Origin of the sequence: Haloterrigena salina JCM 13891, assembly GCF_000337495.1 — an archaeon.
Lineage (GTDB): Archaea > Halobacteriota > Halobacteria > Halobacteriales > Natrialbaceae > Haloterrigena > Haloterrigena salina.
This window is the reverse complement of sequence record NZ_AOIS01000022.1, coordinates 1-57,671: the sequence shown is the minus strand read 5'-3', so window position 1 is coordinate 57,671 and position 57,671 is coordinate 1. Positions and strand designations below refer to the sequence as shown.

The 57,671-nt window shown below is 56.0% G+C and carries 45 protein-coding genes and 2 tRNA genes (1 of these 47 running past the window's edge); 18 read left to right on the top strand and 29 right to left on the bottom strand.

What is annotated here, in order from left to right:
• The 4 genes from C477_RS05830 to yciH all read left to right on the top strand — a co-directional run.
• On the top strand, positions 1-875 hold the 3' portion of the coding sequence (locus C477_RS05830; RefSeq protein WP_008893524.1) for an AAA family ATPase. Its footprint begins 88 nt before the window's first position; only the last 875 of its 963 coding nucleotides appear in the window; its start codon lies beyond the left edge, outside the window; the stop codon is at positions 873-875.
• A gap of 2 nt (positions 876-877) precedes the next feature.
• Positions 878-1,990 (top strand): DUF58 domain-containing protein, encoded by a 1,113-nt coding sequence (locus tag C477_RS05825; RefSeq protein WP_049914315.1) that lies wholly within the window; start codon positions 878-880, stop codon positions 1,988-1,990.
• Positions 1,987-4,305, top strand: a complete 2,319-nt coding sequence (locus tag C477_RS05820) for a transglutaminase TgpA family protein (protein ID WP_008893522.1) — start codon at positions 1,987-1,989, stop codon at positions 4,303-4,305. Before C477_RS05825 ends, C477_RS05820 begins: the two co-directional genes overlap by 4 nt.
• Positions 4,306-4,389: 84 nt before the next feature.
• Positions 4,390-4,683: a stress response translation initiation inhibitor YciH gene (gene yciH, locus C477_RS05815; protein WP_006180453.1), complete on the top strand. Its 294-nt coding sequence runs from the start codon at positions 4,390-4,392 to the stop codon at positions 4,681-4,683.
• Between the two features lie 198 nt (positions 4,684-4,881).
• Here the strand turns inward: yciH and C477_RS05810 are convergent, their stop codons facing one another.
• The 10 genes from C477_RS05810 to C477_RS05770 all read right to left on the bottom strand — a co-directional run bounded on the left by C477_RS05810 (position 4,882) and on the right by C477_RS05770 (position 10,695).
• Positions 4,882-5,247 carry a rhodanese-like domain-containing protein gene (locus C477_RS05810; protein ID WP_008893521.1) on the bottom strand — a complete coding sequence of 122 codons (366 nt, stop codon included), beginning with the start codon at positions 5,245-5,247 and terminating at the stop codon, positions 4,882-4,884.
• A gap of 143 nt (positions 5,248-5,390) precedes the next feature.
• Positions 5,391-5,978 (bottom strand): NUDIX hydrolase, encoded by a 588-nt coding sequence (locus C477_RS05805; protein ID WP_008893520.1) that lies wholly within the window; start codon positions 5,976-5,978, stop codon positions 5,391-5,393.
• Between the two features lie 81 nt (positions 5,979-6,059).
• Positions 6,060-6,479 carry a DUF5809 family protein gene (locus tag C477_RS05800; RefSeq protein WP_008893519.1) on the bottom strand — a complete coding sequence of 140 codons (420 nt, stop codon included), beginning with the start codon at positions 6,477-6,479 and terminating at the stop codon, positions 6,060-6,062.
• Positions 6,480-6,500: 21 nt separating this feature from the next.
• On the bottom strand, positions 6,501-7,007 hold the full coding sequence (locus tag C477_RS05795) for a DUF5810 domain-containing protein (RefSeq protein ID WP_008893518.1): 507 nt from the start codon (positions 7,005-7,007) through the stop codon (positions 6,501-6,503).
• Positions 7,008-7,130: 123 nt separating this feature from the next.
• Complete coding sequence (gene rimI / locus C477_RS05790; protein WP_008893517.1) at positions 7,131-7,613, bottom strand: ribosomal protein S18-alanine N-acetyltransferase; 483 nt, start codon at positions 7,611-7,613, stop codon at positions 7,131-7,133.
• Positions 7,614-7,659: 46 nt separating this feature from the next.
• Positions 7,660-7,983, bottom strand: coding sequence for a hypothetical protein (locus tag C477_RS05785; RefSeq protein WP_008893516.1), 324 nt, complete (start codon positions 7,981-7,983; stop codon positions 7,660-7,662).
• Entirely contained in the window at positions 7,983-9,443 is a 1,461-nt protein-coding gene (locus tag C477_RS05780) for a sodium-dependent transporter (RefSeq protein WP_008893515.1), read from the bottom strand. The genes C477_RS05785 and C477_RS05780 overlap by 1 nt, the downstream gene beginning before the upstream one ends.
• 224 nt (positions 9,444-9,667) lie before the next feature.
• Entirely contained in the window at positions 9,668-9,808 is a 141-nt protein-coding gene (locus tag C477_RS23785) for a hypothetical protein (protein ID WP_160168006.1), read from the bottom strand.
• A 5-nt stretch (positions 9,809-9,813) separates the two neighbouring features.
• Positions 9,814-10,308, bottom strand: a complete 495-nt coding sequence (locus tag C477_RS05775; protein ID WP_049914313.1) for a ferritin-like domain-containing protein — start codon at positions 10,306-10,308, stop codon at positions 9,814-9,816.
• Between the two features lie 99 nt (positions 10,309-10,407).
• Positions 10,408-10,695, bottom strand: coding sequence for a DUF6360 family protein (locus C477_RS05770; RefSeq protein ID WP_008893513.1), 288 nt, complete (start codon positions 10,693-10,695; stop codon positions 10,408-10,410).
• Positions 10,696-11,483: 788 nt separating this feature from the next.
• Here C477_RS05770 and C477_RS23995 point away from each other — a divergent pair.
• The 4 genes from C477_RS23995 to C477_RS05755 all read left to right on the top strand — a co-directional run bounded on the left by C477_RS23995 (position 11,484) and on the right by C477_RS05755 (position 14,328).
• Positions 11,484-11,630, top strand: a complete 147-nt coding sequence (locus C477_RS23995; protein ID WP_008893512.1) for a hypothetical protein — start codon at positions 11,484-11,486, stop codon at positions 11,628-11,630.
• A 52-nt stretch (positions 11,631-11,682) separates the two neighbouring features.
• Positions 11,683-12,378 (top strand): DUF7119 family protein, encoded by a 696-nt coding sequence (locus C477_RS05765; RefSeq protein WP_008893511.1) that lies wholly within the window; start codon positions 11,683-11,685, stop codon positions 12,376-12,378.
• 96 nt (positions 12,379-12,474) lie between these two features.
• Positions 12,475-12,548 (top strand) — tRNA-Lys (locus C477_RS05760).
• A gap of 487 nt (positions 12,549-13,035) precedes the next feature.
• On the top strand, positions 13,036-14,328 hold the full coding sequence (locus C477_RS05755; protein ID WP_008893510.1) for a tyrosine-type recombinase/integrase: 1,293 nt from the start codon (positions 13,036-13,038) through the stop codon (positions 14,326-14,328).
• Positions 14,329-14,553: 225 nt separating this feature from the next.
• Here C477_RS05755 and C477_RS05750 read toward each other — a convergent pair whose 3' ends face one another.
• From C477_RS05750 to C477_RS05675, 16 genes are all read right to left on the bottom strand, one after another.
• On the bottom strand, positions 14,554-19,392 hold the full coding sequence (locus C477_RS05750) for a sacsin N-terminal ATP-binding-like domain-containing protein (protein ID WP_152423284.1): 4,839 nt from the start codon (positions 19,390-19,392) through the stop codon (positions 14,554-14,556).
• A gap of 406 nt (positions 19,393-19,798) precedes the next feature.
• Positions 19,799-19,999 carry a hypothetical protein gene (locus tag C477_RS05745; protein WP_008893508.1) on the bottom strand — a complete coding sequence of 67 codons (201 nt, stop codon included), beginning with the start codon at positions 19,997-19,999 and terminating at the stop codon, positions 19,799-19,801.
• Positions 19,992-21,086 (bottom strand): site-specific integrase, encoded by a 1,095-nt coding sequence (locus C477_RS05740; protein ID WP_008893507.1) that lies wholly within the window; start codon positions 21,084-21,086, stop codon positions 19,992-19,994. The genes C477_RS05745 and C477_RS05740 overlap by 8 nt, the downstream gene beginning before the upstream one ends.
• A gap of 252 nt (positions 21,087-21,338) precedes the next feature.
• Positions 21,339-22,574, bottom strand: coding sequence for a DUF5797 family protein (locus tag C477_RS23420; protein WP_152423283.1), 1,236 nt, complete (start codon positions 22,572-22,574; stop codon positions 21,339-21,341).
• Between the two features lie 72 nt (positions 22,575-22,646).
• Complete coding sequence (locus C477_RS22800; protein ID WP_083870250.1) at positions 22,647-25,814, bottom strand: PD-(D/E)XK nuclease family protein; 3,168 nt, start codon at positions 25,812-25,814, stop codon at positions 22,647-22,649.
• 2 nt (positions 25,815-25,816) lie between these two features.
• Positions 25,817-27,949 (bottom strand): hypothetical protein, encoded by a 2,133-nt coding sequence (locus C477_RS05725; RefSeq protein WP_152423282.1) that lies wholly within the window; start codon positions 27,947-27,949, stop codon positions 25,817-25,819.
• Positions 27,946-30,735 (bottom strand): DEAD/DEAH box helicase, encoded by a 2,790-nt coding sequence (locus C477_RS05720; RefSeq protein ID WP_008893503.1) that lies wholly within the window; start codon positions 30,733-30,735, stop codon positions 27,946-27,948. The genes C477_RS05725 and C477_RS05720 overlap by 4 nt, the downstream gene beginning before the upstream one ends.
• On the bottom strand, positions 30,728-34,120 hold the full coding sequence (locus tag C477_RS05715) for a coiled-coil domain-containing protein (RefSeq protein ID WP_008893502.1): 3,393 nt from the start codon (positions 34,118-34,120) through the stop codon (positions 30,728-30,730). Before C477_RS05715 ends, C477_RS05720 begins: the two co-directional genes overlap by 8 nt.
• The gene (locus C477_RS05710; protein ID WP_152423281.1) at positions 34,113-34,811 is read right to left on the bottom strand and encodes a hypothetical protein; all 699 of its coding nucleotides are present in this window, start codon (positions 34,809-34,811) and stop codon (positions 34,113-34,115) included. Before C477_RS05710 ends, C477_RS05715 begins: the two co-directional genes overlap by 8 nt.
• A gap of 121 nt (positions 34,812-34,932) precedes the next feature.
• Positions 34,933-36,087: a hypothetical protein gene (locus C477_RS23415; protein WP_152423280.1), complete on the bottom strand. Its 1,155-nt coding sequence runs from the start codon at positions 36,085-36,087 to the stop codon at positions 34,933-34,935.
• A 42-nt stretch (positions 36,088-36,129) separates the two neighbouring features.
• The gene (locus C477_RS05700; RefSeq protein ID WP_008893499.1) at positions 36,130-36,405 is read right to left on the bottom strand and encodes a hypothetical protein; all 276 of its coding nucleotides are present in this window, start codon (positions 36,403-36,405) and stop codon (positions 36,130-36,132) included.
• 221 nt (positions 36,406-36,626) lie between these two features.
• On the bottom strand, positions 36,627-36,953 hold the full coding sequence (locus C477_RS25005; RefSeq protein ID WP_449404393.1) for a DUF7344 domain-containing protein: 327 nt from the start codon (positions 36,951-36,953) through the stop codon (positions 36,627-36,629).
• 249 nt (positions 36,954-37,202) lie between these two features.
• Positions 37,203-37,898, bottom strand: coding sequence for a 7-cyano-7-deazaguanine synthase QueC (gene queC / locus C477_RS05690; protein ID WP_008893497.1), 696 nt, complete (start codon positions 37,896-37,898; stop codon positions 37,203-37,205).
• Positions 37,895-38,503 (bottom strand): GTP cyclohydrolase I, encoded by a 609-nt coding sequence (gene folE, locus C477_RS05685; protein WP_008893496.1) that lies wholly within the window; start codon positions 38,501-38,503, stop codon positions 37,895-37,897. Before folE ends, queC begins: the two co-directional genes overlap by 4 nt.
• A gap of 1 nt (position 38,504) precedes the next feature.
• Complete coding sequence (locus C477_RS05680; RefSeq protein WP_008893495.1) at positions 38,505-39,278, bottom strand: 7-carboxy-7-deazaguanine synthase QueE; 774 nt, start codon at positions 39,276-39,278, stop codon at positions 38,505-38,507.
• Positions 39,278-39,733, bottom strand: a complete 456-nt coding sequence (locus C477_RS05675; RefSeq protein WP_049914307.1) for a 6-pyruvoyl trahydropterin synthase family protein — start codon at positions 39,731-39,733, stop codon at positions 39,278-39,280. The genes C477_RS05680 and C477_RS05675 overlap by 1 nt, the downstream gene beginning before the upstream one ends.
• Positions 39,734-40,604: 871 nt before the next feature.
• On the opposite strand from C477_RS05675, the gene C477_RS05670 reads away from it, so the two are divergent.
• The 5 genes from C477_RS05670 to C477_RS05650 all read left to right on the top strand — a co-directional run bounded on the left by C477_RS05670 (position 40,605) and on the right by C477_RS05650 (position 47,367).
• Positions 40,605-43,508: a DUF6884 domain-containing protein gene (locus tag C477_RS05670; RefSeq protein ID WP_049914306.1), complete on the top strand. Its 2,904-nt coding sequence runs from the start codon at positions 40,605-40,607 to the stop codon at positions 43,506-43,508.
• A 141-nt stretch (positions 43,509-43,649) separates the two neighbouring features.
• Positions 43,650-44,684 carry a tRNA-guanine transglycosylase gene (locus C477_RS05665; RefSeq protein WP_083870249.1) on the top strand — a complete coding sequence of 345 codons (1,035 nt, stop codon included), beginning with the start codon at positions 43,650-43,652 and terminating at the stop codon, positions 44,682-44,684.
• The gene (locus C477_RS05660) at positions 44,681-45,577 is read left to right on the top strand and encodes a hypothetical protein (RefSeq protein ID WP_008893490.1); all 897 of its coding nucleotides are present in this window, start codon (positions 44,681-44,683) and stop codon (positions 45,575-45,577) included. Before C477_RS05665 ends, C477_RS05660 begins: the two co-directional genes overlap by 4 nt.
• Positions 45,577-46,734, top strand: a complete 1,158-nt coding sequence (locus tag C477_RS05655) for a BREX system ATP-binding domain-containing protein (protein WP_008893489.1) — start codon at positions 45,577-45,579, stop codon at positions 46,732-46,734. The genes C477_RS05660 and C477_RS05655 overlap by 1 nt, the downstream gene beginning before the upstream one ends.
• 249 nt (positions 46,735-46,983) lie before the next feature.
• Positions 46,984-47,367, top strand: a complete 384-nt coding sequence (locus tag C477_RS05650; protein WP_049914304.1) for a DUF7344 domain-containing protein — start codon at positions 46,984-46,986, stop codon at positions 47,365-47,367.
• 28 nt (positions 47,368-47,395) lie between these two features.
• Here the strand turns inward: C477_RS05650 and C477_RS05645 are convergent, their stop codons facing one another.
• Positions 47,396-47,908: a hypothetical protein gene (locus C477_RS05645; protein ID WP_152423279.1), complete on the bottom strand. Its 513-nt coding sequence runs from the start codon at positions 47,906-47,908 to the stop codon at positions 47,396-47,398.
• A gap of 1,222 nt (positions 47,909-49,130) precedes the next feature.
• On the opposite strand from C477_RS05645, the gene C477_RS05640 reads away from it, so the two are divergent.
• The 4 genes from C477_RS05640 to C477_RS22795 all read left to right on the top strand — a co-directional run bounded on the left by C477_RS05640 (position 49,131) and on the right by C477_RS22795 (position 51,047).
• Entirely contained in the window at positions 49,131-49,502 is a 372-nt protein-coding gene (locus C477_RS05640; protein WP_008893487.1) for a hypothetical protein, read from the top strand.
• Positions 49,502-49,846, top strand: a complete 345-nt coding sequence (locus C477_RS05635; RefSeq protein WP_008893486.1) for a hypothetical protein — start codon at positions 49,502-49,504, stop codon at positions 49,844-49,846. The genes C477_RS05640 and C477_RS05635 overlap by 1 nt, the downstream gene beginning before the upstream one ends.
• A 37-nt stretch (positions 49,847-49,883) precedes the next feature.
• The gene (locus C477_RS05630; protein ID WP_008893485.1) at positions 49,884-50,183 is read left to right on the top strand and encodes a hypothetical protein; all 300 of its coding nucleotides are present in this window, start codon (positions 49,884-49,886) and stop codon (positions 50,181-50,183) included.
• A gap of 120 nt (positions 50,184-50,303) precedes the next feature.
• Complete coding sequence (locus C477_RS22795; protein WP_083870248.1) at positions 50,304-51,047, top strand: DUF429 domain-containing protein; 744 nt, start codon at positions 50,304-50,306, stop codon at positions 51,045-51,047.
• 32 nt (positions 51,048-51,079) lie between these two features.
• On the opposite strand, the gene C477_RS05620 is transcribed toward C477_RS22795, so the two are convergent.
• The gene (locus C477_RS05620) at positions 51,080-51,730 is read right to left on the bottom strand and encodes a hypothetical protein (RefSeq protein ID WP_008893483.1); all 651 of its coding nucleotides are present in this window, start codon (positions 51,728-51,730) and stop codon (positions 51,080-51,082) included.
• 384 nt (positions 51,731-52,114) lie between these two features.
• Between C477_RS05620 and C477_RS05615 the strand changes: the two genes are divergently transcribed.
• Positions 52,115-56,908 (top strand): DEAD/DEAH box helicase, encoded by a 4,794-nt coding sequence (locus tag C477_RS05615; RefSeq protein WP_152423278.1) that lies wholly within the window; start codon positions 52,115-52,117, stop codon positions 56,906-56,908.
• A 494-nt stretch (positions 56,909-57,402) separates the two neighbouring features.
• Here C477_RS05615 and C477_RS05610 read toward each other — a convergent pair.
• Positions 57,403-57,478, bottom strand: a tRNA-Cys gene (locus tag C477_RS05610).
• Positions 57,479-57,671: the final 193 nt, after the last annotated feature.

Genomic DNA, 57,671 nt, shown 5'->3' with positions numbered 1-57,671 from the left:
ACGTCGCCGAGGTGATCGTCGGCCACGAGGACGTGGTCGAACACGTCGTGACGGCGATGCTCGGCCGCGGCCACGTCCTGCTCGACGACGTTCCCGGCGTCGGCAAGACGATGCTGGCCCGCTCGATCGCCACCTCGATCGACTGCGAGTTCCGCCGGATCCAGTTCACGCCCGATCTCCTCCCGACGGACGTCACCGGCGTGAACGTCTTCAATCAGCAGAGCCGCGAGTTCGAGTTCCAGCCCGGCCCCGTCTTCGGCAACGTCGTCTTGGGTGACGAGATCAATCGCGCGCCCCCGAAGACCCAGTCGGCGCTGCTCGAGGCCATGGAGGAAGAGCAGGTGACCGTCGACGGCGACACCCGCGAGCTGCCAGATCCGTTCACGGTCATCGCGACCCAGAACGCGATCGAACCGAACCGGACCTACGACCTGCCCTTCGCGGAGCTCGATCGCTTCATGAAGAAGCTCCACCTGGGCTACCCCGATCCCGACGAGGAGGCCGAACTGCTCGGTCGGACCGTCGGGCACCACCCCATCGAGTCGCTCGAGCCGGTGACCGACCGCGCGACGATCGTCGCGGCCCGCGAGACCGTCGCGGAAACGCGCGTCGAGCGGCCGGTCCGGGAGTACGCGACGCGGCTGGCGGGCTACACCCGCGAACACGCCCGCGTCGGCGTCAGCCCCCGCGGGACGATCGCCCTCCTGCGGGCGGCCCAGGCGCGCGCGGTGACCGACGGCCGCGACTACGTCATCCCCGACGACGTCCAGACGGAGGCGTCCGTCGTCCTCCCCCACCGGATCAAGGCGGGCGATCGCGAGCGCGACGGCGCGACGGTCGTCGAGAACGCCCTCGAGCGCGTCTCGGTCGAGTGACGATGCGGTTGACGATCCGCGGCTGGACGGCGCTGTTCGTCGCGGTCGTCTCGCTGGCGATGGGCTGGGCGTTCGGCCCGCGGGCGCTCAACGCCGTCGTGGTCCCGCTCGCGGTCGTGTTGCTCGCCGGACTGGTCGCGGTCGGCCGAGCCGACCGCCCCGAGATCAGACGCGCGCCCGTTCCCGAAGGATTCGCCGGCGACCGACGGACGGTCGAACTCGAGATCGAGTCGTCGTCGGCGGTTTCGGCGACCGTCTGCGACGACGTCGGCGAGGGCGTCACGGTCCTCGAGAGCGACGACGAGACGACCGCGATCGAGGACGGCGCACCCGTCGTCGAGACGACCCTCGTGGGCGAGGGCCGCGTCGGGTACGAGATCCGACTCGAGGAGCGGGGCGAACACCGACTGGGGCCGGCGACGATCACCGTCAGCGACCTCTTCGGACTCGTTCGGCGCCGGTTCGCCGACGAGGGGACGACGACCGTCCTCGTCTACCCGCGCGTCTACGAGGTTCGGTCCGGTCCCGGCAGCGACATCCGAGCGGTCACCGAGGCGCTCGCGGGGCAGGATCGCGAGGCGTTCGACCACCTCCGGGAGTACCAGCGCGGCGACTCGCTGCGGGACGTCCACTGGAAATCGGCCGCCAAACGGCCCGACGCCGACCTCGTCGTCACGGAGTACGCGGACACCGAGGAGACCGGGTCGGCGACGATCGCCGCCGAGTGCGCGCCCGACCGGGACGACGACCTGGCGACGGCCGTCGCGAGCGTCGCGATACACCTCCTCGAGGCCGACATCGACGTGGGTCTCGCGCTCCCGAACGCCGATTACGAGCCGGGATCGGGCCGCGAGCACTCCCGGCGGCTGCTAGCGGCGGCGGCCCGTCTCGAGGCCGGCGAACTCGAGGCGGGTCGGCGAGCGGAGGCGGACGTGGTGATCCGGAGCGACGCCGACGGGACGCGGATCGTGATCGACGATCGATCGATCCCGTTCGAGCGGCTCGTCGAGGAACGCGACCGAGCCACGACCGCCTACGACGGGCTCGGCGCACCCGATCGGCGGGGTCGAGACGGACACGGCGGCGGTCCCGACGAACCGGAGGTGACGTCATGAGTACGAAATCCGATTCTCAGACGAGCGACCGGACGATCGAGATCGCGACGGACGGATCGGTCGGTCCCGGAACCTTCCGGCTGCTCGCGTGCTGTTGCGTGCTGGTGTTGACGGCATCGTACGTGAGCGTCCTGCGAGACGTGACGCGGGTCGTCGGCGGGACCGAGACGCTGTTGACCCTCGTCGGGGCGATGCTGGTCGCGGCGACGGTCCTCGCGTGGGCGATCCGCCCGCGGACCGCGACGGTCGCCGCGGTTGTCGCGGGCGCGCTCGGCTTCGCCTACTACCTCGAGTACACCGGCCTCGGCGTCGAGGTGCTGCTCTCGGCCGGCGACGTCTTACTCTCGGACGCCGCCGCGCTCGCGACCGGCCTCCCCCTGCTCCGGATGGTCGAAGCGGGCGTCTGGACCCTCGCGTTCGTCCCCGCGCCCGTCTTCCTCTCGTGGTATCTCGCCGTCCGGGGACGGTACGCGCTCGGCGTCGTTCCCGGCGGTATCGCGCTGCTCTTTCTCGTCCTGACCGGCGACGCCGGGACGATACCCACGCTGGTGGGAACGCTGGCTGGGATCGGCGCCGTCGGCTGCGGCGAACTCGAGCGCCGCGGCGGCTCGGTCGCTCAGGCGGACCTGCTCGCGGCCCTGTTCGCGCTGATCGTCGTGCTCTCGCTGACCGTCACGGTCATCCCCGGCGGCTCGGGGACGCCGGGCCACTTCGCCGGGACCGAGGCCGGGACGCTCGAGGGAACCATCGATCACGCCTCGGATCGCTCGCGCATCGGCGGCTCGGTCGACCTCTCGCCGGAGGTCCGATTTACGGTCGAAGCCGATCAGGCCTCCTACTGGCGGACGGGCGTCTACGATCGCTTCGCCGGCGACGAGTGGGTTCGAACCGGCGACCGCAGCGACTACTCGGGGCCCATCGGGGGGCCGCCGGGCGAGACCGAACGGGTGCGCCAGCTCGTCACGGCCGAAACCACGCTCGGCGTCATGCCCGCCGCCCCGCAGCCGGTCTCCGTCGACGGTGAGTTTACCCAGCACACCCGGGTCTCGAGCCACGGGCAGATCCATCCGAACAACCCCCTCGTGGAGGGCGACACGTACGCCGTCGAGAGCGCGGTGATCGACCCCGGCGCCGCTGCCCTCCAGGGGGCGGGAACGGACTACCCCGACCCGATCGCCGAGCGGTACCTCCAGACGCCCGAGGACACTTCCAACGAGTTCGAGGCCCGAACGGCCGAGATCACTGCCGACGCCGACACGCCCTACGAGAAGGCCGTCGCGATCGAGGACTACCTCCGGTCGACGAAGGGCTATTCCCTCGAAGTCGACCGACCGACCGGCAACGTCGCCGAGGCGTTCTTGCTCGAGATGGACGAGGGCTACTGCGTCTACTTCGCGACGACGATGGCCCAGATGCTGCGGGCCGAGGACGTGCCGACGCGCTACGTCACCGGCTACACGAGCGGCCAGCAGGTCGACGACGACGAGTACGTCGTCCGCGGGACCGACGCCCACGCCTGGGTCGAGGTCTACTTCCCCGGCCACGGCTGGGTCGCTTTCGAACCGACGCCGTCCGGTCCCCGCGATTCGGCCCACAACGAGCAGGTCGAGCGGGCCCGCGAGGACGGCGCCGAGGACGTCGACACCGACTCGAGCGAGGACGTGCCGCTCTCCGAGGAGGAACCGGAGGACGAACCCAGCGAGACCCCGTCGGAGATCGTCGGCAACAACGAGAGCGAGGACTGGAACGACTCCGACCCCGACACCGGGTACGGACCGGACAACGAGACCGACGGAAACGACTCGTCTCCGGAGCCCGAACCGGTCGAACCGGCGGCGAACGACAGTTCGGTCACCGACGAGGAGGACGACGACGGCTGGCTCGCGGCGCTCGTCGAGCGGCTTTCGATCTCCCGCGAGGCGGCCACCGTCGCCCTCGTGGCCCTCACTGGACTGGTCGCGAGCGTTCACCGCACCGGCGCGGTCGGGCGGCTCCGCCGGACCGTCGGCCTCTACTGGCAACGGCGCAGCGACGATCCCGACCGCGACGCCGAACGCGCCTACCGGCGCCTCGAGCGCCTGCTGGCCGTCTCCCATCGCCCCCGCGAGCGCTCGGAGTCCGCGCGCGGCTACCTCGAGGCGCTGGCCGAGGAATCCGACGAAGGGGTCGATCCGCGGGCGGAGACCGTCCTCGAGCGGTACGAACGGGCGGTGTACGGCGGTGGCGTCGATCGCGAGGGAGCCGACGAGTCGATGGCGATCGTCGACGAACTCGCGCGGGAGCGCCTCCCTGGCCGCGGTCAACGGGGGAATTGAGCGCCCGCTCACTCAAAAAGAACCGCGAGACGGCATACGGGTCCCGATAGTGTTTAATATGGCCGATTCGTACCAGTGAACGTAATGTCGGAAGTCTGCTCGACGTGCGGGCTGCCCGAGGAACTCTGCGTCTGCGAGGACGTGGCCAAGGGACAACAGCAACTCAACATCCGCATTGACGAGCGCAGATACGGTAAAGAGGTAACGATCGTCGAAGGATTCGATCCGAAGGACGTCGATCTGGACAGTCTCTCGTCGGATCTCAAATCAAAATTCGCCTGCGGCGGGACCGTCGAAGACGACCAGATCGAGCTGCAAGGCAATCACACCGGCCGCATCGAAGAGTTCCTTCGGGACCGCGGCTTCAACGTCGCATAATGCCCGCGATGCTCTGAGACGACTTCCGAACCCCGCGGCTGCCTTCCGTATCGCTTCTTCACCGACTTCGGTTTTCACCTCCACGAGCGACCGGTCTCGCGTTGATTTCGCCGCCGGTCCATCCTCGCGGAGAGCCGTCTTTGTCACGATACCGTCGATACGGAAAAGCGAAGCCGCGGGAGAACCGCGGTCGCGAGATCAGAAGGGAGATTCGGCGTTCGCCGACTCGTCCGCCTCGTCCTCGTTGCCGACGAGGCCGAACTTCAGCCCGTACTTCTCGAGGCCGCCCGCCATGCTCTCGACGGTCGCGTCGGCGGTCCCCTCGTAGGAGCCGATGAGCTGGGCCGCCTGCACGCTGGCCTTGCCGTGGGGGCAGACCGTCACGATGCGGTCCTCGCCCTCGAGTTCTTCGACACGGCTCGTGAGTTCGTGAAACGGGATGTTCTCGCTGTCGGGAATCCGGCTGTGGTTGAAGCTCTGCTCGTCGCGGATATCGATGACGCGGACGTCCGCGCCGTCCTCGAGGAGTTCCTTGACCTCGTCGGGGGAGATTTCGCCGTCCATCACGCCGGGATTGGGACGCGGACAGAATAAGCCCACGGGTCGAGTCCCGCTCGCGAGCGGCGGGTCGTCTTGACTCGCCGTTCCAGCACGACGCGTCGAGGCCGCCCGCGTTCGACAACGAGATCGATCGCTCCCGACGAGCGTCAGAGCAGCCCGTCCTCCTTCGCCAGCAACAGCGCCGACAGCGTCGAGTCGTTGGCCGGCAGTTCGCGGGCGCGCTCTATGGCCTCGTCGACGGGCACCGTCATCACCTCGAGGAACTCGTTACTGTCGAGTTCGCGCTCGCCGGGCTCGAGCCCCTCGGCGAAGACGATTCCCCGATCGTGGCGGAGGACGCCGGTCGCGACCGCGTACTCCTGGAGCAAGGCGGTGCTCGAGGGTTTGAATCCGGTCTCCTCCTCGAGTTCGCGGGCGGCCGCGTGCGTGTAGGATTCGCCGTCCTCGACGATACCCGCGGGGAGTTCGAGGTGCGTCTCGCGGATCGTCGGCCGGTACTGCTCGACGAACAGGAGGTGCTCGCCCTCGGTCTTGTCGGTCGTCTCGCCGTCGAGAGCCGCCACGGCGGTGCCGTCGATCTTGGCGACGACGATTACCGCGTCCGGCAGGTCCGCCCAGTAGTAGCGCTTTTCGGTGCCGTCGGGCTGCTCGAGCAGATCGTACCCGCCGTCGTACCAGGACGTCTCGTACTCGGTGACCTCCTCGCGGAGCGTCCACTCGTCGGGTGCAGTCATCGACCGGTGTGTCGGCCTCGAGCGGGTAATAGGTGCCGTTCGGCGATCGGGAGAGAAGAGCGGTTCCGCGGCGACCGACGCTCAGTTCGCCTCGACCAGGTCCCGATAGAGCCGCCCGAACGCCTGCCGTCGGAGGGTCGCGACCGCCGCTTCCTCCTCGTTCTGGAAGGTCGCGGCGACGGCGTCGCCCTCGGGACCGGCGTGCCAGACGACGGAGTCGACGTTCTCGCTCCCGACGACCGTAACCTCGCCGTCGTACTCCTCGTGCCAATCTTCGAACTCCTCGCGCGTGCCGACGCGGACCTCGAGCAGGCTCGCGAACAGCGCGTCGCGGGCGGTCTCGACGACGTCGCCGGTGACGCGGTCGTCGTACTCCTCGCGGTCGAACTCCATGGCCTTGGCGACCTCGCGAACGACGGTCTGGGCCGCGGGACCGACCTCCTCGTAGCGGTCCCGGGCCTCCTCGGCCGACGCCGGCGCAAACGTCCCGTCAGTGTGCATACCTCGACGTGCTCGCGGTAGTCAGTTACCAGTTTCGCGTTCCGACGGCCCGTCGTCGTCAGCGGCTGTGTCGCCGTCGGTCGTTTCGGCGGCTCCCGTCTCGTCGTCCGACGCTTCTCCCCCTTCGCCCGCCTCCGTCGGTTCCTGCATTTGCCGGGTCAGCTCCCGCGCCTCCTCGAGGGCGCTCTCGGCTTCGGCGCTCATGCCGCCCCGGCCCGACCGGCCGCCGAGCTGGTCTCCTCGACCCGGTTGGCGGCTCTGGCGGGCCAGTCCCTCCTCGAGGCCCCCCGGTCGGCCGTGGTCGTGTCCGTGGCTCGGCGATTCGAACTCCGGCGTGTCGATGTCGGGCGCGTACTGGCCGACGATCTCGCCCAGTTCCTCGGGGCTGCAGTCGCTCCAGTCGGGCGCGTGCTCCTCGAGCCAGGCGCGGTGGTCCTCGCGGCCCAGCGAGGCGGTGATCGCGAGGTGGTTCGCGAGGTGCTCCGCGTCGGCCTGTTCGACGTCGCAGACGGGGCAGGCGTATCCCATGCTCGCGGGTAGGAACGCCGGCGGTAAAACGGCCACGTCCGCGGTCGCGAGCGCGACCGTGGGTCGAAACGGTCTTCGACAGCCATCGAGCCGTACGCCCGTTCTCGCGGGACTCTCGCTCGACTACTCGAGTTTCCGGAGCATGATGATCGCGTCCTCGCCGTTCCCGTAGTAGCCCGGCACGCGCCGGAGCGGTTCGAAGCCGAACTGGCGGTAGAGTCGCTTCGCACCGTCGTTGGTCCGGCGAACCTCGAGTTTGACCGAATCGGCACCGCGGGCGGTGAGCACGGCCATTCCCCGGGTGAGCAAGGCGGTTCCGATCCCCGAGTCGCGGTGGTCCGGATGGACGGCGATGTCCTTGATGTGGCCGAGTTCCCGTCCGAACTGCGTGCTCACGTCGGCGACGATGTAGCCGGCGATCGCGCCCCCCTCGACAGCGACGAGAAACCCGTCGTCGCCGAGAAACCGCTCGAAGGCGTCGTAGGGCCACGGCTGGGAAAACGACTCGTTCTCGATACGGACGATCGCGAGCAGATCCGCCCGCTCCGCTGGACGGATCGAGAGCCCGCCGTCACCGTCGGCCGCTCCGAACGCCGGTGTTGTCACAGCTATCGGTAGCACACCCAGCGGTAAAAGAAGTAGCGGCGCGCGGTCAGCGACGCTCGAGGCGCGCGATCTCCTCGTCAGACCAGTCGTAGAAGTGCCGGTCGGTCCGTCGCAGGGTCTCGACGCACTCGTTGTACCGGTCGCGCGCGTCGTCGACCAGCGGATCGTCGGGGTTCTCTTCGATCCACTCGCCAAGTTCCGCGAGCGCCCGCGGCGAGTAGGTGTCCATGCGGTCCTGATGGCGGAGGATCTCGACCTTGCGGCCCTCCTGACGCAGGGTCCGGACGAGCGCCCACCCGGCGACGCCCCAGAACGCCAGCAGGGTGAACGCGAGCATACCGATGACCTCGGTAGACAGTCCGAACGCCATCAGTCGTCACCTCCGGTGACCCCGGCCGTGTCGGGTCGACCGCCCCGGCCCTCGAGGACCGACATAATCGCGTAGCCGATGATCGGGAACAACGCGATCACGAGCATGCCGCCGATCATCTCGGGAGTGCCGAAGTTCTCCCACGCGAAGTACGCCATGATGAAGATCATGACGGTGGGGATGACGTACTTGATCAGCGGATCCCACCAGCGGCCGACGTAGACGCCCGCGTTTCGGTTGACCGCGAGCAGGCGGAGTCGTCTCGGACCGACGACCCAGCCGATGACGCCGATGATAGCCAGCGTCGCCAGCGGGAGCCCCCAGTTCCCGAAGACGAAGTCGAGGTAGTCGAGGACATCGACGGAGTAGGCGCTGGGAAGGCCGAGCAGCCAGATCGCTCCGCAGACGACCAGCGTCGTCTGAGTCCGATCGAGGCGTGTCTCCTCGCTGACCGTCGTCACGCCGACCTCGGTGATGAGCAGCCCCGACGTGAACGTCGCGAGGAAGAAGCCGACGAAGAAGAGGATCGCGACGAGCCCACCGAACGGGATCTCGGGGAAGACCTGCACGAGCGAGACGAACGCCAGTCCGGCACCGGCGTCCGGTTCCACACCGACGGCGAAGACGATCGGGAAGATGGCCAGCGCCGCGAGGATGCCGACGCTCGACTCACCGATCGCCGTGAAGACGCCGCCGCCGAGCGGGACGTCGTCGTACTCCCGGAGGTAGCTGCCGATCGTCAGCGCGATCCCCCAGCCCAGTCCGGTCGAGAACAGCGCCTGTCCCAGCGCCGCGATCCACGTGTCGCTGTAGGTCAGGTACTCCCACTGGACGTCGAACGCGAAGGCGATCCCCTCGCTGGCGCCCGGCAGCGTGAGTCCCCGGATCGTCATGATCACGAGCGCGGTCACCAGCGCCGGGACGGCGTAGACGACGATCCGCTCGACGCCGCGACGGATCCCCAGCGCGAGGATTGCCGCGATCGAGCCCATCACGACCGTGTGGAGGCCGATCATCAGCGCCGAGTTCTCGAAGAGCCCGGTCATGAACGCCTCGGCCTCGAAGCCCGCCGCCGTGAACGTGAACAGCAGCGAGTGGATCGCGTAGTACAGCGTCCACGCGATCACCGGCGAGTAGTACGACATCAGGGCGACGTTGACCATCAGGACCACGACCCCGAGTCCGACCATTCCACCTCGACCGACGACGTCCCGGAAGGCACCGATGACGCCCTTCTTGGTGTACCGGCCGAGCGCGACCTCGGCCATCAGTCCCGGTGCCGCGAGGAGGAACAGCAGCGAGAGGAAGGCGAGCACGAACGCCCCGCCGCCGTTGTTCCCCATCACGTACGGGAACCGCCAGATGTTCCCGGCGCCGACCATCGCGCCGATCATCGCCATCAGGAAGCCGAAGCGAGTTCCCCACTCCGCTCGAGCCGTCTTGGATGGAACTTCCGCCATCGTTCGATCACCCGCGATACCACCACGCGCAGCCACCTATTTGTTTGCTGTGTGTCAACAAATATCATTCTGTTGCGCGATACTAAGCGCTCAATTATCGACCGTTTCCGTCCACGGCACGCGAACGCGCCCCGCCAGCTTGCCGAACAGGTCCGTGACTGAAGCGAACGGAACCAGCGGCTCACCGACGCGCGAGACGACAAGAGAAGCGACGGACGGGACAGCTACTTGTCGACGCCCTCGTTGTCCGTCTCGGCGCGCTCGTCTTCGTCCTCGTCCTCGTCGATATTGGTCGTCGGCTCCTGGTCTTCGGTCCCGCCGTACTGGGTCTGTTCCTCGTCGGTGTCGTCGTTCTCGTCAGCCACCGGAATCACTCCGCCGGAATGGCGTCCATCTCGAACTCTTCGGTGAGTTCCGTCAGTTCGTCCAGCGCGTCCTGTTCCTCCCGAAGGTTCTCCTCGAGCAGGTCGGCGGCCTCGTCCATGCCGAGCTGGTCGGCCAGCGGAATTAGATTGCCGTAGGCGGCGATTTCGTAGTGCTCGGTCTTCTCGGCGGCCGCCATGTTGTGGTAGTCCATGACCTCCTGAGAGGGGTCCATCGATTCGAACTCCTCGTACTCCTCGATCAGGCCCTCGATCCCTTCGCACTCCTCCTTCTCCGGGGGCTCGCCGAACATGTCGAAGACCTCCTCGAGCCGATCGATCTGGTCCTGCGTCTCCTCGCGGTGCTCCGAAAACGCCTGCGCGATCTCCTCGCGCTCGGTGTTGCTCTCCAGATCCTCGAGCGCGTCGAGCAGCTGGTGCTCGGCGTGGTAGATGTCTTCGAGGCCGTGCTCGAACAGGTCCTGAATCGTGTCCATGCTCATGATCCGGCCGGCGATTCGCCGGCGCCGTGAAAAAATCGCCAGCCTGCGACGGCAGGCGCCCGCGAGCGGCCGATTTTCTCGATTCGCGAGGGAGCCCTCTCACTCGTCGGCCTGCGCGTCGTCGACCCGGTCGGCGTGTTTCTCGAGGTCGGCCGCCAGCGCCCGCGCCTGATCGGGCGTCAACTCGAGGTCTTCCATGTGTTTGGGCAGATGTTCCTCGGCAAGGTTGTCCAACTCGAGTTTGAGGTGGACGCAGTCGGGATCCTCCGTGTCGGCGGTCGCGTTCACGACGGCGACCGATTCCCACTCGAACGCCGCCCCCTCCGCGACGGCCTCGACGTAGTCTAAGGTCGTGTCCGCGTTAACCGTCATCAGTCGATCTGACATACGAGAACGCTCACGACGAACCCACTTAGGGGCCGCGAGAGCGCGCTCGCGAACCGATCGGGAGGAACTCTTGTACAGCGACGACTGCCGACCGAAACGCGTCGACACCGATCACATCCGTCGATCGTGGACTCGAGACGGCAGACTGCGTTCCAACAGATCCGAACCACGCGTCGGACCGACAGATCCGATCGATATCGGCCCGCTCCCGATCAATCTCTGCTGCCCGTACACACTGCACAATAATCCCCGATTCGGTGCCTCGTCTACCGGATTATTTTGCCTCCGATGTGCGACTCGGCGGCCGGTAGCCGTCACTCCCTCCAGAGAGGGCGCTTCGCCTTCCCAGACGGCCTGCGACATCCACCGTCAGTCTTTCCAGACCGTCATCACCCGCGGATTCTCGATGCGGCGCAGCCGGTTTTCATCGGTCGACGCTCGGCAACCGGCGGGAAAACGAGTCTTCACGAGACCCACTCCACCGCCCGTACCACCACCCAACCGTCTCGATACCCGCCTTCAGCCCACTCTCGCTCGAGTCGTCGACAGTCGGATCGGACTCGTTCTCTCGAACTGGACGCTCGGCCGCTCTAACTGGTTTCTTTCTCGAGCGTTCGCTCTCACGGCGCCGATCCGTGACGCGCGTTTCGAACGAAATCACCCGCCAGCATCACGAATCGAAGCAGTAGGGCGTCGGAGATAGCGGCATAACTAACCTGTAAGACCGAGCACGGGTATCGCTTGCAGCCGAGGTGGTACTTATGCCCGCTGCGTTCGAAAAGGGATCCATGACTGACGCGGCCGAATGCAAACCGGAGACAATTGAACCCGAGCAGGACGACGAAGAGCGCGACGATGCCCACCTCGACGACATCGAGGAAGGGGCCGGCTGCACGGAAATCTGGGAGCATCTCGCCGAAAAACGCGACGAGTGAGAGATTCGCCACGGCAGCGGCTTTTTTAGCGTTCAAGTCCTTATCGGAAGCCATGACCGACAATCGGCCCGGTGACCGCTCACACCGCCGTCGTGCGGATGGTCGTTCGATCCCGACGGACCGCGAATCGCCCGTCGGTGCACCAGTTATCCGGGGCGACGAATCGGTCGCCGGCACGCGCGCCCGCGAGGCCGTCCAGTTCGATCCCGACGATCCCGAGAGCCTCGCCGACGCCGCCGAAACCGTCCGCGAGTTCGCCAGCGGCTCGACGAACGACGACCACCTCTATATGCTGCGCGGCGCCGCCGCCTGTGCCGCGCTCGTCCGCGGCGAAGGCTCCTACAAGGCCGCAGCCGAACGCGCCGGCGGCGACGCGACGGTCTCGTTTATCCGGAAGTGGGCTCGCGTCCACGACCTCCCGCGGTCGGTCCGCAAACAGGTCGCGCTCGGCCGCATCGCACCTACCGCCGCCAAACACATCGCTCGCGTCGGCGGCGAAGCGCGACTCCTTCTCGCCTGGGCGACCCTCGACGGCAACCTCACCGTCCGCGAGGTCCGAAGCGTCGCCAGCACCATCAACGACGGCACCCCGATCGAGCAGGCGCTGGCCGATCACGGCGTCACACTGGGCCAACTCGAACTCACGCTCTCACCGTCGACGTACCGGGATCTCCGCCGCCGCGCCTCTGTCGACGGCGTTCTCCCCGGTAAAATCGTCACCGAGGCACTCGAAGAGTACTTCGACTGAGCAAAGTTGCTCGAGTACGCCCAACACCCCGACCCGGTCATCGGGTAGGCAGAGAAAGAAACGTTTAACCATCACTCCCCGAAAGTAGCATCCACAGGGCCGGTAGCTCAGTTTGGCAGAGCGTCTGGCTTTTAACCAGACGGTCGCGTGTTCAAATCGCGCCCGGCCCGCTTTTGCGACGACCAATTTCGTGAGGAGCAAAGCGGCCAGAGTGATTTTAATCGCAGGGAGAGCCCAGTCTCGCGAACGACGTGATCCAGGAAGCGATCGACCGTGTGTTCAGATTTCGACGGATGAGGAATCTGTAGCAGACCGCGGTTATGCGAGTGGCGCGACCAGGATATCTCGACAGAGTTCATCACTGGCTCGTCCTTCTTTTTCGATAGCCGACTCCTCAAGAGCAACGCCGTGATCGAGAAGATCGTGATCAACCGACTGGTGGATCACTGTTGTCGAGCCACCAGCTGATCACGGACTCCTCACGTGGTACGCACAAAATCATCACAGTATGAAACTGGGATCCGGATCTACTTTGCGAACCAGTGTCTAGAGATAACCTTAGAGCGATCGCTCTTCGAGCCGATCACGACAGAAAGCCAAGGGCCGGCTATGTGGCTAAGGGTTAAAGCCCAAGAATATAAAATTGATAAATAGAGCATGTCCACCCGGTCGCGAATCGAGAACCTGAGAACCCGCATCAAGACGCGGTCGAATCTCTCCGACGACGAGCCAGAAGACGAAGATGCACCGACAATAGCAGATGAGGACGCAGACAAACTTCTCAAGTTCTCCAAACAATTAGACCTGCTCAATTCTGAGTACACTGATTACCGTCACGAAAAGCTGCTACGACACTGTACAATCATGGCTGAACAAGTCGGCGGGCTCGCCGCTGCTTTAGAAAGCCGTGAAGATGCTGAGCGTGTCGTAGCGTGGATCAACACTGAAAGGAATACAGAAGATTACAGCGAAGAGACCAACCAGGACTACCGAATTGCGCTTCGTATCTTCGGTAAGAGAACTCTGAGACTTGACGAGGTCCCCGACACACTGGCGTGGGTTCCGACCGGAACCAGCAACAGCTACGATCCGGTTCCCAGCAGAGCGGACATGCTGGAGTGGGAAGAGGCGGTGAAGATGTCTGAGGAGGGCGCACTAAACTCACGCGATGCAGCACTGTTTCCTGTCGCCCACGAACTCGGGCCAAGAGGAGAAGAAATGCACGAGGTTAAGATGCGACAAATTCAGGACGCCGATCACGGGCTACAAATCTACCTCGATGGCAAGCAAGGTGAGCACTCCGTGACGCTGATCAACAGCGTTCCATACCTCCAACAATGGCTCTCTGACCATCCTGCCCCAGATGACCCCTCGGCGTATCTCTGGTGTAAAATCGACGACCCGCATGACAACGCATCTTATCATTCGTTCCTTGGCAGGTTCAAAGACTGCGGGAGACGAGCTGAAATCGACAAGCCGGTAACGCCGACAAACTTCCGAAAGTCGAACACCTACTGGCTCGCCAAGCAGGGCGCGAAAGAGTCAATCATCAATCAGCGCCAGGGTCGGAAACAGACTTCAGACCATGCGCGGCGCTATCTGGCCAAGTTCGGCCCTGAAAACGAGAACAACATGTATGCCGAACTTCAGGGTCTTGAGGTCGAAACAGAGAAGACCGAAGACAGGACCCCCCTCACTTGCCCGCGCTGTGGAAAAGAGACACCTCGCGACGAGTCGTTCTGCGTCTGGTGCCATCAAGCGATGGAGCCAGAAGCAGTCGACGAGTTGGAGGCAGAAGAAAAGGAACATCGGCGTAAGCTCCTGAAAGTCGCAAAAGAGAACCCTGAACTACTGGATACGTTAGAAGAACTGGAACCGTTGATCAGTTCGCTGGGCGGGGATGCAGACGTGATCAGCGCCGCAAAGGAGTTCACTGAAGCGACTGAGTAGTAGAACTACCAGCAATTGTTCTTGCAATAGGGGCGTTTTATGTGGCGTTGTTGAAACCCTGGGTCGGAGACAGGTTTCAGAGGTAGTGCTGAATACAGGGCGCGAATCGGTCAGTTATGTCTCTTAACCTGAGGCAGTCGAATTGATACGTATAGCGTGGCTCATTGGCAGTGACAGTGCGATCCGAAAGCTGACCATGTCGGTTACGACAAGTGGCCTGTCGGCTCAGTTGCCCCACTCGATAGCGTGCTGCCAGATATCACTCGTCTCGGAGTCGAAATCCCGGAGATCGAACTGAACCTGTAGGGTCCTCTGTTCCGTCGTCTTCCGGTCAAGTGTCCGGAAGGGGTGTGGAACCTCGAGCAGTTCAGCCTCACCACTCTTTCCCTTTCGGACGTTTCGGACGACGTAAAGATAGTAGTGATCTCGCAGAGAACCGCTCGCAGCCTTCCACTGATTCCACGATATACCCGGTTTGTATGTCTTCCGGGCTGTCGTCTTTAGCTCGATACACCGGTTGATTTCGTACTGCCCATTGTCACACTTGAGCGTCAGCACGTCGAATCCCGGCCACGGTGCTTCGAGAGGGTTGGGCCTCGAATCCTCAAGTTTTTCGCCGAAGTTCTCGATTGCCTCCCGCAGCGGCTCTGTATCCCTCGAGGGTCCGGACTCCGTTTCCTTGTCCAGCAGATCCTCATACTTTTCGGCCACGCTGACGTCCCATATGCACTTTTCGGGGTCACCCTCGATTCTCTTCGCTTCCCACCGTTGGACGGTTTCCATTCCGAACGAGTCGATTTTTTCTCTATAATCTCCCGTCGGTACCCGTGGCGGGCGATCGCTACCACCAGAGCCACCAGAGCCCCGGTGGCTCTGGCTCCCACCGAAGTCGATGGCAGCTACGCTTCCATCACCGATTCGTCGTATCGAGGCCGGATCAGGGACCCTGTCGGCCCGTACTGTCTTTTGCCTCGGCTCGGACGTATCGGATGTCTCCGTGATCGGCCTTTCGTCGGTCTTCTCCTTGTCTTCCGCTTCTGATATTCCGGTCTTGGGTTCGGAGGCACCATCCGACTCATCTGGCGCCTCGCCAATCGGTACATCCTGTAATTCAGGGACGGACGCACTGCTGCCAACTGCGGCAAGATCGTCGATGATCGCCACCGTGGGTTCGTGTTTCTGGAAAGCTGTATCCACGATCCTGATCACCCCCTCGTAATGCGAGGAAACGTCGAGATACTCCGTATACGCCTTCGCAAGGGCCTTCTTGAATTCGTCCTCTCTCGAACAACGATCGATCAGTATCCTGTTGTCGTTTGTATCACGCTCGATGTAGTAGTTTCTGGAAGTGATCGCCGACGCGTCTGAGACAGTCCCGCTTGGTGTCAATACGAGATCCTCGACGAAGGTCAGTTTCTGGTAGAACAGTTGTGTACGACGCAGATCCTCCGACTCTGGGTCTCGATCAATCCGTAACCGAAGGAGGAACCCTGCGAGGACCGTCTCTATCCATTCCGGCGTCAGTTCGAACCCATCTACATCCACTGACAGTTCCTCGTGAACTACTCCAGTTTCGGGGTCCATCTGGTTACCGTCGCGAACGTCGGTAGCACCGATGCACTCACCAAAGCGGATCGATAAATGTTCCTTAAAGAGATTAAGCATCGGAACGCCGAGTTTCTCGTACAGTTCCCGCTCCCGATGAGATCGGGCATAGTAAGGCCCCGACTCGGGATCGAGGGTATAGGAACCGGGCCCTTGGTGACACAGGACCCTGAGGTCGTGTTCTGAGAGGTCCCACGCTGGCTCCTCGTCGCGATTGCCCATGTGGCGTGCGACACGACCGTAGATGCCTTCGATCGCTCCCTCCACTCCACGTCCGTGCTTCTCGTACGCCTCGGCTACTTGCCGGAGTACGTAGACCGCATCCGACGGTGTGAATGACTCTTCCAGGTTGAAACCGATTTCTAAGGCAGGTGCGACCGTTCGAACATCGGTATCCCGGTAGTTGACGATTGGTAGCAAGGTCGTCTCCCCTATCGTGAATCGACTTTCGTCATTCTTCTCCAGGTGCCACGCACGACGTGGTTCCACCTTCCCATGTGTTGTCGGTAACCAAGCTGCACGCTGTAGCTGCCATAGCCACAGGTTTGAGCCGATCTCTCGCAACTCCCCCTTCTTGAAGTATCTGTTCGTCGATCGTCCACGCCAGTTGTCGTTCGTGAACTCTGCGAGCTGTGGACGTCGAAACCGGTCGAATCCTCCATCCCACCAGTCGGCGAGGTGATCGAGAAAGAGGTGTTGTACACGATTCGGAACCTCGTCGGAGGTGAGAACGTCTCTGATCTCTTCACCGTACTCGAGGGGGTTGATTTGATGGATGTACTGATCCGACTCGGGGACGTCCAACGCCTTCTGCAGATGATCGCGGTAGTCCTGCCACTCGTCCTCTGATAGCTTGCTGTACCGTGGGGGGGTGTCCTCATCGATAGCCGACCCGCCAGGCCGACTGAGAGAACCGGTGCTCTTGTACTGATGTTGCGCGTTAGGCGGGAAGAAAGGAAGCGGACGAAGATGCTCGGCGACGCCGAGCCAGCGGAAGAAGTCGTACCAGGAGCGCATGGGCTCTTCGTCGCCCTCTAGATCGAACCAGGCTGGCTCTACCAGAAGCGCTGGATTGAACCCTCCAATGTGATCTGATAACTTGTGAAGCAGTAACTCTGCATGAACCCGCTTGTCGTCGTACAGCTCGGTTGGCCACGCTGCACTGAAGTACACCTCGTGAGCTGGTCGCCACTGGATCTCTTCTTCGTTTGATATCGGTCGTGCAGGAACTCGTAGCCTTGCGAGCGCTTGGTACGGCCTCCGGCTCGACTCGTAGAGTAACGGTTCGTCTGGGCTTCGGCCATTCTCCCCAGATCCTACAGCGGCCAGCTCTCGTATGGACTCAAGAGTATCTCTCTCCTGTAGTTGTGATGGATCTGCATCGGGTGATCCCGGACCTGGGAGGTGGGGGCTGATTGCACTACCGAAGACACTGTCGAACTCGTACCTTCGAACCTCCCAGGTAGCTTCGAGCTGTGGTTTCAATTCCGGAACGTGTTCATCTCGTAGAGACTGTCCTAAGTCGGGGTTTGTCCCATGATACAGCTCCCGCGGTAGGAACTGAATCCCAGGTAGTGCGTCGCTGTGAACGTCTTCTCTAGGCGGAAGGAACGGCGGCTCCTCGTCTGTCGGGATTCGATTGCCCACCTCGTATCTGTCACCGTCGCGTTCGATTGCACTTGGGAACACGGCAGCCGATCGGCATGCTTCGTCGAGTTCCTCTCGATCTTCGTCGGCCTCGAGTGTCTTCCGAATTTTGGTCAGTACCCTCAGCACGGGGTCAACCAACAGAGTGCCTCGTTCCATCTGCCCGTTCTCCTTCTTGGTCGTTGTCCTATACTCGTTTAGATCGGGCTCACCGGAACTCTCTGCAATAGTATGTGGGATCTCTCGAACATCAATTTTATCTGCTCTGAGGTGGTTGAGCGCTCGAATCGTCGTGTGATCGAGGAGCGATCGTGCCGGAATCCAACGCTGGCTCTCGTCGATGGACACGCTTGGCTGGCCGATTGCATCCGCGTATTGTTGCCCCAGATTCGCAAACTGGTCGGACGTGTGTGGCAGAACGATATCCTCGATCGGTCGAAGGTCGGATCCTTCGAGGATCGGGACGAACGGTCGATCAGAGAGCTTCTCTCTGACATTCTCGAGGAGGCAGTGCTCCACCGAACCCACCGGGTACGACGGGTCTAGCTGGCCACCGAATGTCGGATCCATGGCAGCGACGAATTCTCGAGGCTCGGTCGCCGACTCGTTCACGAAGCTGACGACCGACTCCGCAATCAGCTCGGCCACCTCTTCGAAGAGAAGAGCGTTGAACTGTCGTTGGTAGCCGACCTCGGGCTCGTAATCAAGGGGTAGGTTCCGTCTGGAGGAGTCTGTCTGGAAGGTCCCCGAGACGAGTGCGGGCATTGGATTGCGTTCGTGCGTCGGTAGGAACACGTGGAGATACGGTGGTTCTTCTTTGTCCTCGGAGGAGACGGGCGCGAGTGCCCAGTCGGTTGGCCCATCTGGGTCTTCGGCTCTCGGCACTGCCCGAAACCCGACCGTGACTGAGAGCTCCCCCATTGCTTCGACTTCCTTCTCTTCGAGACTCGCTCGCTCAACGATCTCGTCGCGGTTGATCTCGTTACCCTCGAACAGTAGAAATCGATGCTGCTCTCGCAGCGTCTCTTCTTCCAGATGGCGACACTCGGTAATCTCGACGAGGCCGGGATCGTCCGGATTGCCGAATCCAGTACGCTCTATGTGCCACACTTGATTCCACTCCTCACATACGATTTCGACGTGTTCTAACTCGGGGAGGAGACCAATCGTGTTCTCATCGAGTGATCGCAGTCGCTCCTCTATGAGGACCCGGTGGTGGTCTGGATCTCTGAGAGGGAGCTTAAAGACCGTATCATACCGGTTCGAGAGGAGTGTCTCGACTTCTGGCGGTGTCGTGTCAATCTGAGTCGGGATGCTCAGAATTGGGATGTCGTCCAGCTCAAGACCGTTCTCTAAGGCACTCTCGATCTCAACTTCTGAGAGCAAGAGATCGCGAGTCTCCTCCCGGTCGAATTTCGCTGAGACTCCCTCGGAGGAGAACACGGATGGTTGGTCTGTTACACCGAGAACCGAGGTAAAGCCACGGCCCTTGTGACCGATGGTTCTCTCACCCGCTTTCGTCGTCTCGGCGATCATCGTCAGCGCGTACAGGTCCTTGTAGTCGAATGCACGTCCGTTGTTGGCGACGTAGAGAGTCTCCTCTGAAAGTTCGATATGAATCGCAGGCTCGTCAGAATCCGCCATTTCGTCAGCTGCATTCTGTAGGAGTTCGAATATGAATCGGCCATCGTACCCCGCCCGATCCTGCCGTTCGTTGTTCGCATCCACGACGATACGATTCGGATGGCCACAGTACCCCTGGAGTTGCCGCTTCTGGATCTCGCCGATAGAACGGGGCGGGTCCTGTTGCATAAGTGGCAGTGTGAGTGAAAACACAAGTATCTTCCACTGCTACTTCGATGACGGCTTGATGGCATAGTCAGCGGTGGGCCAGTTCGTCACGTCTACAGGCGGTGCAGGCCGAGAGCCTCATAGTTTAATCCCGAGACCGTCCACGAAGTACCTGATTCGCGCCCTGCATGCTGCACACCGCGGAGAAAATCTATCGGAGCAGGGAGAATCGATGGCAATCACTTCGCAGACCTACTTACCGGCTGTTTCATTCCGGATGAGGCAAAAGGAATGCGTTCGCTTGCTGACTATATCCTCTGAATGTAGCACTCTATTTGTATCATCCACTGGTATTTTCACCGAACCTGTAATCCCAGCTACTGATGGATCCAACCGTGGCCAGCAGAACGCTACCCAGAAAACACGACTACTGGTCGAGACAATCGCGAAGCTGATCGAGGCGGTCAATGTCTTTCTCGACGACTGCTTCAGGGGGCTCATCGCCGTACTTAACGAGGGCAGCCAAGCAGAGCGCTCGAACGAACTCGTCGTTGCTGTGTTTGATGACTCGAACGAGGGACTCCTTGTTTTTGCGGACGTATACATCAGGATCGGTAGAATCAGTCATCCTCCTCACCACCACTATAGAACGCCGCAGCAGTTTGGAGTGCTGCGAGTATAGGAGAGTCGTCCTGAACATTTCCGAAGAATTTCCGTGCGTCCCGAGGGGTGGGTGTGTCCCCTCGAAGAGAAACTCCCGCACGCCGCGCAGCAGCCTTGAACCACCGACGGACTGTCTCAGTTGTTACGTGGGTACGTCCCGCCTCGTGGCTTTCAAAAACGTACGAATGCTCGTTCAGTCGTCGTTTGATTGCTTCGACATTTTTCTCGATAGGGACCAGGGAGTTTGCCCGTCCTTCGATGTAGAATCCAACCTCATCTAAACCCTCGTCCAGATCAGTGAACTGGACCCGGTCCGTCCGCAGAGTTGCACAGTCACTAGTAGAGAGACCACACCCAGCTGTGAGCAATACAACAAGCTGTTCATCAAGTGACGCAGTGCTGTGGTAAATTCCCGCAACTTGACTCACATCGAGGTTCCCCGGGTCGGAAACATCGTGGTCAGTCCACTCAACTTCGGAGAGTAGGGTGGCAAAAGGATTGTTGTCGTCATAGAAGAGGTCATAGAACGCTTTCAGCCTCAGTGCATACTTCTGTTTGGACTCCCGGCTGCCAAGCTCTCGATCCAAATCGGACAAAATCGGTTCCCAATGGTCTCGAAGTGAAGAAGGCCCCTCATCGGCGATGCTGACAATGTCTACATGGCCGTGTTCCTCTTGATAGAGCCGGAGAAGTGTAGAAAGCTCGTACTGGTACGTCTCGATTGTTGTCTGGGACAGGCCTGACTGAGCAAGTGACTCTAGGTACTGATTCAATGCATCATGCGTGGCCTGATGATCACCCTGCCATTCGAATGTGGAACCACTGGGCGAAGAGAGACCGACATGGTCGGCAAAGAAACCGGCCAACGTCATATTGTGGGAGTTCTGCTGGCCGCTGAAGGGGTACCGAAAACCACGGTACCCGTGTTCAACGAGCCACTGATAGGAGGGATACTCAGTGGTTGGATCGTAGCCGTCGTCGCGGAACTCGGGTGCAATCTCTTCCCAGTACACCTCCTCGAGTTCCTCAAGCGATTTATTTGCCCATTTCATTCTTCACCCGACGATAGTGGTATGCTGGTAAAAGGGGTAATGTCATATGTTGGTTTCTTGCTTGAGGTGGAGACCTAGAGCGAGATCAACTGTTCTCAAGGTCTTAGCAAGCAAGAATTATCAACAGTAACTGTCTTCACATCTTCGGGTGGTGCGTCGTTGGTAACCACACCGGGGTGTTGGTCATCGACGTGAAATTGCTATAGAACTAACCGGAAAACAAGATCAAACAGAGTAGTAAAACTCCTACAATCACCTGCTCCAGTTAACGCCGCCGCTATCGTTTTGCTGGGAATCCGAGACTGCGAGGGTGATTCTTCCTTTACCTGGGATTCTGGGGGGCTCTTTACTGAGAGTGATTTTGCCATCCTGTTCAAGTCCACTTACGTAACGACGGGCTGATTCGGTGGCACAAGCAAACTTGTCGGTGTTCCGGGTTACATACTGACTGAGCTCAGACTGAAGGTGATCCCATACCTCTCGCCCATCCGAAAATCCCCAGCGGTCGGATAACTGTCCGTTTGATGTGGGTTGTTGCTCTACAATGTCGATCACCCGTCGGTCAAACGTATCTATACTTCTGTCTTGAATCGTGATTTCGAACGGTCGCCAATCCGTCGATCCGCCTGGCCAGAGATTTCCGTACAGGCATCGATAGAGAATCTGTCCCCCCTGTGTAACTAACTCTCGTAGCTGGCTGTCGTTCTCAATTGACGCATATTCGCTAACATCCATCAGAAACAGACTGAATGATTGAAATGCACCCAGTGAAGGATTACGTCGGCAACGAGATTTGTGGAAGCTAATGCTCTTTTTAACGCTCTGGACTGTATGCTGTTTCCTGCGGTAACTGTCCTCAGTGCTCTGGAACCGCTCTACAACCCGTTCTGTGTCCGACAAATCGCTAATAACCGGCAGAGGTCCGAGGGTTGATTTTGCGAATCCGACTTGATCATCAAGATCCATCGTCAGCTCGTCTTCTGGGATTCCCCAGTAATCGGTTGCTTGATCTACGTATTCATCCCAAGAAGTAGAACTGCGCTTCGTTGTGATTTCAGGACGGGAAATCGGACATCGATCGTTAGCGTCTAACAGGTATCCACTTAGGGTTGGGTCAACACACCGTGCCGAAAATGGTATGGCTTCTACAGTGTAGACATATTCTGCACCTTCGGTATCCACGACCCTCAGAACACCGAAGTGGTCCGTAAGAAGATCCATTGGCTCATACTTCATCCAATTGAACAGGTCATCCAGCTCCTCCTTGTCGATGGGGAAGTCTGGAGCGAGTTCATTTGCAGTGTATCGGGCACCCTTGAGGCGATCGACAACGAGATCGGTGACCGGTTCTTCAAAAACGTGAATTCCGCCACGTCTGTTTGAAGGTACTGTTTCTGCAATTTTGCCGTCGATTACGACGTGGCCTGCGTCCACAAGCTCTTGCCTTTCCACCTCGGGTTTGTCATAGAATTCGTCTGTTGGAATCATAGCTTTCGCGTGTATCGGTTGGTTGTTCCCTTATCCAGTCGGTGCATTATTGGTATGCGTGCCGGTAAGCGCTTAGATAGATTCAATCAATCGACTGATGAGTGAGTTCCGTTCCAAAGTTTCCCGATCGCCAACTAATGTGACGTCTTGTGCGCAGTTGAAGCAGGTGTAGAGTTGCTCAATCTCACTCACGGGCGGAGTGACCACTCGTTCTTCACCTGTAACGGCGAGACTGACTACAGCCGAGTCTACATGAGTTCCGGGTAGCTGATCGGGGAGACGGACCGCTATGTCCTCCCCTGTTTCTTCCAATTCTTCCCGAATTGCATTTGCATGGGCGACAAAGGGAGTAACAACCAAATCTGGAGAGACGTTTGTGCAAACTTCAGCTACCTTTTCGGCTTCGGCTTTATTTTTCGTCAGGCGCTGATGGAGATATGGTGTCGCATGTACGGGGATACTGACCTTCAGACGATGATGATCACTATCAATAGGATTACTGGTACGGACTTTGAATCTGATGTCCTGGATTGTGTACGTCTCGCCGAACGTCAGTGCGCTCGCGTCAAGGGTTCTAAGCTGTTGTAGAGACTGAGAGATATGGACCGCATCAACTTGTTCAACTGGTTCTAGCCGGATGAAGCGGGTTTCGTCTTCTTCAGTGGACGTTGGTACTTGATACTCTAACGAGGTTTCGCCGATGGCCGTCGCTATCGCACCATCCGTATCTCTAAATTCGAAACTTCCGTCAATGGTCTCTGCGTCAAGTTCCAGTCCCGAAAATGCAGATTGCATTGCAGGAGTGAGTTCTGCTTTCACCCGAATGCTCTGACTGTCGCCGCTCTCAACGTTCGCAAACCGCCGGTATAGACGGTTGAAATACGCCTCGTCGAGACGGGCCTCTCTAGCCTCCCCGCTGACTATCTCAGGACCAGACCGTCGAGTGTCACCAATTGCTGCTACTCGATCGCCAAGAACCTGGAGGAAATGGAACTGGGGTTCTGCGAGGCTTTCCGCACCCGCAATTACGACTGTGTCGAAGAATTTGTCAGTATGGGACCGAACTGACTCATCTCCATCGCGCATAGCGTGGAATATCTGCTCACTAAGCGCATAGCGTGCCGACGAAATGACGACAGATGCGTCACGAAGCGCCTCATAAATTTCGTGCCCATCAGATGTTCCAGTAAGACCCATCGTTGCCCCACCAGCGAATCCGTCCATTCTAGTTGCCCCCTCGACTGAAGAAAGTCGCTCTTCAACTGAGTCGGTCATCTCAGGCCGCGTACAGAGAACTAATGTACGTTGTTCATCATCAGGTATCTCTTCGTCACTAGTCGGGGTTGGATACTGCTGCGTGGCGAGTTTTGTAATAATGTCTGTAACGAGCGTAGTCCGGTCACGACGGACTGGAACATCCAGATAGAGTTCCTTTGCGTCAGCGTACTCGGAAAGATGATTTAGGTTCGAAGGGTCAAGACTGTCCTCGTTATCGCCCGCCTTTCCTGTCGTCTCAAGAAGGGGAGACACCTCCCCTCGCTGAGCGTAGTCCAGTTGTGACAACAGCTCACGCGGTAGAGAATCAGCAGCTACGGTACGGACGGCTTCATACGTCTCTGTGGGATCAAGAAACGCTGAATTGGGTGTTGATTTCAGTTGGAAGATGTACTTGTTCTCAATCTGGCCATAGTATATGGCTTCTTGATAGTATTCCGTGCCGGTCTGCTTGAGACGTACGCCCGAACCTGGAGTAAAAGACGGAACTATCCCCGTATCTGACGTGAAGACCATCCTCCGTTGGCCCTCTAAGGCTTTAAGCTCGAGATCAGGGATTCGTAACCCTGCTTCCGACAGGGTCTCTGGAGCTAATTGCTCAAGTTCGTAGCCTAATCGCTTCCGGTGGTCTCGCTCAGTATTCAATCCTTGACGAAGACCCGTGTAATGATCGGTGACAGCGGGGTTTCGGAATTCAAGTCGTTGGTCACACTCGTCGAAAAGTGGACACTGGGATATGATGTTCCCTTCATCGTCTGATTCAAAACACGGCCACCGGCGCTCAGACTGACAGTAGTATTGACAAGGTGATGGCAGAATCTCATTTTCCTCCTGGTCGGTTGTCGGCGACTTGAACGTACAGCCAGCACAATCCCGGCCGTAAGTCGTCGGCACACCGAATCCATCGCGAAGAACAGATGCCTCGTTCCGGAGAGAGAGAATGTCTTCTACATCGCCGCGCCGCAATTCGACTTCTTCCAACACGACGCCCGATTCGTTCGCTAGGTTCGGATAAACGAGATAGCCGCTAACTCCCTCGTCAATCCGCTCATGGAGACGCTCTCCTGTTTCAAGAGTTTCGAGGAGGAACGCTAGGAGATAGACCCGGAGCTGGAATCGATGCTGATTCCGTGTTTTATCGGTCAGCTTGTAGTTAGTCTTGAGATCATAAGGGATTCCATCGATGATTAGATCAACGCGGCCATTAAAGCCGACAGAGGCAGAGAGGCCGACTTCTGCACTAACATCTGTTGCTGAAGCGATTCGATTTGCAAATTCGTCGTCCGTCAGAAGACTAGTAGCAGCATTCAACGCATTCTCCTGAATTCGGTTGGGGCTCACCCATGCCAACCGACACAAAGCCATCTCAATAGAATATTCCGACTCAATTAACTCTTCAAGAGACGCCTCAACTTGTGCTTCCGACCAACCACCTTTGAATTGAGCTTGGTTCCCTTCTTCGATGGCGCGTTCTACTAATGTGTGAACTATTCTCCCTTTGATTGCTCCGGGAGAAAGATCGTATCGACCAGGCGAATACACGTTCTTCTCGTAAAGAAGGTCGTAAATACGGGGGCACTCGCTAGCGGAGCGCATCTCACTTTTGCCGATTGCGGTATCCGGGTCTCGAATTATGATTCCAGTGACGTTGAAATACCACTTGTCGTTGTGTGTGTTAGGGATACCCCTGACGACGACCGACTCGTCTTGCTGTAACGGTACCTCGTCGATTATTTCGCGAAGATACGACGCGGTTCGCCCGAACGAGTCCGTCCAAGCAGGATCCTCATGCCAGATCGAGAGGAAGGCATCACCTTCGAACTGACCAGACACCCGAACCGGATAAAGTGCCTTGTCTCCGCCTTGTTGCCCTCTTCTTGGTTCACCAACGACTGTACATCGGATAGTGACTTCCCGGCCATAGTACGTCTCGTTGTCAACGATGTCCTGAATCGGATAGATCATTTTCACTTACCTCCATCAAGTGACGCTAGTGAGCGTGCGAGGAGACGGCGGTCGAGCATCTGTTCCTGATACCGATATTGGTGTGTGCAGGAATCACGTTTTAGACAGTCCGGACATGCATGAATACACTGCTTAGTCACCTCTTCTATTCGTTCAGCCAGTTCACTGAGATCACGGCGCTGAGAACGCCTATTCGCAAATCTACGGTACGTCTCTCTGACCCGAGTGTCGAAGAACGTTCGGTCCTCCAGAGCAAATACCAAGTCTACCGGCCGTGGTGTGCGGTTTAGTTGTTCCTTCACTGTCGTATATGTCTCAGCAACAACACTATAGAAGCGGGCCATTTCCCGTGTCTCAGCTATTCGGTTAAGACGCCGGTGAAGTAGCGGTTTGACGTCGTCGTACCGAGCGTACGAGAAGTCGGCTCCAAGGCTCTGAAACGCATCATTGAACTCGGATACATCGCGCCCAGATGCAATTTCGCTCGTTTGAGCGAGGTCAAACACGTACTCTCCAGAGTATTCCTCCAGCAAGGAGACCAACGTCTCTTCTGTAGCACCGATATGGCAGCTTGCCTGTTTAGCAAGCCCGCTTAGCAGTTCAGTATCGGAGAGCTCACGTAAGTCATCGAAGACTTCACGGCTTACACCGGCACCGCCTTGAATTGAGTCATAGATACCGATCTCAACGGTTTCGCCGTTTGTCTCTACGAAGTTCACGTCGTACCAAGCTTCGAAGTCACCACCACCGGCACTGTATTCTGCCGCCCACGAAGCAAGTCCATGTTTGAGTGAGTGGACGAAGACATGCTCAGCAAATTGTCTCACTGAATCGCCATCAGTGCACTCCTCAATAATGGCTTTCAACGAATCTCCATATTCATCCAGAAGCGTCTCATAAGTCGAAATTTTCCCGTCATCGTAATCAAGCAGCCCTAACCGCCTGTCTCTAGACGGTAGGAGGCTTGGAAGACGTGCTGCAATGTCGTTAACACTGGCTTCAAATAGCGAGTCTGGCCCGTCAGATCCCATCGAAAAGAGATAGTCGACCGCAATTAGGGCACGATAGAACGGGGTAACGCTAAATGCGTGCTCGAGGGCCTCCTCTTGGAAGAACAGTCGGTCCCATAATCGGCGATATAAGAGCGAAAATTGGAGGTCTCGGAAAAGCGGCGTTTCTTTCTGGAAGACTTTGTCAAGTAACTCGGTGACCATCGACCGGTCTATATCAAACATCAGAACCTGGCTCTCCTCACGGCTACCAACGAATGCCGTGGCATCATCTTCCTCATGACGATAGCGAATTACTTCAGAGAAGGTCCTCTCTTCGCCGTATAGAGTCAACAGGGTGGCATAGTACGCTTTAAGGAATGTCGCGTCGCTGTTGAACTCTCCCTGCTCAATGAGGCCACCGGTCATCGTCGACAAATCCAGTGACTCCGGACTGTCGCCTCGTCCAAGGGGATGTTTGAACCAGAGGAACTGCGAGGTCGGATCACTTTTCAACTTCGTGAGTTCCTCCTCTGAGACATCCTCTGGTTTCTGATTCCTTACAACCCCGTTCGCAGAATCCCAATAGTAGTGCGTATGCTCTCCGTTCTCACCTACGCTCGGATTCCAGACGATGAACTGTTGTGGAATGTAGACGCTTACCTCGTCTACAGGGTGCTCAAATGGGGTGTACCGCTCTTCATCACTCTGTGGTAGGATCTCGGATAGTTGACTGGATGTTCGAATGCGCAGCCCGTCGTTAATATCTGCAAATCCTCTTCTCGATGAAGGCCCGAAATCTCCAGTCCATAGGTCGAATTCCCATCGGCGTTTGTAGCCACCGGGCAGAAAGCTCCCCAACATAAGATCGAGAGGCTCATTCGCCAAAAAGCCGCCATTCGCGTTGACAACACTGATGTTACCACCAACTTGCTCAGAGATGAATGTACCCGGAACGCTAAATGGCCTTGTTGCCTCTGGATCAAGCTCAAAAAGGTCTGGTATATGGCAATATGGACGGAAACGATTGCGCTGGACCTTATCAAGCAGGTCAGATTGGTATTGAATCAGGCCATTAAGTCGTGCCAGCAATCGCTCTTCTTGCGTCAGGTCATCTGCTTCCGAGAGAGGAGTTTGATCGCTCATTTGTTGGAAGTATTCTCCAAGTCGAGGTTCCCCGCCGCAATCTCCTGGAAAAGCCGTCGCTTGAACTTCAGGTCATCAAGACTCTCCTCAAGATCGGCCTGACGAGTTCCTCTAGGGAAGCGTGCTGCCTCCCAGAATTCTTGGATGTCTCCTCCACCTACACTTGCAGGTGTCAAAGGGGCCTGTGTTAGATTAATGTAATCTCCAATTTCATCGATCACGGCAGTAATCTGCTCCTCAGGCACCATCGGGAACGCCTTGCGGAGCCAGTTGGCGATCTCATCTTGCTCATGTGTGAATTTTTCGTCTAACTCCTCGATGTCTAATCTTCGGTATATCTCGTCTGCGGTCTCGTTGTCAGTGACATTCAAGTAATCGAAGATGGCAGAGACGAGATGCTCTGTTCGAACGAACCTATTCTCTTCATCCAGATTGATTTCGAGGTACCGCTCATCTGGGTCGGAAAGGAGGTTTTCATGGTGGAAGTAGAATGCGTCTTCAGGACGTGAACCGAGAACGACTACTGAAATCGGTTGGTCATCAGGATCACGGCCTCCCCTCCCTTTCCGTTGTACGAATCCAGGGATGTTCATCGGTGCTCGGTACTGGAAGGTTCCAATTATGCCGGGATGATCGAACCCAACTTCCAGTGCGCTAGTAGTGACCATAAGATCCCAATTGTCGTCTTCAATGCGGGTCCCGTCCGGAGTCTCGGTTCGGCCACTCTTGTGTAGGTAGACATCCATCGGCTCAAGGTCCAGCTCATCAGTCATCGTCCACCAGCACTCACCGGCCTCATAGACTGGACACGGATTCAGATTCTTGTTCGGAGGGAGTGGTTCACAGACAGCCCGTTCATGGGATGCTGCATTCGATCTGAACTGGTGCTTGGGGCAGTCTGGATTAGTCCCTGGTTCATCTTCGTCTCGCAGGAAAGCATCAGGAGTACGGAGAGTGAATAACTCCTGACCCTCGACACCTCGTCCAGACTCTGCGTCTTGGATATAATCGCCTAGTCGTTTGACAGAATCAATAGAGTCAACGAACCCCAGAATTTTGTTCTTCAGTTGCCCCTCATCAGACTCCTGTTTGAGGATCGTATGGTACATCGTGAAGGCGACCTGAATCATGGACGAGAGATTCGTTACGTTCGTCTCTTCGAAATCCTCTGGTCCCCATTCACGCCGAGGTTTGTACTTTGCTTCTCCCTGTGGAACCTGGACCTCACGGGGGTCTGTAGCTTTTATAAATACGAGATATTCCCACCCAATTTCTTCAATCTCACTCTCTTTTCTAAATTCCTTACTCGTCTCCTTCCATGGGATGTCTTCGTTCTTCCCCCGGGGAGTGATCTCTCTAGCACTGGGAGCCCCAAAGATTGCCTCTGTGAACTGTTCAGCGTTTGAGATAGTTGCACTGGAGGCAACCAAGTTGGGTTGCTGGTCTGGATCGACTTCCCGCATTGCTGCTTGGAACCGCCGCATTACGTTTGCAACGTGCATTCCGTACTGATTCGTATAGACGTGAACCTCGTCGAGGACAACGAACTTTGGCGGTGACGCGTGTTTCCAGAACTGATCGTAGCCCCGGTGATCCATCAATCGTCGATGAAGCGTATCGGGGGTAACTACGATGATGTCGGCTGTGGCCCCCTTATCTGATCGGGCAAAGTCAGCCTTATGCGCGGGATCCTTATCACAGACCATGTCATCCGTCGGCATTCCTCCATCACAGCCGTCGACGGGGCAGCTGATCTCAGATTGGCTTGCACTACCGTGTTGGAGGGCAACCGTTATCGGGAGCGAATCATAGGGCAGTTCGTCGTCCGCAGCGATGATCTGTTCAATCTCGTAGAGATACTCGACGATGCGCTCAAACTGGTTATCACACAGGTCTTTTCGTGGGTATGCAAGAACAGCATCAACACCACCTACCCGAATGTTGTCATGGTTCGCCGTCAGACTGTAGGCGAGTATCGGGAACAAGAAGGCCTCTGTCTTACCACCGCCGGTACTCGCGGTGATAACGTGGGCTCGTTCTTCGTCTCGTTCGGTAACCGCCCGGCGATAGAGTTCATCGAGGGATCTGCCCTGGAATGCAGCTAACCCGGTCATACCCCGGCGCTTACAGAGTCTGTATATCAGAGTGAGCGCGTCGTTCGTGGCGTCTCGCCAGTCTGCCCGTCCCACGGACCCAAACTCAGAAGCAGGTTCGCCAGTGCTCGAGCGCTGTAAAATCTCTCTAATTTTGTCACCCAGGTCAATTCCTTGGTCACCCCATTTAGGCTTCTCACGGGATTGAATGTCCATCTTGACCATCTTCGTGAGACTGGGAGCATGCTCGTATCCACTTTGGTCAGCGAACCGCTGGCGAAGCAGCGCGAAGTACCTAGTGACTTCTGCTACACGACTCCGGACGCGTTGTTTATCGTAGACGTAGAGTAGAACATCCCTTTCGACAAGTTTGTCGATGACATGCTGAAAGAGTAGTTGGCTGGCCGTCTTAGTAGATAGCTGAGCAGGGAATGCGTAGGTAATGTCGATGTTTTCGCCAGTATCCGGTTCATCTTCACCGAGTACGAATGTTCGGTGGAACCGATCGAATAGGTCTGACAGTGCTACCGTAGCATCGTAGTTACCGGCGTTGATCTGCTGCTTACAGGCATTGTCGACCCATCTAAGAACGTGTTGTTGGAGGCCATCATGATCTTCCCCGTCGACTAGAACCTCCCACATCTCCTTGACAGCATCGAGGTGCTCATGCTGTCTCATCTCTGCATTACTCATTAGCCATCACGACCGTTATGTCCTCAATGTCGCTCGTAGAGTCCGAGTAGACATCTTTGAGTTGACTAAACGCTTCTGCCTCATCGAAGTCTGTCTCAGTGACGATCTTCCTGAAACTTCCATTGTACTCACGCAAGGCAGCGACAAACTGCTCACGTCGGGTCGGCCCTTTTGCTCGTTCACGAAGGTCGTCAATGAGTGTCGGCGCCGTGGCGAAGTCGCCCTTCTTTACGGTTTTCCGTGCTTCTTCGAGCAGTTCTTTTCCTTCCTCGTCGGAGATTTCCGGATCAAGATCATCGAGTTGTTTTAGATACTGTTGTTGCTGCTGCTCAATCCCTTGCGCCTGCTCTTTGAGAGATTTGAGGTCTGGTCCAATCTCTTCGAGCGTGCTGAGGGCAACCTTGAATTCGCCACTATTGAACTGATCTCGATAATCGTCAAATCGAGATTCAATTGTCTCAAGTTCCGCTTCCAGTTCCGTGTGCGAAGAGTTCTCTGCTGCAATAGCGTCGATGTGATCCTCCGCGCTGTCTGCTACATCACGCAGTTGCTTGAATTTCTCAGTACATTTTGACTTGACGCCCAGAAGCTGTTCAACTTCATCGTCTATCGTATCTACCCGGTCATCGATGTTCCCGGTTCGTTTCGCAAGCCGCTCATACTGCTCGTTATCTACGAGCGACTCAAGTTCCGTATCCAGTTCTCCCAACTCCTCATCGTAGTCATCAAGCTGAGACCCGAATGAACCCTCTACATCGGATTTCGAAATCTTCCGTTGAAGATCGTCAATATCGTCTCGAACTGAAACTGCGTCACCGACAATCTTCTCTTTGCGGTCAGAGACAGCATCTTCTAGGTCTTCCTCCAGTTCCACAATATCGTCGATGAGGCTACGAACCTCGTTCAGGTCGTTGTGTGTCGGGTTGAAAACTTCATCAAACTGTTCGAGTTGGGTGGAGTAGTCCTCAATCCGATTCTTGTAGCTATTGATGCTCTTGGCGTCAAGCGAAACCGCTTCGTCGTAGAGCTCCTGCGCCGCATCCAGCCTAGATTGGGCTCGGGATCTAGCTTCATTATACTGGTCCTCAACACTAACTATGTCGTACGCGTCGTGAATCTCTCCCTCCCGTTCTACTGTGGTGGGCTCCACGTAGTTCTGTCTCTGGAGATGGTCCAAATACCACTGAATCATCGCATTCTCATCACCACGTGAACAACCCAGAGCGAACTCGGTGGTTAACTGATCCTGGATCTCATCCACGGTGAGGGCCCCGCGCTCGTTAAGACGCCGGTAAATCTCATACCACGGCGGCTTGTCGTTCTCGATGTCCGGATAGACCCAGCGATTTCCTGATTTCGCTACGAGATTTTGGTCTCGAAGCCCACCCATTATGTCCCCATTCAGGTTATAGCTTTGAATGTCGAGCTCGTCCTTTAGGTCACCAATTGTGAACTCTCGTGCATCATTCTTTTCAAGATGCTCGATGACATCACGATGAACCTTGTCGGGATACGGAAGGATCGTCTCTGTGAAGGTTTCTTGCAAGCCACCGATTATGCCAATTTCAGAGATCAGCGTGTGGCCATCGACCATCCCCTCTGCTTGAATCTCAGAATCGCCAAGAGCCAACAGCCTACCATAAATGAAGTTGTCACGTTGTTCAGTAGAGAGATTGACCTCTATAATACGGTCGGTGACAAACTGTCGTTCTTCGCTATCTAGCCCGTTAACGTACTTATTTGCCTCCGCAGATTGCTGCTGGTTTTGTTTTACCAACGCACCGAATGTAGCCCCACGAGATTGGTAGGCCTCGACGTAGAGTTTGAGTAATTCTACGGGTATTTCCTGGCCGTTATACACACCAACGGCGACAGTTTGTTCTCGCTTCCCCGGTCCTCGGTCAACGTCGATTAAGTGAAGAGCGTATTCGTATCGACCGGCAGCGATGGTGACGGGATCCTTATGCAGACTCCCTTTGCCCATCGATTGAACAGCCAGCGCTAGCCCACGTGAAAGGTCTCTTTGGTATTTGTCAGGGGCATTCGTCGCTTGGAGATCCAACTTCTGTGTCTCCGTCCCTTCGTCACCTTTTCCGCGGAAGAGGAAGTCCTTGGCCTCTTCACTCAAAACATAGTAGTATCGACCGTGCCGGTCGCGTTTTTCAAGGACACGAATTTCGCCAGCATCCTCTCCTTCAACAGTAATCGGACTCATGAGAGCGCCAGGAACGCCATCCGAGAAGGAATTCTCTGGAATCGCATCTCCTTCTCCAATGAGGCGCCCCTCCAAGCGCTCGAAGTCATCTCGTGCGTCAGGGTGTGCATCCTCAAGGGCCTTCTTGAGTGAGGTAAGTGCTTCTCCACTCAGGAGGTCCTCGTCACGCACAAGAGAGGTGAAATCTCTAAGAGCGTAAACGATAGCATCGCCATCAATCCGGTCCGCATCCACTTTCGCTGCGTAGTTGAGGGCCTCAGAGTATATCTGAAGGATCGATCGTGGATGGCCTCCCGTAACCTCAGTTACAACATCGACAGTGTCTTCCACAATTGGTGAAATTTCACCACGGTTAGAAGTTCGGTGGGCATCCATCCGGTCGATTAGCATCTCTTTGACGTCTGATTCAGTAAGATCGCCAAGATAAATATCGTCTCCCTGGAACCTTTGAACCAACGCATTACCAAGCGAGTCATCGTCATCCTCGTATTGGGTAATCGCCATCCGTGCACCTTGAGAAAACCCTAGAAGAATGTGCAGACCCGAGGTGTTCAGTTCGTTAACCAAATGAAGGAACGAGCGAATAAACCGCTGTACTTTCTGCTCGTCATTTTCTGCCTCAATGTCTTCTGCTTCGTCGATGAAGAGGTAGACTGAGCGGTATCCTAATTCTTCTCTGGCATGTGTGACGATTTTCCGAAGGTTTGTGGCAACGTTGTCTTGCAGACGTTCATATTGATAGGCTTCGTCAACACTACTGTCCGGTTCGACATCAGGAAGTGACTCCACGTAGTCCTGAAGACCAGGTTCGTCTTCTAGTATCTCCTCAACGATTTTCTCATACAGCCGACGAATACTCAGACCTAAGTTGCCGACGTATACTGCTAGTGATTCATACGTTTCCCCATCGACTTCAACGCCTTCTCTTACCTCGTCCCGCAGTTCGATGAGATGGTGGGACTTACCTGTCCCATATTCTCCGAAAATCAGCCGACGTTTCATGAGGTCGGGCTCACGAATGCCCGATTGGACGAATTCACGCAGGCGGTACTCCTGATCATCTCTTCCGACCAAACTATACTGTGCCGCAATCTCCTCATCCGCGATAGTCGTCGAGAATGGGTCTCGTTCCAACCCTAGTTCGTTGAATTTGCTTGCTGGTTCACTCATGGATTTTGGCTCCTTCAAGGACGTCTTCGTTGAGGATCAACTGTTTGTAGCTACCTTCAGAAACGATACCGGCAGTATGCAGTCTCGTAATGTAGTTATCGAACGTGCTTCGAGGGATACCGTACAAAGTTTCTAATCTCTCGAAGAGTTCAGGTTCTCGAACGCTGCCCCCGTCACCAATCAAATCCGAATATTCTTCGTAGATAACGTGTGCGAACAGGCGAACAGGCCACCTCCCCTGGATGTAGCCATTGTCTGTGGGTTCAATAACGTCGGCATCTTCCAGTAGATCGAGACCCATGTCAATTGTGAATTGATTCATCTTGTCACCAATGAACGCATCGCCATCAAATTCCCGCATCACTTCGTAGTCCTTGACTGGGCCTTTCCGGTAGATGAATTTCGAGAGGACGAGCAGCATAGGGTGTTGGTACATGATATTTGCGAGTATTCGGTCTGCTTGCGCTCGCTGATCTTCTGCACCAACGACTTCTTCACCTGAATAAGTCAACACGACCCCTTTGTCGTTGAATCCCTCTTCAGATGTTAGTTGGTAGCCCTCTTCGCTATTTTTTATGAGGTTTGCATCCCGAAGTTGTTCGATTATATCGTCTGCTCCTTCGGTAGCGGTTTCATCAGCACCGATCGTTTTCCGCTGTCTAAGTGCTTCTGTAAGCTCCTCCTTGGACATCGGACCAGATTCTGCGATCAGTTGAATGCCGGCCCGTAGTTGGAAGAGGCGCGCATACTGGAGGGTCATTCGAGTGAGATATTGTTGGTCTCGGTCATAAGTAGATAAAGCCTTTCCCCGACTACTCCCACGTTTTTCTCTGTCGCTGGAAGTACCGAGATGTAGACACCTCGTCCTTTTTGCTGATAACACCTGTATTGGCCAATCGTTCTAGAACTGCCTTGATTTCTGATTGCTCCGTTCCCAATTGAACATCACGAGGGAGTTCATCGTGTATCTCGGCAGGAGTTCGAGGTTTCTCCGAGAGGATTAACTGGATTTCATCTCGGAGATTGATTTCTGCATCCTCTATCGAATCGTCGACATCCATAGATGGTTCATCGGGATGAAGCGATCGGGTTATCTGTTCTACCCAATCCCCGATTACGTTGTGAAGGGCATAGTCGCCAGATTGGTCCACATACCACTCAAAATCAGCAAAATCGATGCTCATTACTTGATAAGTAGCTATCCCCGCTTGGTTCTGTTCGACACGACCCATGAATTCTTCACCGACTTCCTGGACGTGATCTGAGGTCCCACGAAACATACGGTAGACCTCGTCGACCTGTCTAAACCGACGAGACACGCGCTCATAATGCTCGTCGTCTTCGATATAAGGTAGTGGAAGTAATGATGTATCGACATATGCGCGGTCAAACTCAGTCAGGTATTCGAATACTTCCTCCGCGTCAATGTTCCAGTATTCACCGATCACGAAGGCGTAGTCTTCATCCAGTTCAGTAGCTTTTCCACTAGGAATATGTTCGGCGATGTGAGGGAACGTATCGACATACTCGTCCAGTCCCAATAGAGAAAACATCAACGTTGGATCGACAACACGGGCGAAGAATGGGATTGTTTGGAGAGTATAATAGAGTGACCTCCCATCACTGTCGACACCACGTATCACACCGTGCCGCTCCTCAAGAAGGTTCAGTTTGAAATTCTCGTTCGTAAAGTCGTCTGACCCACGTCGGCGATACTTATGGAGTACACGTCGAACATCAGCGGGTTGTACGCTAAAGTGGTTCGCCAATTCTTCGATAGTGTATTGACTTTGCTCCAGTTGATCCAACACTAATTGGTCGAGAGAGCCTTCAAATATCCGAACCGCAGGCTTTCCCTCTGGTAGTTCCTTTAGCAACTGGTCAGTAGTCGCAACGCGCTTGTTATGAACCAAGCGTCGTTGTTTGGTTTCGGAGAGGGAGTAGAAATCGACATTATCAGCATACATATTGATGGCTAACTCTCGCTGACAAATATTTCTGTTCCTGTCTTACTCGCACCAGCAGCGTACTGGTCCTGTGTTCCCCTCCTCCCCCTCTGATGCGATGTCACAGACAAAGGCCTCGCCGTCAGGATACATAATGAACCGATCTTCGTCGATATTCTCGACTGAATCCACATCTTCAATCTTCCAATCAGCGTCCTCACCGCCGTCCCACGTGTAGTAATCGTTCTCCCCCTCTACTGCGAAGTCCAGCATTCCGGTCCCGCTACCGATGATATGCTCAACCCGATCTAGTCGGGTCGGTTGCGTGATTCTAGCCATGAATCACTCTCATTCGGCTACGATAATCAATGTCCGCCACTTCAGAGAAGAGTGCCACCGATCGAGTTGGCAGTTCCCAAGCATCCCAGGTGGAGGACGACGGGCACTTCCACCACCACGCATCCCACTACGCGGCGCTTCGTCGTCCGACTGGACAAACGGGAGAGACAATCATAGATATTCGCAGGCTATATCCCTTGGTTTAGCATCAGGTTCTGTGGTTAGACAACCCTCCCAGTCGAGAGGACGAACTGCACGAGTGTCGTGAGGACAATATACCGTTCAATCGACTCTTCTACCGTCACTGTCTTTCGCCGTTCGTCGTACTGAATGAGGCCCCGCTGGTCTATTTTCGGCAGATGCGTCTGTATCAACCCGTTGTACGCGGATTCGTAATCAGCAGTCCCGACGTTTCTAGGTGGACTCCCTGTTTCGACGCCTCGGATGACACGTGCTAAGTGGCGCACCTCAATAGTGGTCCCCGGCTCGAACAGAGCGAGGTACTGTAGTGTGAGCAAACGTCGTCGGTTACCGAGGAAATTGAGCACGTCAGCGACACCCGGAGAGTCACTATCAACTGCGCTCAAAGGGACCACCTCTTCCTCGAAGCTTCCGGCGGCAACGATGCGACACGACCGTCGAATTTTTGCGAATCGTCGTCGTTAGTACACATGCTGTCTATTCAGGCAGCGCGGGGTCGGTGCTTCCACCACCGGGCCCACTCTTCGTGGACCACCCGCGTCAAGGAATATTAGCGGTGGAGCCGACTTAACCGTAGGTAAATCGGCTCAGCGGCGTTACGATTCAATATAGGCTGGACGCTCGGCATATTCAATCGGGTCTCGCTCGCCCAGGTTCTGGAATGCCTGGAGGCGGAACGCACACGCGTCGCACGTGCCACACGCCGGTGTTTCATCGCGGTAGCAGCTCCAGGTATGTTCGTAGGGAACATCAAGTTCGAGGCCGCGTTCAGCGATGTCCGTCTTCGAAGCCTCGACGAACGGCGCTTCGATGCTGATCTTGGTCTCTGGTTTCGTACCGACGTCGACGACCTGCTGGAATGCCTCGAAGAACTCTGGCCGGCAGTCAGGATACCCAGAGAAGTCCTCGCTGTGCGCACCGATGAACACGGCCTCACAGTCGTTGGCTTCCGCATACGACGTCGCCATTGACAGGAGGTTCGCGTTCCGGAACGGCACGTAGCTTGAGGGGATCTCGTCACTATCCATGTCCGCATCCTCGACATCCATCTCGTCGTCAGTAAGACTCGACGCGCCGATTTTTGAGAGGTGGTCCGTCGTCAAGTGGAGGAAGTCGGCGGCGCCGAAGGCCTTGGCCTGAGCCTTTGCACACTCGTACTCCTTCGTCTCTGTTTGCTGTCCGTAGGACGTGTGCAGCATGTACAACTCGTAACCAGCATCCTGAGCGACAGCCGCTGCCGTTGCACTATCCATCCCTCCGGATGCCAGAATGACCGCCCTCTTCTCACTCATTGTTGATCCTCCGTACGGTTGACCGCTGCTTGGAACCGCTCGCGTTCGGCCTCACTTGGTTCACCGATGGTCGCTCTGGTGGTGGTCGTACTCTCGGTTTCGATGCCGCGCATCGCTTCACAAAGGTGCGTCGCGTTCATTTCTACGAGAACCGTGCCTGCGTCGAGTTCCTCTTGGAGACCCGACGCAATGTCGTTCGTCAACCGTTCCTGCATCGTGAGTTGCCGTGACTGCCAGCGGACGTACCGCGTTAACTTGGAAAGCCCCACCACTTCGTCGGTCGGCCTGTACGCGAGGTGTACCGTACCGAAGAACGGTAGTAGGTGGTGCTCACACAGGGAGTATACGGGAATCCCCGTTTTCACCACTAAGTCAGTTGTCTCGGCATCGAAGGTGCGCATCGTCGGCTTCGCGGTCTCCCGTTGGCCTTCAGTGAGTGTTGCGAATGCGTCCGGAACGCGTCGCTGCCAAGTCTCAGCGAGCGCATCGCTGTCCGGATCTTCGCCGACAGCCTCCAGCAGGAGTCGAACACCTCGCTGGGCCTTCTCGTGGTCGATGTCCGATTCAGTGTCTTCCGTCGTAAGTTGCGAGTGCGTGCTCGTCATGTTATGTTTCGGGAGCGTCGTTCCACAAATCGACGTGCAACCGCGGCGTGTACCGGTAGCCGTATTCCATCGCGAGGTCAGCGACCTCGTTCCGTCTTGCGTCGACTTCATCCCGGGTCGTTCCCTCCGGCATCAGTAGCACGTCGGAGTCTGGAATGCGACTTGCTGCTGTCGAGCGGATGTCGGCGAGGAGGGATTCAATCTCGGGCAAGTCGTCGGGACCAGTGACGACGAACTTGAGTTGAGTGTCGTAGTCGTCGACGAGCGCACCGAGCGCATCGAAGTCGATGCGACGGTCCTTGTGACGATCTGCCCACTCGCCGTCTCCCTTGGGGTCTTTCTCGGCAGTGGGTGTACTAGATGCGAGTTTCGGGCTAATGCTTGCTAGGTCGATCGGTGCGTCGCGATGGATGGTACCGTTGGTTTCAACGGTGGTGTGGTAGCCGAGATCGTCGAGGCGCTCGAGGAGAGTGACCGCTTCGTCATGGATGAGCGGTTCACCACCAGTGAGGACGACGTGATCGGCGTCGCCATGTGACTGGATCCCCTCGATAATGTCGTTGATGCTCATGGTGCCGTGGGTGGGCTCCCAGGAAGTGTGGTAAGAGTCACAGAACCAACATCGGAGATTACAGCCGCTCGTACGGACGAATACTGACGGAGTTCCTGTGAGTTTGCCCTCGCCCTGAAGCGAATAAAAGAGTTCGTTGATCGGCAGCGCTGCGCCGTCGACATCATCCGCTGTTTGATCGTCGGCAGTGGAACTGACGGGCATTAGTGAGTTCCCCCGGCACAGAGTTCCGATGTCTCTCGAACGGTCACCGAAATGTCTGAGACCGAGTCAGGGAGCGCCTCGGAGAGTTTCTGCTCAAGGAGGAGACTCATCACTTCTGCGGTCGGAGGATGTTCGAGAACGATGAGTGAATCACTGTCTCCGCTTTTCTCGAAGGCCTCAATGAGAGGGTCCCCCTGTTCGAGAAGAAATCGGTGGTCCCATTCCGATATTACCCGTGTAATATTTCCTTTGTCAACGACCCAACCTTCCTCAGTAAGCGCCCCCGTTATCTCTACCGAAATTTCGTAGTTATGACCGTGCGGCCGACTACACTTGCCATCATGGTGAAGCAATCTATGGCCTGTGCTGATGCGAATCGGGTTGTCCTTTCCTACGACTAGCATTCGCTCATCGCGCTCAGCGAGATTAGAGATCGATTCTGGGTCGGAGTGCATATTAAACAGGCTCTCGCAGTATTCACTAAGTATTATCGGTAGCATACTCCCAGATGGTCAAATCTCTGGGGAATTTATATTGTAGTTGCCATATTAATGCCAAAAGTGGCGGAAATCTCGTCAGTTAGGTACATAGAGACAATCCAACCGGATTGGGATGATCTTCCGCTGGCTTGCGAGTTGCTTGAGCTACGGCATCGTGAGCCGAGCGAGGATTTGAGGACCTTAGCTCTAAACAGAGGTGTCGTAGGGGCCAGAAAAGTTCAGCACGTGACTCGACTTCTGCACCTACTCGAACTATTGGAAGACGGTGAGCTGACTGACCGAGGTCGATGGCTGGCCGAAGCGTATGAACCCGCTATGCAGCAGAGTCGACCAAGAGCAACGCTAGGTATCGGGGTGAAGGATTCACTCTCACGTCGTGAGCAGGCTCTCCTCTGGATGGTTATTTATCACGAACACCGTCTGCCAATGCTGGCGGTTCTCCACCAACTTTCTGTCGAGACCGTTCCCGTTACACAAGACTCACCGGCAGCACAGAGACTCGCAGAGCGAATCAATCATCTCTATCCCGGTGTCGATAGTGAGAGTTCCTGGGTGCCGCGTGCAAAAGTCCACTACAAGTGGCTAGTTCACTTGGGATTCGCGAAGGTTCGCTCAAACAGTTACGTACTGACAAGTAATGGTGACAGTGTCCTTGAGCAAGTTGAGGCAGAGTGCCCAGACCATTGGGATTCTATACAGATCCACACAGGCCCGACACTGTCGGACTTCGGTTAGAGAGTGCCATATACCAGCATAGCTCTGAGTGAGGTACTTCAAACGGATTTATAGGATGCCCACCCATCCCTACTACTGGTGACTATCTAACGTGCGGTTCTACGTTCCCGAGTGGGACGACGCAGTCGACGCCCACTACGATTTTGAGCACGACGAACTCTCTACGCTGGACCGTCAAGAACGCGATTTGGATTATATATGGGATATTTTCGATCCAGAAACAACACCAGTCGATGGGGTTCTCATCTCCCGAGAGCAGGTCGAAGAAACTGACCGTAAAGCCGAAAGACTCGCGAAACACGGCGTCTACGACGACCCAGTTCTTTCTGTCCCGAATTGGCTCCCCACGATCAGTGACTGCGGGGCTTGGGGCTACAAATCACTCCCCTTCCCGCCGTACGGGAACGAAGATATGCTTGGCTTCTACGAGACGCTGGACGTTACTGTCGGCGTCACAATCGACCATCTCGTCCTCGGTTCGGGCAAGGACAGGGGGCGACTCTACCTTGATGAACGAGCGTTCGACGAAGAACTCAGCAAAAGCGATGTCCCTGATGCCATCGCCGATGTCGTCGACGTAATGGTCGATGAATGGCCGGAAGAATGGCCCTCATACGTCGACGAGTATGAGCCGACGATTCGTACCGGTTCGGACACAGATGTTGAGTCGTTTGTTGCAGAGGACTTCCAAGGAGATATTGACACAGTTCTAGCTCGTCTCGCAGAGGATCCACGTGCGGTCTACCGTAAACACGACGCCGAGTTCCGCTACGACCTGACGCTGCGGAACGCCCAAGAGATGTATGATCTCTACCAGCGTCGTGACTACCCATTCCGATTGATGGTTGCCATCCAGGGCTGGAACCCCGCCACATACAGTAAGGCTGCTGAGGAGGTGCTTGATATTGGCTACGACTACCTCGGAATTGGGGGCGTTGCAGGTAGTCCAACTCACGACGTCCGTGGAATCGTTAAGAGCGTCGGAAAGACGATCAAGCAGTTCGAACGGGAACACAACACACGTATCGACTCACACGTCTTCGGCTTCGCGAAGACTGAGGCGTTCGAGACGATCGGTCGCTCGGGGATGACTAGTTTCGACAGCGCCAGTATGCTTCGTTCGGCGTGGACGGGTGGACAGAACTATCGCCTTGATAACGGCGAACGCTACGATGCCATTCGAGTTCGCTATCCATCGAGCCGAGACGATCTCGACGAAGCTGTCGAGAAATCCCTACGCGGTCGTGAAACACTGGTAGCGCTCCGAGCATACGATGCAGGAGATTCGATTCGTGATGCTCTCGAGAGTTGGTACGAGCGGGCCGAGAAGGTGCTACCAGCGACTAGAGAATACCTGCGGGAACACCGCCACGAGGACCAGTACGACGAGTCACTCCTACAGGACATAGAAAGAGCGTTCCGAGAGGATTTCGAGTATGGCCGTGAGCTTCAGGCGAGCTTCAGCGATAATCTACGTAGTAAGCTAGTCAAGCTCCTGCGGAAAGATACCTCGGCTGCCCCAGTACCGTTCGAGGAATACGACGAACTGCTTAGCACGGCGGTAGACGTATTCGAGGCGTTCCCACACGCGAAGACCGTTTTGGACGAGCCGTATGTCGTCAGTGACTATGACCGAGTCTGGGCGATTGTCAGGGATTATGCTACTTGGATCGGTGACGACGACCTGCTCCAAGAGTATCAAGACACCCTTCGAAGTCGTCCGTGGGAGAAATGTGACTGTCCAATCTGTAGAGAGCATGGTATCGAGGTTTGCATCTTCCGAGGGAACGATCGAAATCGGAGACGAGGGTTCCACAACACACGTCGCTTCTACGATGAATTCGAAGAAGACCTTCCGAAGATCCTCGTCGCGACCCAGGGTGATGCGGCCCTCAGTGGCTACGAAACTGTTGAAGACTATCTGTGCGACAAACACTCCTCGTTCTGGGCCCAGACACACGACCTTCCGGTCGCAGAGATTGGTGTACTAGATGCGAACGGCGTGAGTGAGTGGTGGGAAGAAACCCCGTCGCTCGTCTCGTTCGCCCCAGACCGTATGGCAGCAAACGTCAGCGAACAAGCAGCGAGGTACCAACACCTCTTCGTACACACATTGGACGGCGAGCTTGACGAAGAAGCCATAGCGGCTGCTCGTGAAAACGGTTGCGAGGTTCACACCAATAGCAACCCCCGAGAGTTGCGAGATCAAATACTCGAGGTCTGCGGGCAGAACTATGCCGCCAGTGACGACTTCGTGCCTCATCCACCTGAGATCGATACCGAGAACGGATTGGACATCCTTGTCATCGACCAGTGTTCAGGATCGAAGGAGGTACCAGACGACGCGCCCACCTTCGGTGAGGAGGAAACTCTTCAGTTCTCTCGCGAGGACCTCCTCGCTCGTGATAATGTGCCGGGTATCGCGGCACGGGACCTGTACACTGGACGCCAGCAAAATCACGTCAAGAGTGCAGTTAGATGGCTCATGCGCCAAGGCCACGATGTCGATCGCTACTTCGTGAGTGCAGGATTTGGCCTTGTCGCAGAAGACGAGTATCTCCCACCCTACGACGTAACGTTCAGCTCAATGAATGTTAGCGATATTAGAGAGCGATCTGCGAAACTCAACATTCAAAAAGACCTACGACGCCTCCTCCAAGATGCCGACTACGATGTCGTCTTCTTTACCCTCGGGAAGGACTACTACACCAGCATCAATATCGACGAGATGGTTCAGGAAGTGCGTTCCGACCGGATTGGTGTGGTGTTCAACCGCGAACTTGTCGAAGACCAGTTTGACAATATCGAATCCATCCCCGCCCGGACAGAGGACGCAAAAGAACATGGCACGATCGTTATTGGACTCAAGGGACACTATATGAAGAACTTCGCTCGATACATCGGCAGCGTCGATACTCTTCGACCGGAAACTATCGAAGAACTGTGTCGGCGAGTAGAGGAAGTACCACCACAAGCGGAATTCGAGTCTGAATGATCTTCCACTACCAGATGGAATCATCCGTGTTCTTTCGATCCTAAGAATTGTTCTCCTGTTCCGAGGATATGTTTCAGATGAGTGATTAGATCATATCGCCCCATTCACTAAATAAGAGGACAGCCTATCCGAGCGGGAGGCATGTTGTATCGACGCCGGAAACTCGACCTCCCCCGAGGGGAACTAGACACCCCTGTTCTCTTTCCCGTCCGAAACATCGGGAAGCGGTCGAGTGACAATACACCGACGTACGTCGGCACGATTCCAGAGTTCTCGGCAGCGATGATCAACGCGAGGTCAATCCGCAACCGAGACCCAATGTGGCAGAGAATATCGAATGGTGTAACGTTACGAGAGGAAATGGACGTCCCCGAGGACACTATCGTTTTTGCTGACAGTGGTGGGTTCGATTTCGCCAACGAAGAAGTGGACACTACCCCAGTAAAAACGCTTGAGACCCAGAGTCAATTGGACGCGGACATCCTCGGTACAGTCGACATTCCTCTCTCAAAGGACAACCGGGCAGCAGAAAATCAACGACGAATCGACCAAAGCATCGAGTACGCACTCAAAGCGAGCGACCACCACGATGGAGATGGACTTCTCTTCGCGAGTGTCCACGGTTACGATCCAGAGACGATTCGGAATAACATACAATACCTGGAGAAGAACGGCGAATTCGATGGGTATGCCCTCGGAAGTATGGTTCCGATACGAACCGATTATAAAAAAGTAACAAAACTGATACTGTCTGCACGAAACGCGACAGACAAGCACCTGCACGTGTACGGGCTCGGGGGTCTCGTCTATCAACCACTTCTGCTCTACTTGGGGGTCGACAGTTTCGACTCTTCGGCCTTCATCCGCAGTGCAGGCAACCGGAACTACTTGATTCCGGGCTTTGGTGGGGAAGAACTGCGGAATATTGAGGAATTAGACAGGCTCCCCTGTCCCTGCCCAGTGTGTGGACAAAGGGAACTTGACGAGATTCGTGAAGACCGAACTGCCCTGACCCAGCATAACCTCTGGGCACTTGCGACCGAACTGCGTCGCTTCCGGTATGTCGCCGAATCTGGTCGAGACATCGAGGAGTATCTCGACTTGCGCTTCAGTGGGAACGAGGTTACCAAGCGCGCATACGAAACCGCCAAGCAACAGGTGCGGAGGCTCACATGAGCGACGAGAGGCCGACTGTAAGGCCAGTCACTCTCAGCCGGATGGCTGAACTGACCCACGCCTGTGAAGGAGTCAGCAGGTCCACTGAGGATCTCGAAGACGAATTGGACGTCAGTCACCGCCGTGCGCGTGAAACGATCCTCGAAGCGAAGCGCATCTCCTTGCTCGAGGAAGATGACTCTGGCGAGGAACCAGTCTACACGACGACTGATGTTGGTTTGTCGTTCCTCAGTGCGATTCGTGACGAAGATTGGCATCAAGTGAGCACAATCCTCGAGACACGAAGCCCACATTACGGAACCTTCATCGAGGTTCTCGGAGACCTCGAAAACGCTGGTTTAGACACACTCCTGGCTCAGTTAGAAGAGGCTCGAGAATTCAGCCCATATTCGTATAACCAAACGAGTGTGGAGGTGCTCGGTGATTGGGCTGAGCGGCTGGGTCGGGTCCAACGAAACGCGTTCACGGGAAACTACTACTTGACAGATCAGGCGGCGATACCCACTAACTTCCACTACCTGCTCTTGGGCGTGTACGACGACCTCGAAGAAAGAGCGGGCGTCGACCTGCGCCAGCGCTACCTGTCGATTCCACGTCTCCGCGAGGAGACTTGTGAACGACTCGGCTGCACTCGTGATGATTTCAACCAAGCGCTGCTCGATCTCTGCCAACAGAATGTCGGTAAACTCGAGCTATCGGGGGCACCGATGGATACGGCTGCAAAGGATGCCACCCTCGGTATCAAGCGTATTGCGCTCTCCGAAGAGGACGGTTTAGTTAGCACTTCGCAGTCCACTCAGCAGGTCATGGCCGGTGTCGAACAGTACGGTAAGAAATACTACTACCTCGCGGTGCACGACCGCGACATCGAATACACACAGGAGGCTACATAATGTCCGACGCATTCACGATCACCGACGAGCAGCAAGACTACTCACAGTACGACTTGAACGCGAACCCCTTTCCGTACAGTCCAGTACCTTCCGAAGATCCCGAGATATACTGTGGCCAGCAGCACGTCTCGGATAAGATTAGCTCGACAGTCTCGTCGATGCTCTCTACCGGCAAGTCCAAGCACCTGGTAGTCACGGGGAAGTACGGCAACGGAAAGTCACACACGCTCAAGTATACCCGTTCACTCCTCCGCGACCGCGATGACGTCGTCGTAGGATACGTTGCCCAGCCTGGCGAAGGATTCCTCGACATCTACCACGAATTCATCTACGATCTGGGCTTCAACCGACTCCAAGAGCTCGCGTACGAGTTCCTTGCATCGGTGGCGAGAGATGTCACCGAGACGAACCCTATCGGTGCTAGTGCAATGGAGTCGCTGATAGACGACGGCGACGTGCTGCTCTCGGAAATTGTCCCCGAGGCAATTCGCCGCCTCAGCGATGTGACGAAGTTCGCCGACTTTGCGCGTGCCATCATCCACATGGTGTACGAAGACACGAATCTCTACGCATGGCAGTGGCTCACCGCAGAGGGGATTCGATACGAACAGCGCAAGGAGATGGAAATTCACAGCGCACTCGACGACGACACGATGGGTGTTCGGGCCTTCACTGCACTCAAAAATATGCTGCTCGAACTCGGCTATACCGGTATTTTCGTCTTCGTCGACGAGTTCGAGAGCATCGCACGGCTCTCTCCCAAGGACGAGCAGGCGACGCTCAACAGCATCCGACACCTGATGGACCAGAACAGTTCGGGCCTCTGCATGCTGTTCGGCTGTGCTCCCGAAGTCTGGCAGGATGTCATGAGCGAGTATCACGCGTTCTCTGAGCGCATCGGCGAGGAAGTGGCTCTGAAGCCTCTCACGAACGACCATCTGAACGATCTTGTGTCGAACTACCTCAGACGAGAGCGTAACGGATCGAACGAGGGTTCTTCGATAGCCCCGTTTACTGATGAAGGGTTGGACGAGATTCTACAACGTTCGCAGGGTAATGTCCGCCAAGCACTCGCTATCTGTAGCCGAGTTTTAGATGCTGCTGTTGAGGAGAACCAAGAGATGGTCACTCCCGAGTTCGTTCAAGAGTCGATGTGAATGAAAACGCCGAGGACTGAGCGAACATCCAACTAGTTATGGGGTTTCTTCCCCTCAAAACTACTCGACCGCGTCGAGTACAGGGCCGCCTCGAAAGAGGCGATACACCCACGCTAGGCCCGTGGGTGCTCTGACCTCGATGCGGTCAGACCAACCCGACCGCATGATCCGATACGTTCCCACGCGTTCTGAATCCTACGCTCGCTGGACGCATCGTAATCAGAAGACAACCAGAGAGGAGGACCCTCGATGACGTCTGATGATGAAGACGAACAACACGGCACCAAGCCGTTTAGAGAGGGGCGCCAACATTTCGACGATAGTGCTGTGGTGATCTCGGAGAGGGCCAAATTGTGGACTAACCCTCGTCGCCAGCACGTCGTACTGCAAGTATTAGCTGCTCCGAACAGGGAGATGTCGCTCAAAGCCCTTGCGCAGAATATTCGAGACCATATCGATGAATTCTCGGATCAAGATCCGGATTACGACGACGTTCGACAGACGCTGCGCCGACGTCATCTTCCCCGCCTCGCGAAACACGATGTCGTCAGGTTCGAGGACAATACGATCTGTCCCGGTCCAGAGTTCGGGGCAGCAGTAGAGCAGTTAGTTCGCAACGACCCCCGGATCTAACGACAGCGCAGGACACCGAACGCAGTCACTAGACATCCAGCGCTAACGATCGACCTTGTTTTTCAGCACCGCAGGCGTGGGCGATGTCTTCCAGTGTCGCATCGGAAGGTAGGCATGATGGGGGAATCCAAGCGGCGAACCCGCGAACACCCTCAAGAGTCTCGTCGATCTGGACCCGTCCTTCTGAACCCGGCCCACGCCAGCGGAGGTTCGCATGGGTCAGGTGCTCAAGAACAATGATTATAGCCGGAAGGAGGTGATTGCATATTCTCCTGTCGTTGTCCATTTCTAAATCTTCTGCGAGCAATATCTCGTCTGAAACGGCCTCAGTGATTGCTTCCGCGGCAAATTCGATCTCCTTGAACTCTGTGTCTGCGAGGTTCCGGTACACTTCCATCGATTTCGGAGTCAACGTATCTACTTTATTGAGTCTCTGCAACTCGTCCAGATCGACCCGATCACCTGATAGAAACACCACGACACCCTGTTTGTGCTCATTTGCACGCCCGAAGGATACCCGACCAAGAGACCTCGCAGTCATGACGGCTGACGGGATATGTGCTCGCGATAAATATTGAGCAGTTGGGCGACGCAGGTGTGCTGGGTGAGCATCGCCCCTTGCAACTCGCTCAGCCGCAGATTCCAATCTGTGGAGGACCTCTTTGTCGACCTGATTTGCGTGACTCATCTCTTCTACCATGAGGTCACTTATCGTTCGGTAAAAACCTGAGCACCCCCTAAGCAAACGTCCGAAAATTCTCATTCGGACTAGCAGGGAGAGGATTCTCGAGACCCTCAAACAGACCATACATAGACGCGTGTGAGTATATGCTTCAGCCGAAACAGGTACATCCAAGCTATGACTGAATACTGATAGAATTGCGATCGTGGTTCATCTGAGAATGAGCCAACTGGCGTCTGAACACCACCACCACGATCTTTTGCCTCTGGTATTGCCTTAATGGCGTGAGCCCCGGGTAACTTACGGACTCTATCCCACCCTCACGCCTTGTGGTATCTGTGGTATCGCTCTGCTAAGAGTAGGAAACTGTGGTAACGGGTCATAGAAAGTGTGAGAGAATTTCCCCATCTATCCGAATCCAATCTCACAGATTCTAAGCGCCGAATAGAACCCAAACAAATCCATATACCTTCTTTTCTACCAATTGAGTTCGATTATTTCATTCTCTCGCTAGTATACCTTCTCGGGATGATGTTTTTGTGTGCAATTTGCCCACAGCAGGTTGAAAACCGGCAGACGGTGTTTCGATCCCCAAATAAGAATAGTGATATGACCTATCTCTGCACAAAATAGTAATATATACTAAAGGTAGGGTCGTGATTTCTGTAATTCAAACTATTGTTTTGCGCACAATCTGCACACACGGATAACAAGACCGGGAGACTGGACCTAGTCCAAATTATAAAAAATAGAATTTGTACACCATAATAGAACAAACTATATTTAGTTGTCATTTACCTGCTCAGCAGAGGGGCCCCGACAGGAAACACCAGAGAGATACATGATTCCTATTTTACTATTTTGTAGCTCAACAGTGAGTAAGTACGTCCCTCCAAAGTCGTGGTCGAAGGTGATCGAGTTCTGTTGACGCCACCAGATTTCGGAACGGTGTTATTGTATCGTTGCGAGGTATAGGATCGGTATGCAGTCGATTGGGTACTGTGGGCGCCGCTGTTAATTCCATTTCACCTACTAACAGTAGTAGAGGATCGATTTCGATACTCCACTACAATCACTGACAATGACACAGGTAACGCAATCACCAACCCCCGACGAGCGACAGTACGATTATCCAAAGGCGAAGATATACTCCGTCTTGGGCGATACCGAACACCGGATCATCCTACGAGTTCTTGCGGATGCCGATGAGCCGCTATCGCTCGAGGAACTCACTCGTGCGACACTCCTTGACGAGGAATTTGATCGGGAAATCAGTGCATCGGTGCTGAGGGGCCTGATGTTGGATATTTTCCTTCCCGTTTTAGAGACTTCCGACGTTATCGAGGCCGACACAGGTTACAACAAGATCGGACCAGGGGCCCATCTCGAAGCGTACCTTGAGATAGCTACAGCTGTCGACGAACTCTACGACAGGCACTTCGGAGGTCGCTGATGCTTGCGACGCCTGTCGGACTCTACGAGTTGTCGGATGTCCACCTTGATGTGGACGAGTTCGGGATCAACATCGACGATCCGGTCGTTCTAATCGGGACACGATCTACCGGTGCAACCCGACGCAAGCGAGGGACAAAGACGGTGGTCGAACTCGGCCCCGTCCGCTATCCCGCATCAATCTTCCAAGGAGACGGTTGTGACGCCCTCGACAGCTCAAACGATATGTTGTATGGTTCTGTCGTGGTGTCAGAGGACGACCTCACAGACGATGCGGTCTCCGCTCTTCGAGAGAGTGGTGGTTCAGTGTTTTCCGATGTCACTGATCCAAATGCGCTCTACTGACTTCAGACCAGATTTTCGATCGTGAGCGTCTGTCAACATGGGCATCAAAGAATTTGCTTCAACCGTCGATAGCGTATTCGACCGATTCAAGGTGGCGAAGAGCCCTCTTTCCGACTGGAATCGGCCGCTGGACGAACTGTTCAACGATCCGATTGTGGTCATTCATTGGTCCGCCGCGTCCGAGGAAGAGATACCGGACATCTCCCCGGTCCTAAAGCTTGCTGCACGGGAAGACATGATCCTCGTCAATCGGACTCTTGAATATATGGAGGACGACGAAAGTTCGACCAAGGCGCCACAACTGAGCGAGCACTTGGAGTTCGAACATCGTCCGTGACTGCTGTCGGTCAAGGAGTTTCCTCTGCGAACTTCAAGAGTCTGGTCGTAAGGAGGGTACACCTAAATCGACTCTGTATAGACCATTTGAATAATCAATCTAGAGAAAAATTCGGTTTGTATGGGCACGTTCGTCGGTGTAGATTGGGGCGGGAAGAGATGGGTAACTGCCGAAGAACGCGATAGCAAGCTCAGTTTTGCGACTGAACCCTCTTTTCAAGCGGTGTGCGATAGGCATAGCGACGCCGATCTGCTCCTTGTGGACATACCGATCGGGCTTCCTGGGGAATCAGACATGAGTCCCAGAGACTGTGACCAAGCAGCACGCGAACTCGTTCATCCATCGCAAAAGAGGTCTGTTTTCGATGTGCCAGCGCGTCAAGCGGTACAAGCTGCAACCTACGAGAGTGCCCGTGAACAGAATCTCAAAGTGGTAGGGGACGATATTGGTCCACAAACGTGGGGCATCATGGAGCGGATTCACGAAGTCGATCTCTTCATGCGTGAATCATCCCCGAACATCACTGTTCGGGAGAGCCATCCAGAGGTCTGTTTTGCTACTCTCTCAGAATCTGGGCCGGTTATGTCCAACAAGAACGATAGCGAGGGAATGGAGAGACGGTTATCGATCTTAGAAGCTGTGTCTCCTTCATATCGGAACGCCTTCCAAGGGCTGGAAGAGGAGGTCAACTCAAAGGCTGCTTGGAAGCGACGAATCGGTGTGGGGATGCTAGATGACGTCGTTGATGCGCTTGTACTCGCCGCGACTGCGCGAGAGTGTGCTGACCACGGGATAGAGGTCTTAGGTGGCCAAACTGATAGTAAAGGCTTGCCGATGGAGATTGTCTATCCGTCCTACGAGTGAACAGAACTCCAAACTTCAGTTCTAGAACACCGTCATTCGACTTTTACGAACAGATAACGGAAATCGTCGCTCTCCTCAGGGTCCGATGGGATGTCGTAGTCATAGTTTCGCCAGTCTAGCTCGTACGTCTCATTTAATTTGATCGGCTGATCACGCTTCTTTCCAACCGTACCAGCACCGACATCTTCAGCCCACGATAACTCGCCTTCCAGTATCTTCCCGTCATTGAGACGGAACTCGTAATCGACAACATCGTCTCGAGTTGGTGGCTGCCAGTACAAATGGTCATTTGTCAGGAGCACGACGGCGCCGTAACTGCACTCCTCAGCAGCTACGGCGGTCTCAACCCGTGCGATGTCACTAATGAAGTCATAGCGAGCAACATCCTGTGCTGAGTGCCGGCGAAGATCGAACGATTCGTCACCCCATTCTCCACGAAAAGTGTCGGGCTTATACTTGAGTTCGATCGGGATGGCATCCCCATCGAGTTCTAACCAAATGTCGATATAGACGTCTTCTGTTAAACCCGGAAACTTTTCTCCTGGAAAGCGCCTTTCTAATCGCAATCGAGCGTCTGGGTACTGCTGGTGAATGTGCCAGGCTAATGCATGCTGGAAATCTGCTTCGTGATGGAAAACTCGATTCAGTTCCTCGATCGACTCTACAACGTTTCCGGCCGACATACGGCTCATGCAACAAAGTGAATGCACAAATTCTTTCTCCGGAGTTTCAACAGAGCCCAGTGAGACATCAAAAGTTGCGACAGACGCTCCAACGCATACAATACTATTTCAATCTCGGCATTGACCACTTGCACATCTTCGTTTGCGATGGAGTGATCGGGGTTTGGTTTGAATACCCGGTTCGGAAGCGTTTGCTCGAGTCGTCGGATTCGAATAGCGTACCGGCGTAGCCACGATTCAGAAGTGACGCAGATCACTCGCTCGGGAACGAAGATCCACTAGCAGTTGCCGCCTGAAGGCGGGGCCTGTATGACTCGCCGATTATGTAAACTATTGTCCATATCTAATGCATCATTAAGGGCTATCGTGTAGAATGTGGGCGCAGTGCAACCTGCCACCACCCTCCGGTCGGAACTTGGTCCGATCAGTCCAACCGCGCTTGGTTCATTCGTTAAGCTTGAACGATGTGGTCAATTTCTGGGCTGGAAGTACCTCGCAGAGGATCTCCTTGAGGAAGATAGTCCCTTCGACGAATCCCTGCTTAGTCCTCTATACTCTGAGACAGGAACACAGTTCGAAGTCGAAGAACTACGCGCACTTCTCGACCAGCGCCGTGTCGACGAAATGATCGGCTCGAAAGATGAGACACCGGACGACATCCCACTCGATGATACATGGGGGGAGGCTACTGGCGACGCAGCGGGACTTTCGGATACGGCACTCGATCTGATGGTCGAGAAGGTACGAAAGGCGCACGAAGAATCAGGTGACTACACCGTAGTTTGTTTCCAGCCAACACTCGAGGGCACCCTGGGTGCTTGGGATGTTGGGGGGAAGGCGGACATCATCGTCATCAGGCCGGCGCGTTCAACCCGAAATGAATCTGGTGAGGTCGTCGTCGATATTCTTGAGGTGAAGGCCTCACGGGACGAACAGACCCACCATCGAATTCAGGCGGCCTGCTACAGCAAACTCATTCGCAATGCGCTCTCCAATGCAACGGAACTGTCTGACAATACAACGTTCCGTGGTCGTGTCGTCACGCGATCTAATGCTATCTCCGAGATGGGTTACCAGAACGTTGAGGGCTTTGATCTTCAACCAACCGAAACAGACGTGCAGATGCTTTTACAGCGGGCAGGACGCCTCGACAGAACCCTATTCGAGTCTGAGGGAGACGACCTCGATCTAGAGGCTGTCACGGCTGTCGATGCCTGGGAAATGACAAACCGGATGTCGCGACGATGTGCCGGTTGTGAATTTCACGATGTCTGTTACACGCGCGCTGTCCAAGAAGATCGCCCCGAATTACTAGGGTTCCCCGAGGGCACCCAAGAGGACCTCGCCGAGGTTGGTGTCGAGACGTTACGTGACTTGGGTGATCTAGTTGAATATGACGACAGGGGGTACGTCAGTCCGACCAACAGGGCGAACGAGGAGGTCACGATCGCTGACGAAGATGGATTCGAACGAGTGAGAGATGATGTCGGTCTTAAAGATTTAGAGCGGTACTCCATCGCAGCGGATGTCTTTTCCGGAGAGGGAGCTCGTGACCGCCCCTACCATCGATCGATGATACCGGACAGCGGCTACAATCTGCCCGCTGGCGAGCCAGCACATCCAAACCTTCCTGACTCGATGATCTCTTATCCAGATCGATCTCTCATTCGTGTCTATCTCTTCATACAGGAAGACAACATTCGCGAACGTCTGGTTCTTCTAGGCGGATATGTGACGAATCATCGCACTGAAGAGCGTCGTTATGTGTCCGCAATCAGTGACGGACTGCCCGGCGCTCAGCCAGGAGAAGAGGCCTCTGACGCGAAGGACGATGCCGAAGAGGAGCTGATCCAGCGATTCTTACGGGGGGACGAAGACAGAGACGGCCTCGTTGACGCAATCCAGGCGGTCGCACCAGACGGAATCGCGGACGAACTGGATGATGACGACTACGGTTCACAACTGGATGAACCCGGATTCGTCCACCTTTACCTCTACAGCCCTGCCCAGCGACAGGCGCTTACTCGTGCGGTGAAGCGGCACGTCGAAGACGGTGGCGACGAGTTTGAGGCACTACGGACACTACTTGGATTGCGAACAGAAATCGGTCAACAGGATATTGACCAAGAAATGGTATCCGTTCTTCAGGAGGAGTTTGTTACGCGCCACCTCTTACGATTCCTTGGATTCGGCATCGTACAAACAGTCGAGCAGTTCGAACGGCCGGATCCAGATTTCGATGACGGGCCACCAGGATACCGAACATGGGGACCACGAAGATTTTCCTGGCAACACGAGGTCGACGGTGAACCTGTTGAACTTCCGCTGGCGCCGTTGTTCGACGAGCACCTCTTCGAAAACGTAGTCAGTTACAATCAAGGTAACCGGGTATCGTTCGACCTCGACTCTGGACTGGAGCTAACGGAAGTCGGGGAAAATTATGAAGACCAGTTCCCGTTCGCTCATCGTCACACGGACGACATCCCACTTGAGTATATCTGGGGTGCCTTCGATGAACTAACGCCCGACTGGATCGAACCAGAGTCCTTCGACGACACGGAGAAGGGGCAAGAACTCCAGGAATTGATTCATCGGTTCCGATGGACCGGCGATGGTGAGGGGGAGGGCAGACGGTTCGAACCCCGACATCTTCGTGCCCTCGCCGAAAAGATGGCAGAGGCCGTTGAACACATTGAGGCGTCGATTGTCGAGTGGCATAAGAGTTCGACCGTCCCAAAGCAGGCGCTTCCGCTTGATCAATTACTAGAACTGGAGTTCGACGAACCCGAACTGGCGCTGACATCGCGGGAGTATATGGATCTAGAACATGGGGCACGAGACCGGCAACTGCGCCGCGATTGGCGACAATCGATTCCCTACCGGGTCTCTGAGGGGAATTCTGTTCTCTTCCGCTGTACGAGCACGCCGGAACCAGATGACGAAACAAATGAAATTGAAGGAGAGCTCTGGGAACCCGGAGCGGACGACGTGACGCATACGGAAAGTAGTATTTCAGAGGGGGACTGGGTTGTAATGACGCCGGTTAGCGACGATCAGCATCCACCGATTGAAAACGAGGAGGCGGTCGGCAAGGCGAGCGACATCGCCCGGATGCCGCTAGTCCATGTTGTCGAAATTGAGGACGGACAGATTACCGTCGCAGCCCCTTGGAACGATTGGGATAGGTGGCCCCGCTCCTACCACGACTACCTCCATAATCATCACCGATATGTCTCGCGCGCAGAAGCTGGGCCGGACGCCCCACGGTTTCAGGAAATCGACGGCGACGCAAATCAGATCGTCATTGACGAAGGGGCATCGTTCATCCTCGATGAGGCTCACGACGACGTTGTAAGCTATCACTGTTCTCGAGCCCTTGGTCGGAGCGACAACAATCATGTCCTCCACTGGTTGAATGACCTCCTGACTGGTGACCGGGAAGAGATGAACACTGAGTTTTGCAATCAGAACCTGATTGAAGGGAATCCCGAACCAGACAATGGACCAGGGAGTTTCATCGAAACCCAGTTTGTGGAGGCAGAATCCATCGATAACACACCGAACGAACCACAGCAGCGGTTCATCCGAGAGGTAGACAATCACCTCGTCGTAGTTCAAGGCCCCCCAGGAACAGGAAAGACAAGCTACACGACGACACCGGCGGTGCTCGGCCGTGCTTACGCGTTCGAGCAGAAAGATCGGTCGTTCAGTAGTGCGGTATCTGCGCTCTCTCACGATGCCGTCGATGAGGTATTTTCGAACGTGCGAGCGGTGGCAGAGGATTGTCGAGATGAGGACTGCTTCCAGCAGATGAAACTCGTGCGTGTTCGACCAAGTGATCTTCCCGACGATGCTCAACCATACGACGAGAGGGCAGACGACCAACTTGTAGAGCACATTGCTTACCACCACGACGATGGTGCTCAGCGACTCCGTGACCTCTACGATGAGTTCGTCCTCAACGAGCAAAGTACGACGCAATTCATAATCTTCGGTCCCCCGACTTCCATCAGGGGCGCAGTCGATAAGATCGCACCACTCCACATCGACATTGACGAACTGGAGCGTGACGGTGACTGGGACCCAACAGTATGGGAACTACTCGAGTTGGAGCGGGGCGACCTCTTCGATTTGGCTGTTGTCGACGAGGCGAGCATGATGAGTCTTCCGCAGTTATTCCTTGTTGGTGCGTTCCTTCGGGACTCTGGTCAACTGCTACTCGCGGGAGATCACCGTCAGATGCAACCAATTCGCGCCCACGGGTGGGAGGAAGAAACCCGAGAGACTATCGAGGAAACAGTTCCCTTCCTGTCCGCTCTCGATTTCATCAGGTTCCTTAAGGGGGACATCGAGGAGATGGACTTCATCGAAAGAGAATCGCCATCTCTTGACGAAGGGTTAGGTACTGACGAGCAAGAACAGGCAGTGCTGCCAATCTATCCATTGGACCAATCCTTCCGTCTTCCGGAACCGGTCGCGGCACTCCTAACGGACCTATTTTATGACCAAGATGGAATTGAGCTCGGCGGTCTTGATGACCGAGACCCGATTCCCGAAGGGGACTGTGACTCAGCAGTCGTCGAGGAACTCACCGCTCCAGATCAGTGGATCTCGGTTTTAATCCACTCGGGTGATCGTGATGAGCGGACAAGCGAAATCGAAAGTTCGCTTGCGGAAGAAGTCGTCAATGCGTTCGATGTCGTCGAGTCGGACGACGAAGACATCGAAAACGACCAAATATCCGCCGGAGTTGTTATACCGTTCACGGCACAACGCGATCTGCTACAAGGGGAACTTGATGACGCAGTCCAAGCCCAAACAGTCGAGAAGTTCCAGGGTGGAGAACGGGACCTCATCCTCATGTCGATGGTCGCCAGCGAACCCGGATACGTAAACCTACTCAGTGAGTTCCTCTTGAGTCCATATCGGTTCAACGTGGCCGCGAGTCGGATGAAACGGAAACTCATTATCGTCGCTTCAGAATCTATCTTCCAGACCTCGCATCCTGATGCGGATCGTTATGAGGACCAGCTTGCTTGGAAGCAGCTATATCAGCGAATCGGTGCGCTTGACGAAGACGTGGAGCCTGCGCTTGAAGGACCAGTTCAGGATATTAACTCTGACCTCGAAGAGGATGCCCGCTTTGAAATATATCATGCGGATCTGAACGAATATTAGTCCAGGAATCATTAGTGGCAGAAGTTCTGCCAAACAACAAGGGGAACTAAAACCGCCAACCGGAATTTAATACGGCTCAATTTCTAACTTGAAGACGTTCTCACGATAGATGTCTTCGATGTCGTCGTAGCACGTGTGGAGATACACGTCGATCGTTTCTCCGTAGTCGACTGCTGCGTCGCCGATCGCGTCTCCACGCATATACTTCCCGAGATACCCGGGAGCGAAGATTCGCTAACAGTTGCTGGTTAATGCAGAGCAACGAGGTAGGTTTCTCGACGAATTCCGCAGACGTACGCACTCACCGTCAGTTTCGAAGCCTACGGGTACGACGGCAAGGGCCACGGAACACCGTCGGAACTTTACGGGACGTCCTGAAGCGAAGAGAGAACACCGGCGACGACAGCAAGTGAAAACGGGTGCTGATTCGTCAATATCGCGCCGCAAAGACCCCAATAGGGAATGTCGTTTTGGGATTTGGGGTAACGGGTGTAAGCCAAGGGCCGGATTTGAACCGGCGGTAGGCGGCTCTGCAGGCCGCTGCGTTCGGCCGGACTCTGCCACCTTGGCGCGTTTGTCCCTTATCACTGCGGTCGTTTAAGCATAGCGGTACGGCACAGTCGTTACTGTGCGACAGTACCTGCGATAAATACGAGTAGCCCCGCACAGCCGGCGCTGTGCGGGGCGTGATGATGAAGTATGAGTGGATGGCGGCGAATCGGCTCTCCCAGAGGCTCGCGCACTCCAGTACTCACCGAAACGC

Bases quoted from the DNA above. Each gene is read 5' to 3' on its own strand.
- C477_RS05795 (WP_008893518.1), bottom strand. From the start codon at position 7,007: ATGGGATACGCCTGCCCCGTCTGCGACGTCGAACAGGCCGACGCGGAG.
- yciH (WP_006180453.1), top strand. From the start codon at position 4,390: ATGTCGGAAGTCTGCTCGACGTGCGGGCTGCCCGAGGAACTCTGCGTC.
- C477_RS05800 (WP_008893519.1), bottom strand. From the start codon at position 6,479: ATGCACACTGACGGGACGTTTGCGCCGGCGTCGGCCGAGGAGGCCCGG.
- C477_RS05740 (WP_008893507.1), bottom strand. From the start codon at position 21,086: ATGAAATGGGCAAATAAATCGCTTGAGGAACTCGAGGAGGTGTACTGG.
- C477_RS22795 (WP_083870248.1), top strand. From the start codon at position 50,304: ATGGGCACGTTCGTCGGTGTAGATTGGGGCGGGAAGAGATGGGTAACT.
- C477_RS05755 (WP_008893510.1), top strand. From the start codon at position 13,036: ATGTCCACCCGGTCGCGAATCGAGAACCTGAGAACCCGCATCAAGACG.
- C477_RS05620 (WP_008893483.1), bottom strand. From the start codon at position 51,730: ATGTCGGCCGGAAACGTTGTAGAGTCGATCGAGGAACTGAATCGAGTT.
- C477_RS23420 (WP_152423283.1), bottom strand. From the start codon at position 22,574: ATGATTCCAACAGACGAATTCTATGACAAACCCGAGGTGGAAAGGCAA.
- C477_RS05780 (WP_008893515.1), bottom strand. From the start codon at position 9,443: ATGGCGGAAGTTCCATCCAAGACGGCTCGAGCGGAGTGGGGAACTCGC.
- C477_RS05645 (WP_152423279.1), bottom strand. From the start codon at position 47,908: ATGACTGCGAGGTCTCTTGGTCGGGTATCCTTCGGGCGTGCAAATGAG.
- C477_RS05680 (WP_008893495.1), bottom strand. From the start codon at position 39,278: ATGCCCGTCAGTTCCACTGCCGACGATCAAACAGCGGATGATGTCGAC.
- C477_RS05715 (WP_008893502.1), bottom strand. From the start codon at position 34,120: ATGAGTGAACCAGCAAGCAAATTCAACGAACTAGGGTTGGAACGAGAC.
- C477_RS05650 (WP_049914304.1), top strand. From the start codon at position 46,984: ATGACGTCTGATGATGAAGACGAACAACACGGCACCAAGCCGTTTAGA.
- C477_RS05630 (WP_008893485.1), top strand. From the start codon at position 49,884: ATGGGCATCAAAGAATTTGCTTCAACCGTCGATAGCGTATTCGACCGA.
- C477_RS05700 (WP_008893499.1), bottom strand. From the start codon at position 36,405: ATGGCTAGAATCACGCAACCGACCCGACTAGATCGGGTTGAGCATATC.
- C477_RS05745 (WP_008893508.1), bottom strand. From the start codon at position 19,999: ATGACTGATTCTACCGATCCTGATGTATACGTCCGCAAAAACAAGGAG.
- C477_RS22800 (WP_083870250.1), bottom strand. From the start codon at position 25,814: ATGATCTATCCGATTCAGGACATCGTTGACAACGAGACGTACTATGGC.
- C477_RS05720 (WP_008893503.1), bottom strand. From the start codon at position 30,735: ATGAGTAATGCAGAGATGAGACAGCATGAGCACCTCGATGCTGTCAAG.
- C477_RS05805 (WP_008893520.1), bottom strand. From the start codon at position 5,978: ATGACTGCACCCGACGAGTGGACGCTCCGCGAGGAGGTCACCGAGTAC.
- C477_RS05785 (WP_008893516.1), bottom strand. From the start codon at position 7,983: ATGGCGTTCGGACTGTCTACCGAGGTCATCGGTATGCTCGCGTTCACC.
- C477_RS05820 (WP_008893522.1), top strand. From the start codon at position 1,987: ATGAGTACGAAATCCGATTCTCAGACGAGCGACCGGACGATCGAGATC.
- folE (WP_008893496.1), bottom strand. From the start codon at position 38,503: ATGACGAGCACGCACTCGCAACTTACGACGGAAGACACTGAATCGGAC.
- C477_RS05810 (WP_008893521.1), bottom strand. From the start codon at position 5,247: ATGGACGGCGAAATCTCCCCCGACGAGGTCAAGGAACTCCTCGAGGAC.
- C477_RS05710 (WP_152423281.1), bottom strand. From the start codon at position 34,811: ATGTCCAAGGAGGAGCTTACAGAAGCACTTAGACAGCGGAAAACGATC.
- C477_RS05775 (WP_049914313.1), bottom strand. From the start codon at position 10,308: ATGAGCATGGACACGATTCAGGACCTGTTCGAGCACGGCCTCGAAGAC.
- C477_RS05770 (WP_008893513.1), bottom strand. From the start codon at position 10,695: ATGTCAGATCGACTGATGACGGTTAACGCGGACACGACCTTAGACTAC.
- C477_RS23995 (WP_008893512.1), top strand. From the start codon at position 11,484: ATGACTGACGCGGCCGAATGCAAACCGGAGACAATTGAACCCGAGCAG.
- C477_RS05825 (WP_049914315.1), top strand. From the start codon at position 878: ATGCGGTTGACGATCCGCGGCTGGACGGCGCTGTTCGTCGCGGTCGTC.
- C477_RS23415 (WP_152423280.1), bottom strand. From the start codon at position 36,087: ATGTATGCTGATAATGTCGATTTCTACTCCCTCTCCGAAACCAAACAA.
- C477_RS05765 (WP_008893511.1), top strand. From the start codon at position 11,683: ATGACCGACAATCGGCCCGGTGACCGCTCACACCGCCGTCGTGCGGAT.
- C477_RS05675 (WP_049914307.1), bottom strand. From the start codon at position 39,733: ATGCACTCCGACCCAGAATCGATCTCTAATCTCGCTGAGCGCGATGAG.
- C477_RS05655 (WP_008893489.1), top strand. From the start codon at position 45,577: ATGTCCGACGCATTCACGATCACCGACGAGCAGCAAGACTACTCACAG.
- C477_RS05665 (WP_083870249.1), top strand. From the start codon at position 43,650: ATGTTGTATCGACGCCGGAAACTCGACCTCCCCCGAGGGGAACTAGAC.
- C477_RS05725 (WP_152423282.1), bottom strand. From the start codon at position 27,949: ATGAGCGATCAAACTCCTCTCTCGGAAGCAGATGACCTGACGCAAGAA.
- C477_RS05640 (WP_008893487.1), top strand. From the start codon at position 49,131: ATGACACAGGTAACGCAATCACCAACCCCCGACGAGCGACAGTACGAT.
- queC (WP_008893497.1), bottom strand. From the start codon at position 37,898: ATGAGTGAGAAGAGGGCGGTCATTCTGGCATCCGGAGGGATGGATAGT.
- C477_RS05635 (WP_008893486.1), top strand. From the start codon at position 49,502: ATGCTTGCGACGCCTGTCGGACTCTACGAGTTGTCGGATGTCCACCTT.
- C477_RS05750 (WP_152423284.1), bottom strand. From the start codon at position 19,392: ATGCAACAGGACCCGCCCCGTTCTATCGGCGAGATCCAGAAGCGGCAA.
- C477_RS05660 (WP_008893490.1), top strand. From the start codon at position 44,681: ATGAGCGACGAGAGGCCGACTGTAAGGCCAGTCACTCTCAGCCGGATG.